Raw genomic sequence first — 42,520 nt, 5'->3', positions numbered from 1 at the left:
TATACAGTCGTAAATGAGAATTTTTTAACTCTGATAGCGACACGTTTTAGCCCCTCAAAATGATTAAGTATTATTGCGGATTGGTATTATATGTAATGCGCCCTAATAGTAATCATAAAAATGCGGCTTAACGTTCATTGCGTTAAGCTGTAGTGGCTCATATCTAAACTGACACTTTTATACGCGGGTTGAAGCTTCATATGGCAGGCAGCTACAGACAAGGAGAGGACGGTCAGAATGATTTAGGTGTGTATAGTATTTAGCGAAAGAGAAACCAACTTAAACAAAAAGTAGTTCGTGCAGTTTCTATAACGATCATTTGCTTTTTGAATTCTGAGTTTTTCCAAATTTATTATTGTTTTTTTCCGTGGTAATTCGCTTGTTTGCTGCACTTTTGTATCAGATTAAAACAGTCGCACTAACATGCCAAATTCCATCGCAGTGCCTTTCTATTTACGTTCAAAATAATTATTGATGGTGTCAAGCCTCTAAACTCTCCACCTCTAGTTTCAGTATTTCAGCGAGTACATCTGAATCATATTGTATTGCGTAATAATCGCTATGACACATTAAAGTGACTCTTTTTTGGGTATTGGTTAGAACGTTTAGCTCAAAATAAGTTCGTGGCGACTCAGTACTATATATTCGTGTCGTAACTAACAGAAGCTTTTCAAACGAATCAAAAGCGACTTTAATTTTCGGATTGTTCGAACTGCCGACATTTAGCACTTTTTCATTTAGATCAAAATAAAATCTTCTTCTGCTTCTTCTGCATATCAAGGTCGTGCCTAAACTAAAGAGTCCCCCCAATGTAAACACGACAATAACGAAATCGGTTTTCGAATCAAGGTTGGGCTCCAACTGCCAAACTTTAGCTGACATAAATATGCACACTGTCCAACAAAAAATATGCAATCCCCATTCAAACAAATAACTTCTAACGTTAGGTGTAATAGTTACTACATCTTTATTTATGGTCAATTTAGCGTTGCAAAAACTAGAAGCAACTAGGTCTCCCGTAATATCAATTTCGTCACTCGCTTTCATATTTAAGCTCTCTTATGAATCGTAGAAACGAGTATAAGAAACAATAACTCTATAGGCTAGATATAATGGCAGCTGTATTTGAGCCTAGTTTTAAGCTTTCCTGGTAGATGTTTTGAAAAAATATGAAATGAGTTTCCGTCAAGATAATTAAATGAGCTGGTCTTTGAGGTGAAAAAATTCTTTATCCCAAGCTTCACATAACTTACATAGCTGTCTATCAGGTAATGTCCAAACCAATTAACCGAAACTGCAAAATCAGATATGAGCTACTAAATTAAGCCGCTTTTTAATACACTTTTAAACCTAATTAACCAAATAACTAACTAAAATCGACCACCACTTCATAGCGCCCTGGCTTGTCGTTTACATCGTAAACCCAGCCGTGGCGTTTAATTATTTTTTCGCTTAATTGCAGGCCTAGTCCGTACCCTATGCTGGCGTGTTTTGCTGAGGGCGAGCTCGCTTTAGGGGCATCGTCTTGCTTACTACAATTAACAATAGTCACTTTACTGCCTTGCTGCGTAATATGTACTTGGCCAAATTGGGTATGTTGGTAGGCATTACGAATTAAATTAGTCAGTACAATGTGGCACGCAGTAGCATCGGTGGTAATAACGCTCTCTTGCTGGGTGTTTAAAACCACCTCAACGTGCTTAGCATTAAGCAAGTAGTTAAGCTCATTACTCAGGGTCGTTATTTTATCACTAAGGTTTACAGGTTCTGGACTACTTTGCTGATCTTCGTTGCGGCTTAGCCATAATAACGTATCGGTTAAATCGCTCATGGTTAAACCGGCGCGCTCTATACGCTCAAGTGTAAGTTGTTGTTTATCACTTAACGGGGCTTTTTCGCTCAGCCGATTGAGTAGCTCAACGTTACTGCGAATAACCGAAATTGGCGTACGCAGCTCGTGGCTGGCATAGCTTAAAAAGCGCTGCTCACGCTCTACGCTTTCATTTGCCGAAAGTAAGCTGCTGCGTATTAATGTGGCTAAAGTGTTTAGTTCGTTATATGTAAAATCAGGCGGTGTTTGCTGCAGATTAGTTTGGTTTAACGATTTAGCCCAACCCCTTAACGACTCCACTGGCTTGGCTATTTTTTTCATTACCATAAACAAAAAAAACGCAAATAACACAATGGCCGCAATGCCTGTAATGGCAATCCATAGCATGCGTTGTTCGGGCTCTATATTAGCGAGCAATTGTGGTTTATCTTTTTCGAGCATAATGCGCGATATATAACGCGGCTCGCCTTCGGGGTTTGGATAATACACCACAAAAAATAAATTTTGTGGCATAGAAAACATCGATGGCCTGTCTTTTGTTTTATGTAAAAACCCCACCTCTGTTGGTTTTTTAAAACGCTGCTGAATTGACGCAGGCATGTCTTCCCAGCGACTTGCTATATTAAAGCCCACCAGCTCTTTTGTTTCCCCAGGCTTTACTTCAGTGGTTTGCGAAAGCTTTAACATAACTCCGTTTAAGCCTTTATCTAGCCCATCAATAAAGTAATTTACACTTAAAAACGAAAAGCCAATGGCCATAGCAGAGCTAAGCACTACCATACTGGCAAAAAAGTAGAGCCTTAAACTAGGCCTTATTTTCATTGTGGTTGCCCTTCATTTGCTGTTATTGCAAAGCCCACACTAGGAATGGTCTCAAGTGTAACTTGGTGTGTGGTGGCTTCTAATTGCTTACGTAAATGATGCACATGCACTTTTAAACTGTTGCTGTCGGGCTGCTCTTCGCCCCATATAGCTTGCATAATGCTACTGCGGGTAACAGGCTGCGGCGCATGGCGTACTAAGGTTTCTAGCAATTTAAATGCAATGGGCGATAACTTTAATGTTTGCCCCTCTACATCGGCACTGCGCTTTGCTAAATCTAAATTTAAATTAGCTAAGGTGAGGCGTTTTGCCTCACCACTTTTGCGCTTTGCCAGCACTTGTACCCGCGCTACTAGCTCTTTCATGGCGAAGGGTTTTACTAAATAGTCGTCGCTACCGGCGGCAAAGCCCTCAAGTTTATTATCGAGGCTATCGCGTGCGGTCAAGATTAATACCGGAATATCTTTACCTTGTTCACGCAATGTTTTGCACATTGTTAAGCCGTCCATTTTGGGCATGTTTACATCTAAAATAATCATTTGATAATCATTAATTTGCAGTAAATTTAAGCCCAAAACGCCGTTGCTTGCATGGTCACACTCAATGTCTTCTATATCGAGGTAATCAACAATTGTTGTTGCCAGGTCTATGTCGTCTTCAACCAGTAGTACGTTTATCATTAAGAGGCAGCTCCTTCGGTGCGTTTACCACTTAAAAAGTCTAACACATTGGCAAGTAAGCGCTTAATGTCTATTTGAATCATTAATAATGCCGGAATAAGGATTAATGTAATAACCGTGGCAAACAAAATACCATAACCAAGTGATGCCGCAGCAGGAATTAAAAACTGTGCCTGCATTGAGGTTTCGCTTAATAACGGCACTAAGCCCGCGTAGGTGGTAATTGAGGTAAGCATTACCGCGCGCAGGCGGCTTGTACACGACTCTACAATGGCATCGTGCGTGCTCATGCCTTCATCTTTTACCAGCTCGTTAAAGCGCGATACCAATAATAGGCTGTCGTTTACAACCACCCCACTGAGCGCCAAAATACCATTTAAAGAAAGTATGCTGATGGTTAAGTCGTTCCACCAATGGCCTAAAATAGCACCCACAATACCAAACGGAATCGCCACCATAATCAACATGGGTTGAATGTACGATTTAAGCGGAATCGCCAGCAATACGTAAATAACTAATAACGCGGCTATAAACATAGTGGCCATTGAGCCTGTTGTTTCGTCTTGCTCTTCGGCTTCTCCGGCAAAGTGAATACTTAAGTTAGGAAATTGCGCGTTAAGCTCAGGCACTAAGTCGCGGCTTAAGTTAGCAACTAATTCGTTAGATGCCACAATGTTTTTATCTACTTGTGCGCTTAAGTAAATTGCACGTAAGCCATCAATGCGGGTTATTTCATCTTGCTGATATTCGCTGCTTATATTGGCTACGTTAACCAAAGGTACTACGGTGCCATCGGGTAACCTAATACGCGATTGCATTATATCGGCTGGTGTTTTACGGGCGTTTTCTGGGTAACGCACACGTACTTTTACTTCGTCTTTATCGCGCTGGTAACGCTGTACAATTGCTCCACCAAAAGCTTGTAATACTTGCTCTGATAGGCTCGCCGTATCCATACCTAAAGCGCGCCCTTGTGCATTTAAGGTAAATTTAAGCTGTGGCTGACCTGGGTTTAAATTATCGTCTATGCCATTAACACCAGCAGTATTTTGTAAGCGCTCTTTAAACAGTGCGCCTGCAGCCATTACAGTTTCGTCATCCCAGGCTTTTAATTCTACTTTAAAGTTATCAACCATTTTACGTGTAGCCAATACTTGTAGTTTTTTGCTGCCCTCTGGCATACCGGCAAGGCGCTGCCATTCTTGTGCAAATTCGCTTGCTGTAAAGTCGCCCTCGTTTAATAGCTCAACACTTACCGTACCGCTAGTATCGCTACTGCTCACTAATTGTAAGCTCGTTATTTCGCTCTCTTGCGAGTCAAACTTATCCATTAAATTTTGCTGGGCTTGTAGTGCACTTTGCTCAAGCGCTAACAAGTTTTTATTAGTTTGCCCATACGCTGCATCGTTTTGCATAACAAGTTCAGCGGTTACGGTATCGCCGGCAATACTTGGGAAAAAACCTACTTTTACTGCACCGGTCATAGGCATGCCAACAACCAGAATAAAAAAGGCCACAAATGCAGCAACAATGGCGTATCTAAATCGTAACGAGTATTCAATAACGCGGCGGTACACTTTATCGCTAAACCAAGTTAGACCGCTGTCGGCGCCATGCTGCACCTTTGACCACAAGCCACTAAGACCCGACTTTAACTGGCGTTTAGTGCTTACGTGGGCTAAATGCGACGGTAAAATAAGTTTTGATTCAACAACCGAAAGCAGTAAACAAATCGTCACTACGGTCGCAAACTGTGAGTAAATTTTACCTAAGTTGCCAGATACATTCGAAAGCGCAACAAACGCCGCTACCGTGGTTAATACCCCAAATATGGTGGGTACAGCCACCTTCATGGTGCCTAAAATCGTGTTATTAAGGGTGTCGCCGTGTTTTTTGCGAGTGGTGTAAATACTCTCCCCCACAACCACGGCATCGTCGACCACGATCCCCAGCGCCATAATAAAACCAAAGGTGGTCATTTCATTTATGGTCAGTGCGGTGTAGCTGTCGGTCATAAAGTACAGCGTGCCAAAAAATACAAATGGCAAGCCACCTGCAACCCATAGCGCAACGCGTACATTTAAAAATATCGCTAAAATAACAAACACCATAATAATACCGGTTACGGCATTTTTAGTAAGCAGCGATAGGCGCTCGGTGATCATGGTGCTTTTGTCGTGCCAGCTTTCAAGCTCTACATTTTGCGGTAATAAGCCGCGCTCGTGCCATGTATCAATTACGCTTTGTGCTTGCTCAACTATGGTGGTTATATCGCTATTTTCATCCATTAAAATTTCAATGCCTACGGCATTTTGTTGGTTATAACGACTTAGTGAGTTGGTATCTTCTGCGAATGTGTCGGTAACGGTTGCTACATCACCTAATTTAATTTGTGTGCCTGATTGCGTTGTAAGTAACACTATATTGGCAAAGTCGCGCTGCCAGTAAGCTTGATCGGCCGCTTTTAGGCGCATTATTTTATTGCTATCGCGCAAGCTAGTAGAAAGCGGGCTCGATGATTCGTTGTTAATCACCTCGCTTACATCGCTAATTGTTAAACCGTAGGCTTGTAGTTTACCTTCGTCGATTTCTACCGACATCATAGGGTCAAGCACGCCCGATTGCTCTACATCGCTAATGCCCGATTTAGCTAATAAATCGGCTTTTAGTTTTTCACCTAGGTTTTGCAACGTATGGCGGTCGGCATCACCAAACAATTGTAAGGTTAATGCGTGATCTTGCCTACGCGCTTTGTCGATCACCGGCTCTTCGGCATCTGCCGGAAAGTTATTTATGGCATCAACTTGGTTTTTAACATCGGTGAGTAGCTCATCAAGCGAGTAATCGGTTTTTTTCTCAATGCTTACATGACTGCCGCTGGCATCGGATGTAGAGGTAATGCGCTTAATACCCGGTACGGTTTCAAGGGCTTCTTCTACTTTTAGGGCGATGCCTTCTTCTGCTTGTAAGGCATCGCCACTGTCGTAAACCACCGATACTGAAATAGTATCTGGCTCAAGGCTTGGAAACGCCTCTTTACGCAAAGTAGAAAGCGACATTATGCCCATTACTATTACGCTAATGAGTAATAAATTGGCGGCCACTGAGTTGTTAGCAAACCAGCTAATAATGCCGTGCAAAGGGTTAGTATTATTAGGTAATTGCGGTGCTTGATGCGGGCTCATTATGGCATCTCCTCAACAATTGGGTTTACTAACATATCGTTTAAGTAGCTTACGAGTGGGCGAGCCACCACACGTAAATTAGTGTGTCCTTCAATAGGAGAGATATAAACGTAATCACCGCGCTCAAATAGTTTTTGCGCTTGAATGCTCATTAACGTGTTTTGCTCGTTTACGTACCAAATTAAGCCCTCTTGCGATACTGCTGAGGCGGGTAATTTAATTACGTTGTTAAGCGCTTTACCAGCAATTTGTACCGCTAAAAATGTACCTGGTAACAATGGTGTTGCTTGCTCAAAAGGTTTGTCTAGCGCAACCACTACACTGCGCTGGCGTGAGCTATCGTCAAGGTGCTGCTCAAAACGAGCAATGTAACCTTGCCACTGATTCTGTGTTGTTACATCACTTAAAATAACCTCGCCCGACTTATCGCTTGCCAGGTTTTGCCATTGGCTTAATGAAAGCGGTACGCTAATTTCTACTTTGTCGGTGCTGTTTAATGTAGCCAGTGTATCGCCGATGCTTACGTAAGTGCCTAAATCTACATCGCGCGATAAAATAACAGCATCAAACGGCGCACTTATATGGGTGTTTTTTTCATCACGCTGCGCAGTTTGGAGTGCGTATTGGGCGTTATCGGCCGTTGCTTGGGCAGCTTCTAGCTGTAGCGTTCTAAATACTAAAGGCGAGCTTGGTGCTTGTGTTACACCCGAGCGCTGCCATTCACGCTTTGCTTGGTTTCCTAAGTCTTGCTCTTCTTGTAGGGCAAGTTTGGCATCTGCTAATGTGGCTTTAGCGCTCGCAACTGCTTGTAAGTATTCGGTGTTATCTATTTGTGCAAGCACTTGGCCTTTTTTAACTACATTACCGGTAGCAAATTGCTCGCTCATATTCGTTATTTCGCCCTTAACTTGTGCTTTTAAGCTAAGCGCCCAGTGTGCTTTAGCCTCACCGTGGCCGCTAACATAGGCTTGATACGTACTTGGCACAGCGTTAATAACCAATACATTGGGTGCCACAGATTTAGCCGGCTCAGGCTTTGGGCCATTTGCTTGCTGCGCCATTTTTTGGCCGTTATATGAAATAGCAAGCCCTATACAAACAATGGCAACAAGAGTTACAACAACAGGTACTGGCGAAATTTTCATGACGATACTCCAAGGCCCAAGGCAAGGCCTAAATCTATACGGTTAGTTAAAAGGGTGTAATTTATTTGGCTAAGCTGAGCTTGTAGGTCGTACACCTGCTGCTGCACGGTTAGTAAGTCTAAAATATCAACCAAACCTTGCTGGTATTTGCTTTGGTAGTTGCTATAACTGCGCTTAGCACTGGCAAGTGCTTTACTAATTTGTAGCTGCTGCTGTGTTAATGATTGCTCTTGGCCTAGTTCATTTTCTACTTCGTTTACGGCGCTAAGTAGCGTGTCTTGGTATTCCCAAAAGGCTTGTTCGGCATTTAATTTTGCAATATCAACTTGTGCACGAAGTGCCCCGCCTTGAAACAACGGCGCACTTAAACTGCCTAATAAGTTCCAAACTGGGCTGGTTAATAATGCTTGGCTGGGTGTGGCTGCTAAATCGCTAAGCGATGCCGAAAGCGTAATGCTTGGCAGTAAATCTTTGTAAGCTACATCCACTAAATAACGTTTAGATTGAATATTGTAATAGGCACTTTGTAAATCGGGGCGACGCGCTAAATCTTGCTCTGGTAACGCGCTTAGCGGCTCAATAACCTCAGGTAAAACAGAGGTAGTAGGTAAGTTTTCAAGTTTATCAACGCCCACTAATAATACTAAAGCGCGTTTAGCTTGTGCTATTTGTTCTTGATAATCGGCAATAGTGGCTCGGGTTGAAGCGGTATTTGTACGCGCGGTATCAAGGGCTTCTAAATCACCTAAGCCGTATTGGTAACGCTCAACAATACTTTGCTCGTTATTTTCTAAAACCGTTAAGCGCTGCTGCTCTATGTTAAGTAAATCTTGCTGCAAAATAATGTTTAAATACGTGCGCATCACGCTGGCTACTAAGGTGTCTTTAGCGCCTTGGTAAGTGGCCTGATTACTGGCTATGGTCATGTCTTGCGCGGCTACGTTATCAGCAATTTTTTGCCATACGTCGGCCTCCCAGCTAACCCCTAGTAATGAGCTGTACTGTGTGCCAGTTGTTTCGTTGCGCTGAGCGTCAAAATCGGCATCTACACTAAACCACTGGCTTGCTGCGGTAACATCGCGCTGCGCATAAGCAAGTTTTAGCGCCACATGCACTTGGTTAAACGAAGGATTATTTGCAACGGCTTGGTTAATAAGCGAATCAAGCCCCGCTATATTCACTAAATCAGTGATATAACTTACCTCGGTTGCATCATCTTGTGTGTATTGCCAATTTGCATGCTGCTTTAGCGATTGCTCGGTGCTATTACCTGTATAGCTTGGCTGGCTACTACACGCAGCAAGCGTGCAGCTAAGTGCAAGCAATAAAACCGTTGAGCGCTTTTTAAAATAAACCATTTAACTGTGCCTAATTTACGTCATTACACACAGTGTATTAGGGCAAGGGTTAAGGATGGGTTAAAAGGGGTTAACTTACTTTAGACAAATTAGTATTTGCCTCGTTTAGCCAAATTACGTAGCCTTTGGCAAAAATACTCACTTAAAACTCATATGCATAAATTAATTTTTACCCTTTTTTTAATACTCCCCACGTTATTGCAGGCTCAAGTAACCTTAAGTGATAAAACCATTATATACAGTGGCCAAATCAACAAACAAAATAACAATACGGCAGCTGAGCTTTTAAAAACTAACCCTACAATTAATACATTTACGATTACCAGCGGCGGCGGAAACATAGATTTAGGGATGGACTTAGCCGAATTAATTTTGGCGCATAAGCTAACAGTAAACATAAAGCAGTTTTGCTTTTCGTCGTGTGCTAATTATGTGTTGCTTGCTGGCCACCCTACTACAATTGAGCCCAATACAATTATTGGCTGGCATGGGGATGCAGCCTCAGCTAAGTGGTTAGATAGTGATATTGATGCCATGGTAAAGCACTTAAAAGAGCCACAAAAAAGCCAAAAGTGGCAAACATTACGCGCCCATTACGATGAGGTAATTGCTAAAGCAAGCTTGCGCGAAAAAGCCTTTTACACAAAGCTAAATGTAAATCACGACCTACTCACAGTAGGGCTAAATCCAGTTTACGCAGCGCCGCCATAAAGCAACGTGCACGTGGCTGGACGTACTCACCTAAGGTGCTTAACTATTTTGGAATTAGCAATATTAGCTATAATAATTGGCAACCTCGTTCAGCTAAAAACTTTCCGCTGCTTATTATTAGCGACTTAAACTAATAACCATCCCCCTCTTTACTAATCTCATTTTTACTCACAATAAAGCCCTGTTAATAGCAGGGTTTTGTGTTTTAGCTGCCTTATAAGTACTTTGTGGATACTCACTATTAATATGACAAATACTTTACACACTTTAAAATCTAATTGATATGCGTTATCATTCGCAACATCATTAACTTTTAATATTAACAATAATGAACAAGCTAATTAAATTTACCCCAATATTATGCGCGCTTGCGTTGGCTGGTTGTGGCGGTGGCTCGGGTAATACTGCTCCACAGTTTTCTCAACCTAATTTAAGTTTTACTGTAAACGAAGACACCACTTTTTTAGGCCAAGTAACAGCCACCGACGACGAGGCACTTAGCTACACATTAGCAAACGCGCCAAGTAATGGGACGATAGCGATAGAAGCAAATGGTGAGTTTACGTATACGCCTAACGCCGATTTTTTTGGTAGCGATAGTGCTTCAATTTCAGCTAGCGATGGCTCTCTTAGTTCAAATGTAACGCTAAACTTTACGGTCGAAAATGTTAATGATACGCCGGTATTACAAACAACAAACGTATTTGTTACCTCATCATCAACAACAGAGGGGACTATTAATGTAGTTGATGCCGATGGAGATGAAATAACATTTACGCTGGTAACCTCCCCTGAAAGTGGTGTAATTACAATAAACGAAAGCACGGGCGAGTTTATCTTTGAAGCGCAAACATTAAGTTCAGTTAATGAAGCATTCGTAATAAGCTATACGGATGGCGTAATTGATGAACCAATTACGGCCAGTATTACACTAAGCCCTTCTTATGTAACAAATGAAGACAAACGTAATTTTTACTACAGCTCTAGTAAATCACACTTAAAACAAGCCGATATTGTAAACGAAAGCATTAACGATGAAATTTCACGTTATACCGTATACCAAGTTCAAGCAGCGGCGTATGCACGTGCTGGGTTTTTAGATACAGCCGAAGACTATTTATTACTCATTAACGAGCAAACAGCTCTTGCTGGAGGCCTAAGAGATGTAGGTGTTGCGTTAGATAGCATCAATGAAATAGAGCAAGGTGCACAATACCGCTCACGCGCCTTAGCTGCTTACAACCAATATTTAGCTGAAAAAGGGTTTGAAAACATCAACCGTAACGATGCAGCCTGGTTACTTGGTTTAGTAAATGATTATATGGATGTTGGTCAAACCGATGAAGCAGAAACACTGCTGGAAACTATTAACAGTTATGCAGAGATAGTACGTGAAGAGCAATATTCAACAACATATGGTTACTTTCAAACAGCATTTAAAAATGCAGCCGAAGGTGCATTAGATGTATATGCTGCAAACCCAACTGATGCCAATCAACTCACAGCACAAACTTTTGCTACTGCACTAGTAAATATTTCAAGTAACACAGGTTACCAAATTCAAGGTGGTAGTGGCGAGTATGCGGGTGAAAGAGTAGAGAAACTAAGAGCTCTTTATACTGCATGGGCAGCTGAGGTTTTATTTCGAGCCAACTCGCTTGAACTAGCCCGTGAATACGTAAACCTAGCGCTGTCGTTTTATGGTGTAACGGGCATAGATAGCAACTATGAGTTTGCTGCTTCAGAATACTCTGAGGCCAATTTAGGTACTTATACCTATCCACTACAAACTCTAGCCGGATTACTAGAAGGCCTTTATGACCTCGAAGAAAACCCTGCGTTTGCCTTACTTTCATCTGATTTTGATATCAGTGGTGCTAAACAAATTATGTACAGTTTTAGTATAACTAAAAGCATTATAGCGGGTTCATCTGTAGCTGATGCAACGGCTGAAGCCTTCACCTATTTTACAGAGGAAAGTGATTATAATGAGTTTTTTAGAAGTCTAACCAAAACATCAAATAACGCGGGAACAGCACAAGTTCTACATCAGTTTGGCTTTACAGAACAGGCTAAAGACGTATTAACTTATGCTGGTGAGTTTATTTCATCTGACGAGTACATAAGTGCAGAGTCATCTGCTTCTTTCTTAGCGGGTTCTAATGGATGTGGTTTACTGGTTAGCATTAGCGAAGAAATTGGCGCAGATTCTGCTGCTGCCGCAAATCGCTGTTTAACCATGTTAAATAAACTAAATACAGGCACATTACGAACTTTAACCGACACTTCTGCAATTACTGTTCATAACAATGTAATGGTATCACTTGACCGCGGTGGTTTGACTGACGAGATTGCCGCAGTAAATACGCAATTACTAAGTAAAATTAGTGTATTAGATGACATTGAAGATCGGTTTGAGTACAGCTTAGAAACATTAGGTTATTTAGTCGATGCTGGTTTTACTGATTTAGCCTTAACTACATTTAATAGTGCGATAGCTGAAGTAAACGAAAATTTAAGCACGTTAACAAGCGACCAATTGCTGGATATACTTGAAGCCCTTAAAAAAGAAACGGTCTCACTTAGTGCTCCAACAACTGGCTTTTGGGAACGTTACAGCATGCTTTCTAGCATGGGGGCTAATGCCGGCAGTATTACTGACTTTGCCAGCACTTACAGTAGTGTGAAAACACAAACCTCAGCACTTCTCGCTGATATTGAAACGCTTATTTTAGCGCAAGCCGATACTGTCATTATTGAAGCTATGGAAGATTTAGTCGAAGCACATACCTTACTTGACGAATACGAGCAAGCAACAGAGCTTGTAACTAACGATGTGAACGGTGAAGCCGACCAACTTGACCTTTACACCACAATGGCTGAATTAATTGCAAGCAAAGATGACTTTAGAGATAACCGTGTTGCCAGTGTTGATACTGATAACGACGGGCTTCCAAACTTCTTCTTAGCAAATGTAACTGATGAAGATATTGCCGCTTCGGGTTTAACAGCCGATGAAGATGCTGACAACGATGGTATTGCTGATAGCGAAGACAGCACTCCAATTGGCAACTAAATAAGAGAAAACAATGCAGACACGTTATATTTATGCGTGTCTGTTTTTGCTTGCCCATAATTCATATGGTGCGACCGAGCAAAAACAGACTCCTCCCCCACCTGAAGATTGCAGCACACTCACTGATGAAAAAAAAAGTTTATGTGAAGCTATCGAACACATCGAAGTTAAAGGCCAATTTATAGGGATAGAAGTTCCTGAAGTTATTGGTCGTTCGTATTTAGACCGCAGTTTTATTGATGCAACAGCCAAAGGGAATGGCGACATAAATGAGCTAATTGCACTTTTACCAGGCGTACAATTAAGCAATGAGGCATTAAGCATTGAAAGCTTAGCAGAGATAAGTGCGCCAGAAATATCCATCTCAGGTGCCCAGCCTTGGCAAACAGGTTTTTCACTTGATGGTATGAACTACAATAATCGTATTGATCCCGCCAGTAGTAGCCGCTTAACATCATCAAGTAATGACGTATCAGGCGGTGTGCAAAGCATGAATGTAAACTCTGATGTAGTTGAGTCTATTACTGTTTATGACCATAACATTCCGGCTGAGTTTGGTGGCTTTTCTGGCGGTGTGGTTGATACCAAAACAAAAGAAACGTTTGGCAAAGATAGTTTTAGTTTTACTGTACGCGGGAATCACAGTGATTGGGCTGATTATCATTATATTCAAGCCGACAATGAAACTGAGCAAAGTAGTACAGATGAAGCAGAATTAGAGGCTCCAGTATACGAAAAAATAAGCTATTCATTGAGCGGTAAAAAGCAACTTAATAAACGCCACGGTGTGATGTTTAGTTTAAATTACCTTAACAGTGATATAAGTGACTTATCACTGGGGCAAACAAAAACCCAAAGCCGCCGTAACATTAACGCTATATTTAAATATGGTTATAAGAACGGCTGGGTTGATAATTTTACGATAAGTATGATCTATTCTCCCTACGAGGTGAATGGTTTTATTACTGATGCACTTGATAGTGACTATCAGTTAGAAGGTGGCGCATATGGTAGCGCAATACAATTAAAGCAAGATTTTAAATATGTAACATGGGCAAGTAATTTAAGCTTTAACATAAGTGATAGTAGCCGAGATGGCCCAGCGCATTTTTATAATTGGCTACAAACAAAAGGAAAAGACTGGGGACAATACGCTAACCAAGGCGATGCAGACGAACGCTTTTCACGCCAAGGTGGTTATGGCGCGTTAGATAACCGCCAATTCACCACCAATTGGAAAAATACATTTAATTTAGACACTTTTAAATTTTTAGGGTTAACCCACTCAGTTGTGGCTGGTGCAGAAATTAAATATCAGCAAATAGAACGTGAGCGCTTTCAAGATGGCTATAACTACAGTTCGCCTGTTATATGGTCTAGTGCTAGTACACCACTTAATTGCAGTGGTTATTCACTTGATTGTCAAGCACTCGAAACCCTCATCCCTATAGAAAAATTAGCTGAGCAATTAGGCGGTGAGATTGACTTTAACAACTCGGAACACGTCACCGCATACAGTAATAATATAACTACTACAGCGCAATTTTTTAAAGGCCGAACTGTTAGCCCTGCTGAATACATAGATGTAAATTTAAATCGCAACGCACTCTACGTTACCGACCATATTAACTACGGCAAACTGGATGTGAATTTAGGTATGCGCTACAGCTATGATGACTTTTTACAAAACCATGATGTAGCACCGCGAATTTCAATAGGGTACGACGTATTTGATAATAAAAAAACCATTATTAGTGCCGGCCTAAGCCGATATTACGACTCCGCTATTATCAGTTATAAAATTAAAGAACAACAACAGTTTTCTTATCTACAATATAGGCCTATCGAAAGTGGCTACTTACAAAACTGGTTAGATTCAAATTACACTGGCAGCTTTAAATATCGTTTTAATGACGTTGATACCCCTTACGATGATGAATTTGCACTGGGTATCGCTCACGCATTTGAGACAATTGGTAATATTTCTTTAAAATACGTAAAGCGAAAAAAACATCAGCAGTTCTCTCGCACAACCTCAGACGAAACAGATCTTGATGGATACACTTATATTGATATTAGTAATGAAGGAACGGGAAGTTCAGAACGTATTTCACTAGCATGGAGCGCTCAATTTGGTGCCCATTCTGTATGGGCAAATACATCGTATGCCGAAAACGAAATATCAAATGACAATTATAATGCAACCGTAGATAACACCCCACTCGATGAACTAGTTTACTATGTTAATGCAAAAGATGAAGGTTCACTGGTCACATTGAGTCAACTATCTCAGATACGAACTAATTTTGGAGCACCTATCACAGCAGCCTTAGGCTGGAACGTAGATTGGGTCGATTCATTTAGCACTGGATTAAATATCTCATATTCAGGTAGCTACGATACAGCTGTAAGTACAGGAGGAAGCGAAAGTATAGATATAGAAGATGTCTGTGCTAGCTGTCCAGTTGTTTCCACTCTATTTGATGTTTATCAGGAACAGACTATACGTGCTAGAACAATGCTAAACCTAAGTTTAAAATACAAACATAAACTGACCAGCAACCAAAGCTTAGAGTTACGTGCTGATATTTCTAATTTATTAAATACGAGAACGTATACAGTAGCAGAGGGCGCATCAGGTATTGAGCCTGGTCGAGTATTTTGGTTAGGGCTGAGCTACAAATATGATTAAAGTTATTTTTGTAGCCCTTGCTGTATTCTTATTTACGGCTGATTCTAAAGCTTTAAACAATAAAGACTTACGTGCTTTGTATAGTAAAGGCCAAGCTCATTGGCCTGCTATTCAAACCAGTGACGGAAGAAGCGTTGAGCCCATGTCGCTTTTGCCTGTAGCATCGCCTAAACCGGAGCATGTTGCACTAGGCGATAAGCTTTTTCATGATGTGCAGCTTTCACGTAATAATACCGTTAGCTGCGCCACCTGCCATGAACGCGACAAAGGCTTTCATGATGGCCGTACAACTGCCATAGGCATTGACGAGCAAATAGGCACGCGTAACACCCCCGCAATTTTTGGTATTGATCAATGGCAACATTTTTTTTGGGATGGACGCGCAAGCACCGCTGAGCAGCAAGCACTTATGCCAATAGAAAACCCGATTGAAATGGACTTAGATCCAAAAATAGCCTTAGCCCGAGTAAATAAAGATAAGAGTTACCGTGCATTTAATAAAAGCGCTTTTAATAGCAGCACGTTAACCACTGAGCAAATGGCAAAAGCCTTAGTCGCGTTTGAGCGCACACTATCAGCTCCAAATACTCGCTTTAAACTTTTTATTTTAAGAGTAAAAAGCAGTCCGAAGAAAGCTGTAATGCAACTATCTGATAATGAACTAAACGGCCTACATTTATTTAGAACTAAAGCTAAATGTATGACATGCCATAATGGCCCCCTACTAAGTGATAACAAATTTCACAACACTGGACTCCATTACTACGGCCGACACTTTGAAGATAAGGGCCGCTTTGATGCCACAAATAACCCTGATCATATAGGACAATTTAGAACTCCTTCATTACTAGGTTTAGCAATAAGTTTTCCATGGATGCATAACGGGTTATTTGAAGATTTAACAGGCATCGTGAGTATGTATAACCATGGCGGGGCTAGACCAAGACCACGAAAAAATCAACTAAACGACCCACACTTCCCTAAAACTACCGACCTGCTTATAAAGCTTAATTTAACTAAGCAAGAACAAGCAGACCTAGTGGCATTTTTACGGATTTTATAAATAGTAAGCTACTCACCTAAAGTGCGCGTGAGTAGCTTAGCGATATAAAATCGAGGCCTGGGTTAGGCTTTTTGATACCAGCGTTTGAATAATGAAAATACTTAAGTGAGACGCTATGTTGCTCAGCCTCACCAAATTTCATGGCAATGCCTAGGCGGTCTTCAAACTGGTAATGTGTGCTTATGTTTTTTCCCGCAAATTTGGTGTCGTCTAATAAGCTTAAACCAATACCAAACTCGGCAAAAACGCGGTTCCCAGCAATACTGCCAATAGGATAAAAAATAACAGGCGAAAGCGATAAGCCTAAATTAGCGTCGTAGCGTTTTGGGTCATCGTATTCAAAAAAGTTAGCATTGGCTTCTAGGTAAATCTCTAGCTCTTCAAAGCCTTCTATTTGATAATCTAAGGCATATTGATAAGCCACCTTAATCCCTCGCACGTCTCCTTCACCTTGAATATAGCTCATCGAAAAGTAATCTTGTGCAGCCGTTGCAGCGCCTGCGTATAGCGTTATAGCTATTAAAAACAATTTATAAAGTTTCATGTTATTCACCTCAAGCAGCTCTATTTTTATTGCAATTGCTTGACCTAAACACAGCAAATTTAGCTGCTATAGATTAAGCAATGATTCAATGAGGTGCATACTAATTGCATTTAACTATTTTGATAATTGCAATTTAAGTGGAATAACTTTCTTCAATATATTGATAATTAAACAGTGCTTGAGCGCACGCTAACGTGTGTTGTTAATCGCTTATATTGCTGCTTAAAAAGCTGCCAACCCACAATACCCGACAAGGTATTACCGCATGCCATACCGATAAATAACCCTGTTAAACCGTAAAAATACGAGCCTAACCAAAGTAGTGGTAAGTAACACAAAAATAGCCGCAATATGGAGATAAATAAGGCCGTGGTCGCAAAGCCCAGCGCGTTACATACCGATACCGTGATCATACATACACCCAAAGCCGCGTAGCTCAGAGGCACAAATGCAAAGTAATCTGTTAGGTTAGCTACTATTTCACTATTATTGCTAAGCGCATTTGCAAGCGGGTTAGCCACACCTAGCATAATAACCGCTAATAAAATTTGTATGCCAATTACAAAACCGCACGCAAGTTTTACTACGCTTAATATTTGCCTAAGCTCGCCCCGCCCTTTTAAATTTCCAACAATGGGGGGCAGCGCCATGGTAAGCGCTAAAATTAAAATAATCGCAATATATTCAATACGGTTTGCAAGCCCCCAAGCTGCTACAGCAAACCCACCATACACGGCAATCAATGCCGTTACTATCATGGCTGAAATAGGCGGAATAAACTGTGAAAGTAAAGCTGGCGCCATCATTTTTGCAATGGCTTTTATTGCCTGCCCAGTGCAGTTTTTTAAAACATCAAAGGTTACAAGTTCTCGTTTAATAAGCGTGTAAAACACCACTACTAAGCCTATTGAAAAAGCAACACAGCTTGCCCATGCAGCACCCGCTAACTCCATATCAAAGGTAAACATAAACAATGGATCGAGCGCTATATTTAACACGCTGGTTAGCACCATAATTCGCCCAGGCAATAAGGTTTCGTTATGAGCACGGCAAATGCTGTAACCAAAATAAAGCAGCGCTCCAAGCCAGCAGCTTATTAGCCAAGGCAACCAGTAAAGCTCAGTTAAATTAAATAACGAAGGCGTTGCACCCAGCGCTAAAATTATAGGCTGCTGAAAAAGCCACAACGCCAAGCACAATAGCGTTACTATTACGGTGCCAATAAGTACGATTAAACTACCTAAGTAGCGTGCGTAGTGAACTTTATTTTCCCCAAGTGCAGTAGAAATGGTCGCAGTTGCCGCAATACCTAAGCCTACTTGTACTCCCACAATTACCTGAAAAATAGCAATACTAAAGGCAACTACAGCGAGCGGCTCAGCGCCTAGCTTAGCAATAAAAATACTATCAACCAGCTGGCTTCCCATAATAGAAAACAAGCCAACCAACATAGGCCAGGTTTGCTTAAATAAATACTTTAAAAGTAATGATGTATTACGGCTCATAAGGCAGGCTCACTCTAAACTTAAAAATTTAAACGAGAAAAATACCGAAAAAAAAGGCGCTTATAGTAAGCGCCACAGGAAAAGTCACAATGAATAAGCTGCTAGTATATTTACACAACTAAGTATTGATAATATAGTTGTTTAAATAATCAGTTTATTGAAAAATTTGATAATGAACATTGCCCATTTAAATCTGTTTGTCAGAATCGCAACAACACATAATATTAGCTTAGCTGGCAAGGAGTTAGGTTTGTCGGCCGCGGTTTCTAGTGCCCAAATGAATAAGCTTGAAGAAACGCTCGGCGTTAAACTTATTCATCGTACAACCCGAAAAGTATCGCTAACCGAAGAGGGCCAAGCTTTTTTACCCCACGCCGAGGAAGTGCTTGCCAATGTTGAAATGGCACGCGCCTCGGTAGGTATTGGCAGTGTAACTCCACAAGGAAAATTGCGCATTACTGCTCCTGCTTCGTTCGGGCGTATGCATATTATTCCTGCATTGGCTGGATTTATTGAGCAATACCCCGACCTGACAATTGATTTACGCTTAAGCGATAGCATTATTGATATGGTTGGCGGAGGTTTTGATATAGCAATACGCGACGCCGCATTAAACGACTCAACCCTTATAGCCCGAAAGGTTGCCCGCGATAAACGCTTAATTTGCGCATCGCCTAATTACCTTGCAAAACACGGCACCCCAACAACACCGCAAGATTTAAAAAATCATACCTGTGTTAATTTACATGGTTTAACTACGTGGTCGTTTATTACACCCGAGGGCACACAAAACATTAAAACCAATAACGTATTACAAGCCGATAACGGTGAAGCGGTGCGCGACGCGTGCGTGCAAGGCCTAGGTATTACGTTAATGTCGAGCTGGTGTGCCTATAAAAAACTACAAAGTGGTGAGCTGGTACAAATTTTACAAGACTACCCACTTGCATCCGACACCGCTATTTGGAGTGTTTACCCAAGTTCGCGTTTATTAGCACCAAAAGTAAGGGCCTTTATAGACTACTTTAGCGGCTACTTTGGTGACGAACCCTACTGGGAAAAAATATAATTATTTAACCGTAAAATATAAAAGCACAAACCTAGGTTTGTGCTTTTTGCGCTTTAAATATATGGAGCTTTATTGGTAAACCTTGGGCAAGTAAAAACAGCAGTTGCTAACTTGTACTTTTATACTTCGTATTTAATCGTGTAAGTTTATTAAATAACTTAATAACAACTCCCAATAATGTTAATTAAAAGCTAGCCATGCATCTCAAACATATCATTATCTCTTTTAAAACTTTCATTTTATTTGCACAATTTATTGCCATACTAAAACCTTCGTATATAAATCGTTTTGGGGTAAGTATGAGAACAATTAAACGAAGTCGTTTAAAAGCGCCTAGCGTTAACACTACAAAAACTAAGCTCGCATTTTGCCTGCTTAGTGCCACGGTACTTTTAACTGCATGTGGCGAGCAGATAAAAAGCGAAAGTACACCTGCCTCCCCAGAAGCTAAAAGCGCTAAAAACACGCTTATTAATACCAATGATTTTAATATTAAAGCCATGGTAAAGCTGCCACAAACTGTAGAGTGCACGCTTGAAAACGGCCTACAAACTCAGTGTGCTCAAGTGGTTTTAAAATATCAGCCAGACAATATTGAAGTCGGCCCTTTTTGCCCAGAAACACTCGACGACGTAGGTGGAATTTGGGATTGGGATGGCACCGATGCGGGGCTATATAGGTTAGATAAAGCATTTTTAAACATGCTTAACGAGCAAGGGTTTACCTTTTACGATGAAGACGGCAAAGTGCATATTGTTGATAACGCGACCATTCGCCCAACCGTTGATCATGCATGTATTAATGTATCGGTAGATAAAAGCGTAGAAATTACCGCCCTTTTACCACTGCACCCTGTTATGTCTGAGCAATCAACAGCGTTGGGCACTGTATCTAAAGTGGGTATAGCGCTTGCGGGTGTGCCTATTTTTTCGGATGCGCCAAGTGTGCAACATACTGGGCATTTACCCGCGCTTGATACGTGCGCAGGTCATATTGATCCGGGCGGTTGGTACCACTACCACGGCACCGCTAGTGATATAGACAGCGTATATAAACACGAACATGTAAACGCTAACTGTAATAATTTAACGCAAAAGCCAAGCGCCCTATTTGGTTATGGCTTTGATGGCTACCCAATTTACGGAAGCCAAGAAATTGATGGTACATCCCCAACCGAGCTTGATAGCTGTAATGGCCACACAGGCCCCGTGGGTGAAAGCGGCATAGTTACTTACCACTACCATGCAAGTAATACATTCCCTAACTTACCTAAATGCTTAAAAGGTGTGGTTGCACAAAACAACTTTATGACCACAGCACAAGCAGGTGTAGGGGCTAAGCCACCTGAAGGCACTAAAATATCTCGCCATGAACCACCAGGTGGTGGCGGTCCAAAAGCGGGTGGCCCTAACGACGGCATGTCGCCACCGGGGTTTGCTGAGGCAGCTAACAAACTAGGCGTTAGCGAAAAAGTGCTTATGCAAGCAATGCAAAAAGCCGGCGGCCCTAATGCCGATTTAACGGTTGTAGCAAAGGCACTTAACGTAACACCGGAGCAACTAAAAGCAGCCCTACCCGAAAAACCTAAACGCTAATTAACCTGAACTCTGGTTAGAGATTTACTAACATATTGAACCATAATGATATTTAAGTTTATTTTCTAGCCAGAAACTTTCAGTGAAAATAAGGCAAATTTACGCGTCAATAGCTGGCCTATTGCAAATAAATTAAGCGCGGTTAGCACTGAAAATAGCTGCTCGAGATAGATTTATTATCCAATAATTCAGGCTAATTATAAATTACGGCAAGTGTTAAAAGCACTTGCCGTAACAATTAGTTACGCAACTTATAGCCTATAAAAGTTCCTAAAATCGTCAAAAATGTGAGAAAACGTTGGCTTGTGTCAAGAACAGTAAACGTTAGTAAAAAGCTGTAAACACGCCCCTGTTATCGGTTACATGTCAGTTACCATTCAGTTTAAAGCGCTAGTATTGAACCCAGTTATGTAACAACATACACGAGGCACTAGTATGGAACTGACTCAATTACTCCCTGCTCTACTTGCCATAAGTGCAGTATCTGGCGCTGCATATGCAGCACCCAATGAGCGAGAACACGCAAAAAGTTTTAATAATGAGCGCGCAAAACGCATCGAATACAAACGAGATGAGCGCCGCGATGACAAAAAACAGCGTATAGAATATAAAAAAAACGACCGTAAAGAGCGCAAACAAGCCAAACGCGAGCACCGCAAAGAGCAAAAGCGCAAAGTTGCCCATTACAAACAGCAGCAACGCACTCGTAATTATTTTAAACATAATCGCCACAACGTAGTGACCTACCGGCCTGGGCATTATTTTAATCATTTACCGCGCAATAGTGCTTCAATCAGATTTAATGGCATTACGTTTACATTTAGTGATGGTATTTACTACAGAAAAGCAAAAAGAGGCTACCACGTAGTTAAGCCACCAAGAGGCTTAAGAATACGCTCTCTACCAAGGCATTATTCACACTTTAAACGCCATAATACCACTTACTATGCCTACCAAAATGTATATTACGTGGCAGATAATAATGGCTATAGAGTAGTTGATGAGCCTAAAATAGTAGTTAATCAGGCTATTAAGGTAGGCAGTGCTAAAAATTATGATTTAGGGCAAACCTACGACACCCTCCCTATTTCGGCAGAGGCAGTCACGATTAACGATCAACAATATTTTAAGTACCAAGATATTTATTTTTTACCGCAAATAAACGGTGACGAAATAAAATATTTAGCGATAAATTTAGGGTAAACAATTTAGCTCAAACGCAGGGCAAGTTGCGCTAAGCATCTTGCTCTTTTGACATTAAGTCGGCCATTCGTTGGTTAATTTCTTGCTCACTTAAATCTTCTTTATGGGTGCCTATGGTCCAAATATGCCCGAATGGGTCTTGTAGGGTGCCGGCTCTATCACCGTAAAACTGGTCGTGCACTGGGCGTACTTCTGTAGCGCCAAGTTCAATTGCCTTTTTAAATACGCTGTCTACATCTTCTACGTAAAGCATTAAACTTACCGGTGTGCCACCAAGTGCATTGGGGCTTTTAAATGACTCGTCCGGGCATGAGTCCGAAATCATAATATGGGAGTCGCCAATTATAATTTCAGCATGGGCTATACCGCCCTCTGGTAGCGGCATTTGCATTACTAACTGCGCATTAAATGCATCACGATAAAAACAAATAGCTTGCTGAGCACCTTCTATAATTAAGTACGGTGTTACCGAACTAAACCCTTTGGGAATTGCTGAAACAGTCATAACGCTCTCCATTATTTTTTATGGGTGTATGTATTTAGCCTATAGGTTAAAAACACTTCTTTCAACGTGTTAACTCATTTAAGTCACTATAATTAAATTAGCCAATTTGTGGTCAATAACTATACTAGCTGTAATATATATCTTACTTTTATTTGCTTAGGACTTTTATAATGTTAGCTAAAATTAGCCTAGCCGCTAAAAAGTATAAAGTTCTGAAGTATTTAGTTTTAAGCTGGTGTGCTTTATTTGCCCACCAAAGCGTGGCTAAAGTTGTGATTGCCATTGTAGGTAAAACAAAAAACGACTCTTTTTATCAGCAAGCCTTTAAAGGCTGTTTGCAATTTAGCAATGAGCACCCTGAAATAGAATGCAAGTACGATGGACCAAAAGACTTTCAAGACATTCGTAGCCAATCTATGGTCATTAATAGGTTAGTTGACCAAGAAATAGATGGGTTAATCGTAGCAACAACCGATTCTCAGCATTTGGTCACTCGTTCATTAATGGCGCTTAAAAGTAAAAACATTCCTGTTATAACGTTTGATTCTGACCTGCTAGAAAAACACCAACAGTACCGCCTAGCCTACGTAGGCAGTAACAACTTCGACTTTGGCGTTGCCTTAGGCGAGCAAGTAAAAAAACTGACCAACAAAGCAAATAATACGCTTTGCATGCAGTCGGGGCACCATACAACCCCTAATTTAAACAAGCGTATTGCAGGGGTTAGGTATGCGCTGTCGGATCAAGCGACAGCGCACCTATCAGGTAAAAACGGCTGGCGCGAACATAGTCGCTGCCCCTTATTTAGCTTAGGTAAGCGCGAAGAGTCACTAAAGCAGTTAATGCATTTATTAAAAATGGACAACCCACCCATTTTTTTAGCTGTGGCGGGGTTTGCACAATTTAACCCTCATTACGTAAATGCCTTAGCGCCTTTTAAGCAACGTATTGCCGATAAAGACATTATTATTGTTTCTGCCGATACAGAAGAAATACAGCTCAATGTGTTAAGCAGAGGTCTCTCTTCGGCTAACATAGGGCAAAACCCTTTTGAAATGGGCCGCTTGAGCACTAAGCTAATGCACGACTACATTTTATATAATAAAAAGCCTGCGCAATCTCACTACTACACCGACTTTCATTACTGTACACAAAGTAACGCCTCACAGTGCACTGTTAATCATTAAAATTTTACCCAGTTACTGGGAGTTATGCCCTTTTAAGTACGACGCAGTGCACTTTAGCCAGCGTATTATTGCTCTAAGTTTAAGCGTTGGTGCCACGCTGCAATGCTTTCATCGGGGTATTCATCAAACTGTTTATCATTCTTTTGGATATGCGGGGTAACCCAATTGGCCTTACTAGCAAGCATTAAATGGGTGTGCTCTGGCGGTACGGGTAATTCGCTGTCTATTGCACCAGCAAAGGGATGAACTTGCTCAGGCCATCGCGAATCATATAACCACAAGTTACTGCTGCAGTGTTTACAAAAATGGCGCTCAGCGGGGCTGGTTTTATCACCCACTTTGGCATGATAAATAGTAATATGCTCACGCCCTGTAACCTCAAGCGTGCTGTATTGTGCGTTCAAGTTTATAACAAACCCGCCACTGCCGGCCGTTTTACGACAAATAGAGCAGTAACATAAGTTATAAGGATAAGGGTGTTTAGAGCTCACACTAAACGTTACTTTGCCACAGTGGCAAGCGCCTTTAAGCTTCATAATAAATCCAATTAGTTACTGTTTAAGAGTTAATACCATAACCAGTTAGCCATAAAAAAACCACACCCTTTACAGGGTGTGGTTTTTATTTGCTAAAGCGTTTTGTTCTAACGCTGCCAAAATCTTAAATTGCGCAATGTTTCAATAAACTTATCTGCAGAGTGCATGTTTAAATCTATCCAACCATCGTCGGCTTTACCATCAAGCCCTGCGGCTTCAAATAATGCCATGGCATCTTTTGTGTAGCCTATGTATTTCATGTGCGCGAACGCATCGCTCACAAAGTCTTTCGCCTCAGGGATACCAGCAAGCTTCTTAGCGCCCTCTTGCGTTGCAAGTACCATCACCGCATCGTAAAGCACCGAAGGGCCGCCATTGATTACTTGATCCGCTGCTACATGCTTACCTTTACTGCAACATGCTCCCCCTACTTGTGCGGCAACAATTTCGTAGTTAGCACCTTCAGCGTCTAAGGCATTTGTAACCGAATTAAAAATATCAGCATCAAAGCCATCGCTCACTAAAATACCTAACTTACGACCTTTAAAGGTATCTGGCGCATTTTTTAAAATACTTAGCGCATCTGATACAGGTAAATCGTTACGCGTTGACATAGCAGCTTCAGCCGGCTCTGGCATATCTTGCAGACGCAGGCCTTTTGCAACTTCTTGCGCTAATGTGTTATCTACATTTAATAAGTGCGAAACCACACGCTCGCGAATCGGCACGTGCTCTACTTTTGAAAGCTCAAATACAAACGCATATTGAATGTGCGCTTGCTCTACTTCTGTTTGGCTTAAGTAAAATTGGCGCGCTTGGCTGTAATGATCGCTAAATGTTTCTGAGCGATAACGCAGCTTATCTCCACCGCTTACTTCTGGCTCGCTTGAGCTTTTAAAGCCATGCACTGGGCATTCGCGGGGGTTATGCTCATCGCCGCTCCACGAGTTTGGCTCGTAGTTAGCACGCCCTTTAGGGTTATGCATTGCCATGTGGCCATCTTGTTGAAAATGACGCATTGGGCATTTAGGCGCATTAACCGGAATATGCGTAAAGTTAGGACCGCCTAAGCGTTTGGTTTGAGTATCTAAATACGAAAAGTTACGCCCTTGCAGTAATGGGTCGGGTGTAAAATCAAGCCCAGGTACAATGTTTTGTGTACAAAAAGCCACTTGCTCTGTTTCGGCAAAAAAGTTATCAACTACACGGTCAAGCACCATGCGGCCCACAATTTTTACGGGTACTTGCTCTTCAGGTATAAGCTTGGTGGCATCAAAAACATCAAATTCAAATTCATCAGCAAATTGCTGATCAAACACTTGCACACCTAGCTCCCACTCTGGGAAGTCGCCTTTACCAATAGATTCCCACATGTCTCGACGATGAAAATCAGGGTCAGCACCATTAAGTTTAAGTGCTTCGTTCCACACTACTGACTGCATACCGGCTTTTGGTTTCCAATGAAACTTAACAAATTTTTCATCGCCATTTGCATTAATAAATTTAAAGGTATGAACACCAAAGCCCTCCATAAAGCGTAAAGAGCGCGGTATAGCTCTATCTGACATGGCCCACATAATCATATGAATTGACTCAGGTGATAAACTTACAAAGTCCCAAAAGTTATCGTGCGCGGTTTGCGCTTGTGGAAAACCACGGTCTGGTTCAGCCTTAGCAGAGTGAATTAAATCAGGAAACTTCATTGCATCCTGAATAAAAAATACAGGTATGTTGTTACCCACTAAATCCCAGTTTCCTTCTTGGGTGTAAAATTTAACAGCAAACCCGCGAACATCACGTGCTAAATCGGGAGACCCTTTATTCCCTGCCACAGTTGAGAACCGTGCAAATACCGGTGTTTTTTCGCCTTTGCGCTGAAAAATATCTGCACAGGTTAAATCTTCAAGCGTATCGTAGGTTTCAAAATAACCATGAGCACCGTAGCCTCTGGCATGTACCACACGCTCTGGAATGCGTTCGTGATCAAAGTGAAACAACTTTTCGCGCATTACATGATCTTCTAATAAACCTGGGCCGCGCTTGCCTGCACGTAATGAGTTTTGATCGTCGCTAACAGGGCACCCTTGCGCGGTGGTCATCGTTGGGTATTCATCAGAAGCCTTTTGATGTAATTCGCCACCATGCCCTTTATTGCCTGAGTATTTAAATGATTCAGCCATGTTTAGTCCTTCATACAATTTGATTTAATGGGTCGATAGTTTTTATGAGCTTTAAAACTAAAAGCGACTATGCAAATGCAAAATAAAGACCAGCCATCCAACCTAGTAAAAAAGGGCTGTACAGACAAAAAAGTAGTATTTGAGGTAATTTATAAAAGAAAAAATTACACAGGCGTGTAACTTTTTCAGACAAAAAAAGAGCACTTATAAAGTGCTCTTAGGCTTAAGCCTTAATCTTTATTCTCGTTAACTAAAATAACTTTACGATGTGGGAATGGAATTTCGATATTGTTTTCATCAAGGGCTTTTTTAATCAGCTCTGGCACCGTGTATAAAATTTCGAAGTAGTGCTCGCCTTTACAAAAAGGTCTTACTAAAAAGTCTACCGAGCTGTTGTTTAGTGTTTCTACTTCAACAAAAGGAGCTGGGTCTTTTAGTATGTGTGGGTGAGCCTCAAGCACGCTATCAATAACTTTGCGAACAGCGTCGGTGTTTTCATCGTATGCCACACCAAAGTGCATATCTACGCCGCGAATAGGATGATGCGAGTGATTAATAATTTGCGCTCCCCAAATTTGGCTATTTGGGATAATAACTTGCTGATTATCGAACGTTTGCAAAATAGTTGTAAACATATCAACCTCGGTAACTTTACCAAAGCGCCCTGCGGCTTCAATAAAGTCGTTTACTTTGTAAGGTCTAAATATAAGTAACATTACACCTGCAGCTAAGTTAGACATAGCACCTTGCAGCGCTAACCCAATAGCTAAACCTGCCGCACCTAATAGCGCAATTATTGAAGCTGTTTGCACACCAAAGCGGTTTAACACGGCAATAAATACAAACGCTAAAATAACATAGCGCGCCATACTTCCTAAAAAGCGAAACAGCGTGTCATCAAAGTGAGTGTATTTATGGCATAAACTAATAATCATATTACGCACTTTACCCGCAAGCCATAAGCCTATTAGTAATATAACAATTGCCATTAGAATATTTGTTGCCCACATTACTGCTGCCGGCAAATACTGATTTACATCAATATTATTTATTATCTCGTCCATTTTATTGTTCCTGTTAGACTGGTTGTAAATATAAAATCACATTAAACACTTTATATTAACTTTTTATTAACTAAATTACGAATTTTTACTTATTCGCTGTATTCGCCTTTCATTTTTATCACCAATAACAGTTACAAAAACAAATCAGTACATAAATTGACCGAAAATATTTTTTATTGCGTATATATTGTTCAATTTGTAAATAAAGCCAATGTGTTCTAAACCTTTAAGAGACACCTTGTTAAGGAGCGTTGTTATGCCAACAACAAATACGATTAATAAACACTCTGAATTTGCCCGCTGCATTGAATGCAATAAGGTAAACACATTTGCGGCTTTTCACTGGCTAGCACTGGCATTTAAAGACATGACCCGTGCGCCCATATTGAGCCTTATTTACGGGGTAATATTTACCCTTATTCCTGTTGCTATTGTTTACTGGGCAATGTTTACAGGTACATATTTAGTAATACTGCCTGCAACCGTGGCGTTTGCATTAATAGGCCCAGCCTTCGCGGCAGGCCTTTACGATGTAGCATGGGAGCTTGAAAAAGGCCATAAACCCACACTTAGCCACTCTATAAAGTCGATGTTTAGAAACCCAGTAGGCGAATGGGGCTTTGCAATAATGCTAATGGTTATCATGATTGCTTGGATGCGTTTAGCCGCGCTTGTGCATGCTTTATATCCTAGCCACGCCAATCCCACCTTTGAAGAGTTATCGGCGTTTTTAACGTTAGGCAGCATAATAGGAGGGGTATTACTGGTGACTGTATTTTCGCTTTCTGCTTTTGCTCCACAAATAATGATGGAGCGACGAGTAGATATTATGACCGCTGTAATCAGCTCTATGAACGCTGTAAAAACTAACTTTGCCGCTATGGTGGTATGGTCAATTTGTATATTTGTATTGGTAGCTGTTGGTTTTGCTACCGGCGCCACGGGCTTTATTGTAATTATGCCTTTGCTTAGTTACGCCAGTTGGCATGCTTATATTGCAGTTATTAAAACCAAAAAACCTCGTGGTTATGAGTAACAACCAAGCACTTAAAATTCCAACCACACTGACTAAAAATAGCGCCAAAAGGCGCTATTTTTTTATCAGCCTAGCAAAGCAAGCTTTGCTTAAAATACCCAAATAGCATGTAAAAAGGGCTGGTTTTCTATTTTATTAGTCCCTAACTTGTTGTACCAATAGCGCCACTCTACCCCTACCATCAACTGCTGAGGGTTTAAATTAAAGTTTTGCCCTACATCCCAATGCACAGCGGGTTGAGCAAGCAACCACTCATTAACTTTATTGCCTAGTTCGTCATCACGCCCAGAAATATATTCTACGTGGCCGGTAAAATAAAATGCTTGGCTAGCTAGTGTAAAAGGTGCACCCCATGCAAGGTCTATAAAAATGCTGTTGTCTTGCTTGGCTAGCTGATCTTTTTGCACGCCGCCGTTGGCATCAATATAACCTGCAAAAGTAGTTGTTAAAAAATCAAAGCCTGGGGCATCCCAGCTGAGCTTGATGCCTGGGGTATATTTCATTAACCCCTCTTCACCGGCGTTTATACCAAACACTAAACCTGTGTCTTTTATTGCACCATAACGCACAGAGGTATCAAAGGCTTTTGATAAGCTAAGTGTTGTGTACCACTCGCCATATATACCCGTATCTTGAAAACCATCACTAAGGCTGTCGTTTAAAAAGTCGATAAAAAAGTAGTTATCACCTAAGTCATGCTCTGAGGCATGCTCTATGGTGTAGGTGCGTGTAAATGACGACTCCCCGGTAAAGGGATTTAAGGCATCGCCAAAATTTGTGTGAAGCTGTGTGACGCTCCAATTTTCTGCTAGTGCTGAGTGAGACAAAAGCAGTATAGATGTTGTAAACAGTGTTTTTAAAAAATTCATGATTTATTTACATAACCCCAATTAAAATGCGGCGGGAGTATATCAGTGAGCATTCACCAACTAAAGAGATTAAATAAGTACAAAGGCTGATTTTTAAAATCTAAGCAGTAAAGCCCAGTAGCGCGGCTTTAAAAGAGCAGCGTTAGCCCTGTATAAAACACCTGAATTAATCATTACGCAGGTAATAAATAAGCACCTTTATATTTTTATACCCTTGCTTAGCTTATTTACCGGGTTTTATTTAGAGATTGTAGCGCATGCAATATTAAGGTGAGCTTTAAAGGCAATTTAATAACGGCGTGAATTGTAAGACTAAGCACATTAGGTCGCTGTATTACACAGACTATGCCTTATTGAGCATAAACAAATTTCAACTCAATCGATAAACAGCCACAGCTTTTTTACTACTGTGCACAATTTACAAAAATAAGTGCATAAAATTCATATTCTACGCCTCTCCCTTTTTAACCTTACGTACCCAAGTAAAAACAAAACATTAAATATCAATAACTTAAACAAATAAACTTGGTAGGCATAGGCTTTGCTTAATGTATTGCAAGTTAAATGGTAGCAATGGCTACATACAACAAATTACACAACGGGAGACATTATGAGTAACTCACAACACCCAATTGAATTTACAGCCCCAGGTATGGATAACGAATCAGCAAAAAAAACAATTGAAACACTCGATAACCGACTCGTAGCGCTTTTAGACTTACAACTTACTTTAAAGCATATTCACTGGAATGTAGTAGGCCCAAGCTTTATTGGTGTGCATGAAATGTTAGACCCACAAGTGGATGCTATTCGCGAAATGACCGACACCATCGCAGAGCGTATTGCTACATTAGGCGGTACGCCACAAGGTACACCTAAGTCAATTGTAGATCGCCGCACATGGGAAGAATACTCATTAGGTAAAGCCTTTGTAGTAGAGCATTTAGGTGCATTAGACAAAGTATACAGTGGCGTAAACGCCGACCACCGCAAAGCCATTGGCACGCTGTCTGAATTAGACCCAGTATCAGAGGATATGATCACCAGCCAGCTAGGTGACTTAGAGCAGTTTCAATGGTTTGTACGTGCACACATTGAATCGTCTGCAGGTAAACTAAATCATTAATTTATTACCCACTTTGCCATACAAGGAATGTTAATAAGAGTTAAAGGACTAATAAAGATACAAGGAGACGTTACATAAGTAGGTACAGGATGAAGTGCAAACTACAAGGACCCGTTGCTTATTACATAAAGGATGTAGTAAATGCACCAAGGATGACTAAAGCTTGCTAACGGATTTGGTAAACCTACAAGGATTGTTAAAATACAAACGCCTAGCCATGCTAAGCGTTTGTATTTTTTACCACTTTAAAGCTTAAAACTATCCCAAGGACCAGTAATAGCCAACGTTTTAGTTGGCATGTATACATTTACAAACAAGGTTTGCCCGTCAGGTGAAAAACACGCCCCAGCAAGCTCTGTTTGCGCATGCAATTTAGCAAAGTTATACACCTCTCCTTTAGGTGTTACCCCGCGTAAATGGTTATTCACCGTATCTGTGTATTGATCCTCACATACAATTAAATGCCCGTTAGGTGCTACCGTTAAATTATCACCAAAGTTGTATAACGACTCGTTTGTACTTTCTACAAATAGTTGTATTTTACCAGGCTCATTTTGCTCTAACTCAGTGCCTTCGTTTTTTGAAGGTGTGTACTTCATTACCTGACCTAACTGCTTTTTGCCCCCATTAGTACAGCAAAAATAAAGCTCATTTTTACCCCAATGTATTCCCTCTCCTCGTGCAAATAAGGCTGCACCTTTTTTATAACCTTGCTTACGTAGGTCATCATTTGGGCTTTTAGGGTTTGTGAGCGTTATCCATTCAACTAAAAGGTCGCTGTGTAGTGGCATGGCCGGTGAATCCCAATTTCGGCTATCAAACTGAGGCTGGTTTTTAATTACCATCGCTTGCAATGTGCCGCCTTTATTTAACTTACCGCGATGATGAGGAATAAACCGATAAAACAAACTATCGCCTCTATCTTCAGTTAAATAAACAATGCCAGTTTGTGGGTCTATTGCGGCGGCTTCATGATTAAAGCGGCCCATATCATATAATGGCTCAGGCTTAATTAAGCCTTTGGCGCTGGCTGGTACCTCAAAAATGTAACCGTGAGATTGAGACAAGCCATCGCTTTTATCCATAACGGTTTCTTCGCAGGTTAGCCAACTGCCCCATGGCGTTACACCACCTGAGCAGTTTCTTATTGTGCCACACAGCGATAAATACTCTTGCTCGCGTTTTTGCTCTTTTAAGTTATAAATTATATGGCTAGTGCCCCCAGGCAAAGCTACACCATTTTTAAATGAATCATAGGCTAAGGGGGTTTTGTGATTACTAATTAAATCAGATGCATTATTAATGTGTTTAGGCTGTAACTCATGGTTACGTATAAGGGCTACGCGTTCGTTATCTAATGCAATACAACCCATGCCATCGGCACGGTCGGGTACGTCTAAACCATCATCCATTTTATCGCCAAGTGCCGATATAACCCGATAACTAAAGCCTTTAGGTAAATCTAATAAGGCCTGAGGGTCGGCTATTAATGGGCCATAAGCAGGTAACTTTGTTGTTACTTCAGGTAAAGCAACGTTACCCATTGCGCTGCGCGATAAGCCAATAAACGCAAGCGAGCCTGCACTAAATAAAAACTCTCTTCTAGAAACCATTATTTTATTCCCGTGTTTTTTATTAAATCTATAGTAAAGGAAATAACCCGCTAGAAGTGCGGCGCTTTGCTAAATTCATCAAAATGTAATAATGTAACATTCCATCCGTACCAGATATCAGTTAATTCAACTTTAAATAATTGCCCTCACTGTTTAATAGTAGGATAGTAAGTTACTCAAATAACAACGGCTTAATTAGGAGTATCATGATCAAAGTATTACTAGCAACCAGCTTAATTGCCTCTTCATTCGCAGCTTTAAGTAATCCACTCACCGTTGAAGAACAACGCATCAGCAAGGCACAAACAGCTATGCCCACTGTGTTAAACGCCTTTAATAAAGAAGTAACCACCTTTGAGCAACAGTTTAAAGCGCTCAATAACTTTAAAGAGGCAAAGCAGCTCATTCAAACCTATAGTTTTGAGCTGTGGGAAAGCGCTAAGCAACGCATTATTAAAACTAACAATTACGACGACCGAGCACTTTACTGGGCGCGCTTGCTTTCAAGCAAAGTAATACGTACAACCGCAGCTAACGTTGAGCTATCTGACGCGCAAATAAATACGCTGCTAAGCATGCTTGAAGAGGGCAGCCGAGGCCGCACCGATTTAGCTTTTTCATCAGGCAGTGATAAAAAAATTATACTTACCGGATTTGACCCTTTTTTACTCGACAAAAATATCAACCAAAGCAACCCATCAGGGGTCGCCGCATTGTTACTCGACGGCCAAGTTATTAATTACAATGGCGTTAGCGCCGAAATTAACACGGTTATGGTACCAGTACGCTACGAAGACTTTGACCAAGGTATAATAGAATCACTCCTTGCCCCCTACTATGCACTTAACAACGTCGACATGGTTGTAACGGTTAGTATGGGCAGAACCGAGTTTGATTTAGAGCACTTTCCTGGTAAACGCCGCAGCGTAACCGCGCCAGATAACGCTAATATTGTCTACGGCGGTACGCAAACAAGCCCTGTTATACCCAAGCTAAATGGCCGCCCATTACCTGGTAATGAATTTGTAAAATTTAGCCTACCAGTAAGCGCCATGCAAAACGCCAAAGGCCCATATAAAGTAATCGACAACCGCGAAGTAACTACACTCGATAAAACCTTTAAAGCGGGCTCGTACGGCGCGCTTAAAAACAGTGTTGCAGTAAATGGCGGCGGGGGGGGTTATTTGTCTAACGAAATATCGTATCGTAGTATTCGACTGCGTGACGCGCTAAATTCGAGCATTCCTACTGGGCATATCCATACCCCGCGTATTCAACAATTTGAACCAGAAACAGAAGCCAACATAGTTAAACAAATTAAAGCAATGCTCACGCAAAGCTTAGTGGCATTATAATAAAGCTAAGTAATTAATATACATAAAAAAAGGGCAATATTAATTGCCCTTTTTTACTTTTGCGCGTTAGCTCTTCGGGTAGTTAGATGGGAAAAACGCACGTTTGGCTTCTTCATCAAACTCTTTTTTAAAGGCGACATCGGTGCCAATTTTGCGTGCACGCGCAACCGCTGGGCGGCTATCAATGCTTTCAAACCAACGCTTTAAATTAGGGTATGGCGTTAGGCCTTCTTCACCAAGTACTACTGGCGCTTTATCAATCCAACCCCAAGCAGATACATCAGCAATGGTGTATTCATCACCCACTATAAAGTCGCGACCTTCAAGGTGTGCATCAAGCACTTCGTAATGGCGCTGCGCCTCACGCAAGTAGCGGTTAACGGCGTAATCAAGCCCTTCAGGTGCCATGTGTCTAAAGTGTACACTTTGCCCCGAATACGGCCCAAGGCCAGATGCTATAAACATTAACCATGAAAGCATTTCGGCGCGATTCTCTACCTTACCTGCTAACTTACCGTGTTTTTCACTTAGGTACATTAATATAGCGTTCGAATCAAACACACGAGTTTCACCATCAACAATGGCAGGTGCTTTTGCGTTAGGATTGATGGCTTTAAACTCAGGTGTGTGTTGCTCACCTTTTAAGGTATCAAGTGGCACAAGTTCAAACGGCAGCCCTGTTTCTTCTAAAAACAAAGCAACCTTCATTGGGTTAGGTGTATGGTGAAAATAAAATTTGATCATAAAACGCTCCTAAAAGTGGTAGCTACGATTAAACCACAACTTGAGCAGTCGTTCAAAAAATAGTTAGCTAAAGTACTTAACCAAACAGCTCACTTGTATTAACCCTGCACCAATATAAGCAAATATAAAGCGTGCTTCTTCTTGTGCCTTTTTAATAAATGCCACGGCAAAAGTAACTACAATAATTATTACACTTAATGCTAAGCCATATAAAAAAGAGTCACAAAAGTGAGGTAAAACAGCAAGTAAACACGCAATAATTAATGCGCCATAAAAAGCTACAGGCATACGAACATTAAACAATACACCCAGTAAGGCAGATACAAACGCAGACGCATATAAAATTACAATATGCCTAGGCCACGCGTAACTTAGTGGATGTTTAAAATTAAAGCTTGTAGAGTTTAAACTAGTAACCGCAGACGAAGTCGCGTGTATAAAAATACTAACTAATAAAGCGCCGATAAAAAATGCAGCAAATGCCGAAACAGCACCGCCGCCTGTATACCCTGCTTTCTCTTTTTCTATCACTATAACCACAACACTCAGTGCCGCACTGAGCTGAAACCATTGCCAGTAATCGTTACTAAAAAGGGGGATTGCTGCAAAGCCAATTACGGGGACTAATATTTTGGCTTCTTCGTTTTTGTGTAATAAATAAAAAGCCATAATAGCTATATAAAACAATGCCGTTACATCAGGCATAAAATCTACTTCCTTTTAAATCTCAACACTATTTCTACATTTAGGGAATGCACTACAGCCAAAGAACGTATTTCCTATATTAGTACCTTTCTTTGCTTTACGTAGTACCATTTTCTCACCGCAACGTGAGCATATCTGAGTTTCTGAGCGTTCTTTTTTTGGCGCCTGCTTTTGTTCAATAATCGTTTTTACATGGCTTACATGTTGGCGATTTGTTTTAAAACTTGGTTTTAATTTTCCTCTTTCAATTGTATTTACTATATCGTTTTTAGTATTAGCACTAAGTACTCGCTCGGTTTTACTTTTAATGTACTCAATACCGCCGCGTGCAAATCTAACATTTTCAGGTAGTTTAGTTTTAAATGTGCTGTCGCCAATAAAAATAATAACCGAAAATAATGCGCTACTGTTTATACCTAAACACGACTCAAGTGTTTTTAAATGCTTGTAGTTTTGATGCAGGGGGTTTTGAAATTTTGATGAGTGTTTAAAAATTTTTTGTGTCCACATTTTTTGATTCGCTGAACCAAAAATCCAACCTTTCATGTTTTTAGTTTCCACCACAAACACACCAAACTCAGACACAATAATATGATCAATTTGCGTAGTGCCATTTTCAATGCCGTTTTCAAAAGTAGGCAGTGTCACATTTTTAATTAATGTGTAATCTGCCTTATTTAAAAACAGTTTAATTAGCACATTAACTTGCCACTCTCCCATCGCTCCTTTAAACCAAGGTGTTTTAAAAACCCCAATACAAATAAACAGCGGTATAAAATACCAAAGCTGGCCTAATAACGTGACCAAAATCGTAGAAAAATCCATATTTAGTTAATCCTTTAAGCTATACAAATGGCAATAATAGAGCCGCGAAATTTAAAAAATAAACTAGCAGTACAGGTAATAATGCACGTTCAATACTAAACACATTTCAGCATTGTTTTTAATACGCCCTTTCTAAGGCATGTTCATTAACATGTTCAATTAACTCAGGGAAAAATTCTAAAAACACCGTTTCTAACTCATGGTAGTTTTGCGCTATATCCTCAGCGGAACCTGCAAAGTTATTAGTAAAACGAATGCGTTTGGCTATGTTATCAAGCGCAAGCCCTACCCCTTCTATAGTTTCGTATTCTTTAAACCAATCGTTTGTAGTCATGCTGGTTACAACATGCTGCATGCGCGGTGGCATAACCGCTATGCGCTCATTTAAAAGTGCGTAGCTGCTGCGTTTAAAATCATTTAAAGGATGTTTGTTAAATTGCTGCCAATGCCTAATTAAAAAGTGATCAAACAGCACGTCAATCGCTACGCCGGCAAAGCGCTTTCGCTTGGGCGAAAAGTACTGCTTAGTGGTTTTTACTAAAGCGTGTGAGTCGGTAAATTTATCCACTAAGTAATGGTTTTCTAGCGCGCTTTTAACGCTATTGGGCAGGTATTCTGCGTGCCTGCGTCCACCAAAATCACCTAATAAATTGCCAAAGTGTGAATCGGCTGTAGGCTTTGCTAAGTAAAGGTGAGCTAAATAATTCAACGTAATCCCAATGGGTTTAAACAAACTTAATTTTGCCAAATAGTAACGCACATTTAAGCGAAACTCACACGAGTGTTTAACGCACTCTCTGTGTATTTACCTAACACTTTAGTTTGAAAATTATACAAATACTCTGTAAGGCCGTTGCACTCAATTCAACATTAAATATTTAAAATAGAATTATCAATTACTTAAAATTTAAAAATCGCTGGAATATATATTGCTACTTAGCGTATTTAGCACTCAAACATATATAGCTCTTTTTATTAGTGAGTAGTTTAAAGGAGCATAAAACATAGGTTAAATCAGTTATGGATATAGCTATATTTTTTAAGTCGTTACTACTACTGGCCTTTTTTTTAACGCTAGGTAATTTAATTAAGTACACATTTTTAAGGGGCTTAATTGTGCCCTCATCGTTAATTGCTGGTGTATTGGCTCTTTTATTAGGGCCACAATTACTTGGTGAGCATATTAATTTGTCGATCCAAGGCACTAATTTATGGATAGATGAAAAGGTCACAAACATATGGAAGGAGTTACCTGGGTATTTAATTGTAGTGGTGTTTGCAGGTTTATTTTTAGGTAAAAAAATACCTACAATTAAACAATCGCTAAACCAAAGCCTACCCAATTTAAGCTTTGGCTACAGCATTGCCATAGGCCAATATGTGGTGGGTATGATCACGGCATTATTAGTACTTGCCCCTTTATTTGATACCAACGAAGTTGCCGGCGCACTCATTGCGGTGGGATTTCAGGGCGGGCATGGCACCGTAGCTGGCCTGCAATCCACTTTTGAAAGTATCGATTTTGCAAAAGGTATGGACTTGGGGTTAGGTATAGCAACAATAGGCCTTATAAGCGCCATCGTATTAGGGACTATTATGTCTAACCGCACCGATGGGGGCGACCAAGAACTTGAAATTAGCCACGACGAAAAAGTAGAGGTAAAAGACCGCCCGTTTGGCCTGCACTTTGCTGTTTTAGGCACGGTTGTTATTGTTGCTTGGCTTATTCTTAGTGGCTTACAAGTAGCCGAAAAAAACCTTTTTGCCGATTCATCGGTAAAAATACTTGAGTACATGCCTTTATTCCCCATTGCGATGATGGTGGGTTTAGTGGTGCAAATAGTGCTTAATAAATCAGGCATGGGTAACTTAATTAGTCACTATCAAATAAATCTGCTTTCTAACCTCTCCCTCGATTTACTAATAATTGCCGCACTGGGTGCGCTTAACTTATCGGTACTTGCTAAATATTGGCAAAGTATTTTAATTTTAGGCGCAGTGGGGGTTGCCTATAGCGCAGCTATTTACTTTTTCTTTGGTGGGTGGTTTTTCCCAAAAGATTGGAAAGTGAGAGGAATTGGCGAGCTTGGGCAATCTATGGGCACTACGGCAGTTGGGCTGTTAATGCTAAAACAGGCTACCTCAAACCCAAGCGAGCATATTCGCCCCTTTAGTTACAAACAACCACTTTATGAGCCTGTGGTTGGCGGCGGTATTGTTACTGCCCTTGCACTTCCTGCCATTGCTAATTTTGGGCCGTGGGCATTTACTATTATTATGGCGGTTATATTAGCCTGTGTAGTGGGTGGTTTTGCCTTTTATAAACGCCGCAAACACAAAAGCGAGTAGCCTAATTGCGCTATAAAAAAGCCGCTACAACTTTTGTAGCGGCTTTTTTATGCATTGGTTTTTTACTTGTACCAGTAACTAATTATTCGACTTAACCCAATTTCCATTATCATTTTTACTGTAGCTATTTTTAACCGCAGACCAAGCCACTTTATGCGCTGTGGTTTCGCGGTCGTCGTCGTTTTTTCTATCGCTTGGGTCCTCGTAGGTATCCCACGCGCTATTAAACGCCTCTTGATATATCTCTTGGGCATGTTTAGGTAAGTTACTTTTTACCGAATCCGGTAACTCGTTTGTGTTTTGATAAGGCATAAATAATCTCCGTATTACTTAATTACGCCGCACGCAACACGTTTACCGCCACCACCTAATTTCTTGGGTTCGTCGGCATAATTGTCGCCCCCTTTGTGGATCATCACTGCGTGTTGTTTAAGCTGCTCAAGCTTGAGCCTTGGCGCTAAAACAGGCGATTTAGCTTCGCCGCGCTCATTTACAAATAACGCAGGTAAATCGCCTAGGTGGCCATTACTCCACGGTTCATCATGGTGTTTAGCGCTGTTAGGATCAAAGTGTCCACCAGCAGCACCGGCAGGTACAACTTTACCGTTTTTTTGCTTTGGCTCGCAGCTAGCATATTGATGAACATGAAATCCATGCTTCCCAGGCGTTAAGCCTTTAAGCGCTGGGGTAAATACCACCCCGTGCTCATTTTCTGTCAGTGTAACGGTGCCAAGTAACTCACCTTGCCCCGACTTACTTACTGCATGCATATCAACATCTACATTCGCCAATGCGCTATTTTGTAGCATTGCAGCGGTAATTAATATGGCGCAAGCTGGTTTAAAAATACGTGCTACGCTTTTTTTAGCGGTTGAATCAAACTGTAAACAATTCATCGTGCTCTCCTTATGTAGTATCTGTTTTGTAAATAACGCGACTGCTCAGTTATTAGGTACAATCTCTATACCAAGCTCACTGTAGGCAAAAAATTTCACCTGCGCTAAACGTAACGCATTGATTAAAAATAAAATAAACAAGACTAGATAATTAACCACTACACATACTTAAAATTTACTGCGTGTTTTTGCTTAAACGCTGCACAAAAACTAGGGCAAATTTACAAAAGAAATGACAACTTTACAGGCTTAACACGCCCACCCGCCTAATACTAAGTACCGCTCAAAACGGGTAAAAAAGCAGCTTAAACGCTTAATAGCGCATTTACTAATACCGCGCTAAGCCAATAGCACAGCGCGTTTAATCAAAATACGCGCCTATGCAAACGATAAAATAAACCATGCTCACCACGCCTGCTGCGCTATCGGTATACTAATTGCTGAACATACTAGTGTTATTAAAAGGGTTATAGATGACCCTATCGCTATTAAACAATCGAGGGAATTATGAGTAACAAGCAACTAATTAAAACACTAGGTATAGGCCTAGCCGCCGCATCAGCTGGCATGCTAACCAGAAAAAGTTTACAAAAGTCGTGGGAAAAGGTAACCAACGAGCCCGCCCCAAAAGACAAGCCAAGCGAGCATACAGATCTTAAAGAAGCCGTTACATGGGCGGTGGTATCTGGCATTGGTGCAGGCGTGGCAAGAATGGCCGTACATTATGTGCTCGACAAACGTAAATCTAAGTAAGCTAATAGCTACTAAAGTGCAACGTAAAAAAGCATAAAAAAAGGTGAAACTAAGTTTCACCTTTTTTATTATTTTAAACTAATTAGCTTTACGCGGTAGACACACTACTCGCGCCTGCATTTTTAAGTATTTCTTCAATCGCGCTTTTGTTATCGCTGTTGTACTTAACACCAATTAATATAGAGCCTTTCTCAATGGCGTCTTCGTAAAATTTAACTTCGTGCTCAGGAATAAACGCCCCAATAGCAGCGCCTAAACTTCCGCCAACCGCAGCACCAGCGCCGCCCGCTGCAAATGCAGCCACTAGTGGGCCTGCTACTAATAAACCTGTACCACCGGTTGCCACGGTACCTACGGCAGTAAAACCGCCAACAATTGCAGCAATAATACCACCAGACGCTGCACCAACAATGCCGCCTTCAGCCGCTTTGGTTCCCTCGTCTAAGGCAAAGTCTTCCTTTGCGTATGAGTCATTGGCTACAATGCTTATATCAGCTTCATTAATACCTAATGCTTCTAATCTATAAATAGCCAGTGTTGCTTGTGATGCGCTTTCAAATAACCCAGTAATAACCGTGCTCATAATAACTCCTTTATTTATTTAAAAAATACAGCTATTACTAAGCAAAACCTAAACCACTTAAATTATTATTACTAATCAATAAGTTAAAGAATAAACCCAAACTACTGCTTTCATTTACACAGTAAATATTGCTAACCGTTGTAAAAAACTCCTACCACATAAATAAATACACTAACGCTTAGCGGCTCTATATAACGCGTTAATAAACTCAATTACTTAGACCAAGTAATTTCGGCTAATTGATTAGTAGCCGTTTGATGAATAATTAAGCCGTTATTGCCCATACGCATGTGCCTAATTAAGCCAGAGTAAACCCCTTCTTTACTCGGAATTTGCCAGCTTTGCATGGTTTGAGTTTTTAAATCAAACCTAACCAGCGTTTCGGGGCGCTTAGCCGACTCATTAAACCAAATAGCATTATCGGCATATTCAATGGCATACGGGTGGCTGTTTTCGCCGCTGGGGTTATCCCACTGCGTTATTTTACCGTTTTTGGGGTTATAGCGTCCAAGTTTACCCATGCCAGAGTTTACATAAAACACCATATCATCAGGCGTAATAGCAAGGCGCCTAGTATGTGTTTTAGCACCTGGGAGTTTTATTTCGCTAAGCTCCATGGTGTTTTTATCAACTTTAACCAAACAGTTACTGCCATTACACGACACCCACGGCGTCCCGTTTGAATCAAGCTTTATACCATAAGGCCGCGAGCCTTTAGTGGGTAAAGTAGCAAGTTTAATATCACCGCTTTTAGGGTTTAGCCTGCCAATCATGTTGCTGTGCTGCAGGGTAAACCAAAATATACCCGCATCATCAAACACGCCTGTATGCGGGTCACGGGCGTTTTTATCAGGCATTTTATACACTTTAAATTTTTCGGTTTTTAAATCTAAATACCCAACCGTGCCATTTTTATTACCTAAAAACCAAGGGGTTTGGTTTTTATCAAGCGATACACTGTGCGCATACGTACCACTTGGCAAAGTGTACTCTTTCATTTCACCGGTTTTAGGGTTTAACCTACCTAAAATATTGCCCCACTGGCCAACCCACCAAATAAGCCCGTTTTTACCTTGCACAGGGTCGCGAGCGCGTTGCCCAAGCGTAGGCACTTGCCAGTATTTAAAGCTAAGTTTTAAATCGCCTTTAACCACCGTTGACTCGCGCTTAGTGTTAACAGGGTAATGCTTAGCTAAATACGCGCTAATATCTTTACTAAGCGCAGTACCCTCGCCGGTATCAACCATATAGCTTATGAGTGTTTGCCAATCCGCTTGGCTATAACCCGCACTGCGCTCAAGGTTGTTTAAACTATGGCAACTGGCACAAAGCTGCTCAACTAATACCCCAGGCTCATTACTCAATACAGGTAACGGCGCAACCAAAATCCCTAGCGCAGCCATAGCCGCAACGTGTTTTTTAAATAAAAATCGATTTTTACGCATAACGCCCTCCCTTGTTTTTAATATTAAAGCATAGGGCGAAAGTGTTTACTATATGAGCACTTTTAGCTTTTAGCTTTTAGCTTTTAGCTTTTAGCTTTTAGCTTTTAGCAGAATAGTGTCGCTTTTATTTTCGGTGTGGAAATCATTATTTTTTGGGGTGTAATAGTAATTTAGGTACGTTTTCTTGCTTAAAAAAATAAAACAAACTCCCTCTACATGTAAAACCAAAAAGTTTGTGCTTTCGGCCAACGCGCTAGCAAGCTAAGCGCC

The 42,520-nt window shown here is 41.0% G+C and carries 35 protein-coding genes; 13 read left to right on the top strand and 22 right to left on the bottom strand.

Going from position 1 to position 42,520, the window contains the following annotated elements; all coding sequences use genetic code 11:
• Positions 1 to 480: 480 nt before the first annotated feature.
• The 6 genes from PAT01_RS14120 to PAT01_RS14095 all read right to left on the bottom strand — a co-directional run bounded on the left by PAT01_RS14120 (position 481) and on the right by PAT01_RS14095 (position 9,021).
• A complete protein-coding gene (locus tag PAT01_RS14120; protein ID WP_138578496.1) occupies positions 481 to 1,047 on the bottom strand; it encodes a hypothetical protein in 567 nt (188 codons plus the stop codon).
• 319 nt (positions 1,048 to 1,366) lie between these two features.
• Positions 1,367 to 2,653, bottom strand: coding sequence for a sensor histidine kinase (locus PAT01_RS14115; RefSeq protein ID WP_138578494.1), 1,287 nt, complete (start codon positions 2,651 to 2,653; stop codon positions 1,367 to 1,369).
• Positions 2,650 to 3,333: a response regulator transcription factor gene (locus PAT01_RS14110; RefSeq protein WP_154945669.1), complete on the bottom strand. Its 684-nt coding sequence runs from the start codon at positions 3,331 to 3,333 to the stop codon at positions 2,650 to 2,652. The genes PAT01_RS14115 and PAT01_RS14110 overlap by 4 nt, the downstream gene beginning before the upstream one ends.
• Positions 3,333 to 6,518, bottom strand: a complete 3,186-nt coding sequence (locus PAT01_RS14105) for an efflux RND transporter permease subunit (RefSeq protein WP_138578490.1) — start codon at positions 6,516 to 6,518, stop codon at positions 3,333 to 3,335. Before PAT01_RS14105 ends, PAT01_RS14110 begins: the two co-directional genes overlap by 1 nt.
• Positions 6,518 to 7,663: an efflux RND transporter periplasmic adaptor subunit gene (locus tag PAT01_RS14100; protein ID WP_138578488.1), complete on the bottom strand. Its 1,146-nt coding sequence runs from the start codon at positions 7,661 to 7,663 to the stop codon at positions 6,518 to 6,520. Before PAT01_RS14100 ends, PAT01_RS14105 begins: the two co-directional genes overlap by 1 nt.
• Positions 7,660 to 9,021 carry a TolC family protein gene (locus tag PAT01_RS14095; RefSeq protein WP_138578486.1) on the bottom strand — a complete coding sequence of 454 codons (1,362 nt, stop codon included), beginning with the start codon at positions 9,019 to 9,021 and terminating at the stop codon, positions 7,660 to 7,662. Before PAT01_RS14095 ends, PAT01_RS14100 begins: the two co-directional genes overlap by 4 nt.
• Positions 9,022 to 9,174: 153 nt before the next feature.
• Here PAT01_RS14095 and PAT01_RS14090 point away from each other — a divergent pair, with 153 nt between their 5' ends.
• The 4 genes from PAT01_RS14090 (at position 9,175) to PAT01_RS14075 (ending at position 16,563) form a co-directional block, all read left to right on the top strand.
• Positions 9,175 to 9,732, top strand: a complete 558-nt coding sequence (locus PAT01_RS14090; RefSeq protein ID WP_318299756.1) for a hypothetical protein — start codon at positions 9,175 to 9,177, stop codon at positions 9,730 to 9,732.
• A 328-nt stretch (positions 9,733 to 10,060) separates the two neighbouring features.
• Positions 10,061 to 12,808, top strand: coding sequence for an Ig-like domain-containing protein (locus tag PAT01_RS14085; protein WP_138578484.1), 2,748 nt, complete (start codon positions 10,061 to 10,063; stop codon positions 12,806 to 12,808).
• A 13-nt stretch (positions 12,809 to 12,821) separates the two neighbouring features.
• Positions 12,822 to 15,500, top strand: coding sequence for a TonB-dependent receptor (locus tag PAT01_RS14080; protein WP_138578482.1), 2,679 nt, complete (start codon positions 12,822 to 12,824; stop codon positions 15,498 to 15,500).
• Positions 15,493 to 16,563 carry a cytochrome-c peroxidase gene (locus PAT01_RS14075; protein WP_154945668.1) on the top strand — a complete coding sequence of 357 codons (1,071 nt, stop codon included), beginning with the start codon at positions 15,493 to 15,495 and terminating at the stop codon, positions 16,561 to 16,563. The genes PAT01_RS14080 and PAT01_RS14075 overlap by 8 nt, the downstream gene beginning before the upstream one ends.
• Positions 16,564 to 16,579: 16 nt before the next feature.
• Here the strand turns inward: PAT01_RS14075 and PAT01_RS14070 are convergent, their stop codons facing one another.
• The gene (locus tag PAT01_RS14070; RefSeq protein WP_024033246.1) at positions 16,580 to 17,107 is read right to left on the bottom strand and encodes an acyloxyacyl hydrolase; all 528 of its coding nucleotides are present in this window, start codon (positions 17,105 to 17,107) and stop codon (positions 16,580 to 16,582) included.
• A gap of 167 nt (positions 17,108 to 17,274) precedes the next feature.
• Positions 17,275 to 18,612, bottom strand: coding sequence for an MATE family efflux transporter (locus PAT01_RS14065; RefSeq protein WP_138578478.1), 1,338 nt, complete (start codon positions 18,610 to 18,612; stop codon positions 17,275 to 17,277).
• A 172-nt stretch (positions 18,613 to 18,784) separates the two neighbouring features.
• Here PAT01_RS14065 and PAT01_RS14060 point away from each other — a divergent pair, with 172 nt between their 5' ends.
• The 3 genes from PAT01_RS14060 to PAT01_RS14050 all read left to right on the top strand — a co-directional run bounded on the left by PAT01_RS14060 (position 18,785) and on the right by PAT01_RS14050 (position 22,479).
• Complete coding sequence (locus PAT01_RS14060) at positions 18,785 to 19,681, top strand: LysR family transcriptional regulator (RefSeq protein ID WP_039972407.1); 897 nt, start codon at positions 18,785 to 18,787, stop codon at positions 19,679 to 19,681.
• Between the two features lie 299 nt (positions 19,682 to 19,980).
• A complete protein-coding gene (locus PAT01_RS14055; protein WP_249318366.1) occupies positions 19,981 to 21,276 on the top strand; it encodes a YHYH protein in 1,296 nt (431 codons plus the stop codon).
• 435 nt (positions 21,277 to 21,711) lie between these two features.
• A complete protein-coding gene (locus tag PAT01_RS14050) occupies positions 21,712 to 22,479 on the top strand; it encodes a DUF6515 family protein (RefSeq protein ID WP_138578474.1) in 768 nt (255 codons plus the stop codon).
• A gap of 31 nt (positions 22,480 to 22,510) precedes the next feature.
• Here the strand turns inward: PAT01_RS14050 and PAT01_RS14045 are convergent, their stop codons facing one another.
• Positions 22,511 to 22,984, bottom strand: coding sequence for a VOC family protein (locus tag PAT01_RS14045; protein ID WP_004588872.1), 474 nt, complete (start codon positions 22,982 to 22,984; stop codon positions 22,511 to 22,513).
• A gap of 170 nt (positions 22,985 to 23,154) precedes the next feature.
• Between PAT01_RS14045 and PAT01_RS14040 the strand changes: the two genes are divergently transcribed.
• Positions 23,155 to 24,171 (top strand): substrate-binding domain-containing protein, encoded by a 1,017-nt coding sequence (locus PAT01_RS14040; RefSeq protein WP_121637923.1) that lies wholly within the window; start codon positions 23,155 to 23,157, stop codon positions 24,169 to 24,171.
• Between the two features lie 65 nt (positions 24,172 to 24,236).
• Here PAT01_RS14040 and PAT01_RS14035 read toward each other — a convergent pair whose 3' ends face one another.
• The 3 genes from PAT01_RS14035 to PAT01_RS14025 form a co-directional block, all read right to left on the bottom strand.
• On the bottom strand, positions 24,237 to 24,707 hold the full coding sequence (locus tag PAT01_RS14035) for a GFA family protein (RefSeq protein ID WP_054982811.1): 471 nt from the start codon (positions 24,705 to 24,707) through the stop codon (positions 24,237 to 24,239).
• Between the two features lie 107 nt (positions 24,708 to 24,814).
• Positions 24,815 to 26,887: a catalase gene (locus PAT01_RS14030; protein WP_154945667.1), complete on the bottom strand. Its 2,073-nt coding sequence runs from the start codon at positions 26,885 to 26,887 to the stop codon at positions 24,815 to 24,817.
• Positions 26,888 to 27,117: 230 nt separating this feature from the next.
• Positions 27,118 to 27,951: a mechanosensitive ion channel family protein gene (locus PAT01_RS14025; RefSeq protein ID WP_004589490.1), complete on the bottom strand. Its 834-nt coding sequence runs from the start codon at positions 27,949 to 27,951 to the stop codon at positions 27,118 to 27,120.
• A 256-nt stretch (positions 27,952 to 28,207) separates the two neighbouring features.
• Between PAT01_RS14025 and PAT01_RS14020 the strand changes: the two genes are divergently transcribed.
• On the top strand, positions 28,208 to 28,987 hold the full coding sequence (locus PAT01_RS14020) for a DUF2189 domain-containing protein (protein ID WP_126008131.1): 780 nt from the start codon (positions 28,208 to 28,210) through the stop codon (positions 28,985 to 28,987).
• Between the two features lie 89 nt (positions 28,988 to 29,076).
• Here PAT01_RS14020 and PAT01_RS14015 read toward each other — a convergent pair whose 3' ends face one another.
• Positions 29,077 to 29,856, bottom strand: a complete 780-nt coding sequence (locus tag PAT01_RS14015) for a nucleoside-binding protein (RefSeq protein ID WP_055252763.1) — start codon at positions 29,854 to 29,856, stop codon at positions 29,077 to 29,079.
• Between the two features lie 610 nt (positions 29,857 to 30,466).
• Here PAT01_RS14015 and dps point away from each other — a divergent pair.
• Positions 30,467 to 30,982 (top strand): DNA starvation/stationary phase protection protein Dps, encoded by a 516-nt coding sequence (gene dps, locus PAT01_RS14010; protein WP_004587573.1) that lies wholly within the window; start codon positions 30,467 to 30,469, stop codon positions 30,980 to 30,982.
• A 245-nt stretch (positions 30,983 to 31,227) separates the two neighbouring features.
• On the opposite strand, the gene PAT01_RS14005 is transcribed toward dps, so the two are convergent.
• Complete coding sequence (locus PAT01_RS14005; protein WP_154945666.1) at positions 31,228 to 32,595, bottom strand: alkaline phosphatase PhoX; 1,368 nt, start codon at positions 32,593 to 32,595, stop codon at positions 31,228 to 31,230.
• A gap of 206 nt (positions 32,596 to 32,801) precedes the next feature.
• On the opposite strand from PAT01_RS14005, the gene PAT01_RS14000 reads away from it, so the two are divergent.
• Complete coding sequence (locus PAT01_RS14000) at positions 32,802 to 33,950, top strand: hypothetical protein (protein WP_154945665.1); 1,149 nt, start codon at positions 32,802 to 32,804, stop codon at positions 33,948 to 33,950.
• Positions 33,951 to 34,016: 66 nt separating this feature from the next.
• Here the strand turns inward: PAT01_RS14000 and PAT01_RS13995 are convergent, their stop codons facing one another.
• From PAT01_RS13995 to PAT01_RS13980, 4 genes are all read right to left on the bottom strand, one after another.
• Complete coding sequence (locus PAT01_RS13995) at positions 34,017 to 34,694, bottom strand: glutathione S-transferase family protein (protein WP_154945664.1); 678 nt, start codon at positions 34,692 to 34,694, stop codon at positions 34,017 to 34,019.
• 63 nt (positions 34,695 to 34,757) lie between these two features.
• Positions 34,758 to 35,399 (bottom strand): hypothetical protein, encoded by a 642-nt coding sequence (locus PAT01_RS13990; RefSeq protein ID WP_154945663.1) that lies wholly within the window; start codon positions 35,397 to 35,399, stop codon positions 34,758 to 34,760.
• 15 nt (positions 35,400 to 35,414) lie between these two features.
• Complete coding sequence (locus tag PAT01_RS13985) at positions 35,415 to 36,224, bottom strand: NERD domain-containing protein (RefSeq protein WP_154945662.1); 810 nt, start codon at positions 36,222 to 36,224, stop codon at positions 35,415 to 35,417.
• 118 nt (positions 36,225 to 36,342) lie between these two features.
• Entirely contained in the window at positions 36,343 to 36,933 is a 591-nt protein-coding gene (locus PAT01_RS13980; RefSeq protein WP_154945661.1) for an acyl carrier protein phosphodiesterase, read from the bottom strand.
• Between the two features lie 311 nt (positions 36,934 to 37,244).
• Between PAT01_RS13980 and PAT01_RS13975 the strand changes: the two genes are divergently transcribed.
• Entirely contained in the window at positions 37,245 to 38,573 is a 1,329-nt protein-coding gene (locus PAT01_RS13975) for a sodium/glutamate symporter (RefSeq protein ID WP_154945660.1), read from the top strand.
• Between the two features lie 78 nt (positions 38,574 to 38,651).
• Here PAT01_RS13975 and PAT01_RS13970 read toward each other — a convergent pair whose 3' ends face one another.
• Positions 38,652 to 38,885 carry a ChaB family protein gene (locus PAT01_RS13970; protein WP_121637933.1) on the bottom strand — a complete coding sequence of 78 codons (234 nt, stop codon included), beginning with the start codon at positions 38,883 to 38,885 and terminating at the stop codon, positions 38,652 to 38,654.
• A 14-nt stretch (positions 38,886 to 38,899) separates the two neighbouring features.
• Positions 38,900 to 39,469: a superoxide dismutase family protein gene (sodC, locus tag PAT01_RS13965; RefSeq protein ID WP_154945659.1), complete on the bottom strand. Its 570-nt coding sequence runs from the start codon at positions 39,467 to 39,469 to the stop codon at positions 38,900 to 38,902.
• Positions 39,470 to 39,976: 507 nt separating this feature from the next.
• Between sodC and PAT01_RS13960 the strand changes: the two genes are divergently transcribed.
• Positions 39,977 to 40,222: a DUF4235 domain-containing protein gene (locus PAT01_RS13960; protein WP_004587585.1), complete on the top strand. Its 246-nt coding sequence runs from the start codon at positions 39,977 to 39,979 to the stop codon at positions 40,220 to 40,222.
• 88 nt (positions 40,223 to 40,310) lie between these two features.
• Here PAT01_RS13960 and PAT01_RS13955 read toward each other — a convergent pair whose 3' ends face one another.
• Together PAT01_RS13955 and PAT01_RS13950 are read right to left on the bottom strand one after the other, a co-directional pair.
• The gene (locus tag PAT01_RS13955; RefSeq protein ID WP_054982822.1) at positions 40,311 to 40,805 is read right to left on the bottom strand and encodes a hypothetical protein; all 495 of its coding nucleotides are present in this window, start codon (positions 40,803 to 40,805) and stop codon (positions 40,311 to 40,313) included.
• 212 nt (positions 40,806 to 41,017) lie between these two features.
• On the bottom strand, positions 41,018 to 42,250 hold the full coding sequence (locus PAT01_RS13950; protein ID WP_154945658.1) for a Vgb family protein: 1,233 nt from the start codon (positions 42,248 to 42,250) through the stop codon (positions 41,018 to 41,020).
• Between the last annotated feature and the right edge of the window lie 270 nt (positions 42,251 to 42,520).

The sequence above is a fragment of the Pseudoalteromonas atlantica genome, from assembly GCA_007988745.1.
In the GTDB taxonomy this organism is placed as follows: domain Bacteria; phylum Pseudomonadota; class Gammaproteobacteria; order Enterobacterales; family Alteromonadaceae; genus Pseudoalteromonas; species Pseudoalteromonas atlantica.
Note: the sequence above shows the minus strand (reverse complement) of the source record. Positions and strands in the feature narration are given on the sequence as shown.

What these genes read in the sequence shown, in the direction of transcription:
- PAT01_RS14120 (WP_138578496.1), bottom strand. Translation starts at nt 1,047, where the DNA reads ATGAAAGCGAGTGACGAAATTGATATTACGGGAGACCTAGTTGCTTCT.
- PAT01_RS14115 (WP_138578494.1), bottom strand. Translation starts at nt 2,653, where the DNA reads ATGAAAATAAGGCCTAGTTTAAGGCTCTACTTTTTTGCCAGTATGGTA.
- PAT01_RS14110 (WP_154945669.1), bottom strand. Translation starts at nt 3,333, where the DNA reads ATGATAAACGTACTACTGGTTGAAGACGACATAGACCTGGCAACAACA.
- PAT01_RS14105 (WP_138578490.1), bottom strand. Translation starts at nt 6,518, where the DNA reads ATGAGCCCGCATCAAGCACCGCAATTACCTAATAATACTAACCCTTTG.
- PAT01_RS14100 (WP_138578488.1), bottom strand. Translation starts at nt 7,663, where the DNA reads ATGAAAATTTCGCCAGTACCTGTTGTTGTAACTCTTGTTGCCATTGTT.
- PAT01_RS14095 (WP_138578486.1), bottom strand. Translation starts at nt 9,021, where the DNA reads ATGGTTTATTTTAAAAAGCGCTCAACGGTTTTATTGCTTGCACTTAGC.
- PAT01_RS14090 (WP_318299756.1), top strand. Translation starts at nt 9,175, where the DNA reads ATGCATAAATTAATTTTTACCCTTTTTTTAATACTCCCCACGTTATTG.
- PAT01_RS14085 (WP_138578484.1), top strand. Translation starts at nt 10,061, where the DNA reads ATGAACAAGCTAATTAAATTTACCCCAATATTATGCGCGCTTGCGTTG.
- PAT01_RS14080 (WP_138578482.1), top strand. Translation starts at nt 12,822, where the DNA reads ATGCAGACACGTTATATTTATGCGTGTCTGTTTTTGCTTGCCCATAAT.
- PAT01_RS14075 (WP_154945668.1), top strand. Translation starts at nt 15,493, where the DNA reads ATGATTAAAGTTATTTTTGTAGCCCTTGCTGTATTCTTATTTACGGCT.
- PAT01_RS14070 (WP_024033246.1), bottom strand. Translation starts at nt 17,107, where the DNA reads ATGAAACTTTATAAATTGTTTTTAATAGCTATAACGCTATACGCAGGC.
- PAT01_RS14065 (WP_138578478.1), bottom strand. Translation starts at nt 18,612, where the DNA reads ATGAGCCGTAATACATCATTACTTTTAAAGTATTTATTTAAGCAAACC.
- PAT01_RS14060 (WP_039972407.1), top strand. Translation starts at nt 18,785, where the DNA reads ATGAACATTGCCCATTTAAATCTGTTTGTCAGAATCGCAACAACACAT.
- PAT01_RS14055 (WP_249318366.1), top strand. Translation starts at nt 19,981, where the DNA reads ATGAGAACAATTAAACGAAGTCGTTTAAAAGCGCCTAGCGTTAACACT.
- PAT01_RS14050 (WP_138578474.1), top strand. Translation starts at nt 21,712, where the DNA reads ATGGAACTGACTCAATTACTCCCTGCTCTACTTGCCATAAGTGCAGTA.
- PAT01_RS14045 (WP_004588872.1), bottom strand. Translation starts at nt 22,984, where the DNA reads ATGACTGTTTCAGCAATTCCCAAAGGGTTTAGTTCGGTAACACCGTAC.
- PAT01_RS14040 (WP_121637923.1), top strand. Translation starts at nt 23,155, where the DNA reads ATGTTAGCTAAAATTAGCCTAGCCGCTAAAAAGTATAAAGTTCTGAAG.
- PAT01_RS14035 (WP_054982811.1), bottom strand. Translation starts at nt 24,707, where the DNA reads ATGAAGCTTAAAGGCGCTTGCCACTGTGGCAAAGTAACGTTTAGTGTG.
- PAT01_RS14030 (WP_154945667.1), bottom strand. Translation starts at nt 26,887, where the DNA reads ATGGCTGAATCATTTAAATACTCAGGCAATAAAGGGCATGGTGGCGAA.
- PAT01_RS14025 (WP_004589490.1), bottom strand. Translation starts at nt 27,951, where the DNA reads ATGGACGAGATAATAAATAATATTGATGTAAATCAGTATTTGCCGGCA.
- PAT01_RS14020 (WP_126008131.1), top strand. Translation starts at nt 28,208, where the DNA reads ATGCCAACAACAAATACGATTAATAAACACTCTGAATTTGCCCGCTGC.
- PAT01_RS14015 (WP_055252763.1), bottom strand. Translation starts at nt 29,856, where the DNA reads ATGAATTTTTTAAAAACACTGTTTACAACATCTATACTGCTTTTGTCT.
- dps (WP_004587573.1), top strand. Translation starts at nt 30,467, where the DNA reads ATGAGTAACTCACAACACCCAATTGAATTTACAGCCCCAGGTATGGAT.
- PAT01_RS14005 (WP_154945666.1), bottom strand. Translation starts at nt 32,595, where the DNA reads ATGGTTTCTAGAAGAGAGTTTTTATTTAGTGCAGGCTCGCTTGCGTTT.
- PAT01_RS14000 (WP_154945665.1), top strand. Translation starts at nt 32,802, where the DNA reads ATGATCAAAGTATTACTAGCAACCAGCTTAATTGCCTCTTCATTCGCA.
- PAT01_RS13995 (WP_154945664.1), bottom strand. Translation starts at nt 34,694, where the DNA reads ATGATCAAATTTTATTTTCACCATACACCTAACCCAATGAAGGTTGCT.
- PAT01_RS13990 (WP_154945663.1), bottom strand. Translation starts at nt 35,399, where the DNA reads ATGCCTGATGTAACGGCATTGTTTTATATAGCTATTATGGCTTTTTAT.
- PAT01_RS13985 (WP_154945662.1), bottom strand. Translation starts at nt 36,224, where the DNA reads ATGGATTTTTCTACGATTTTGGTCACGTTATTAGGCCAGCTTTGGTAT.
- PAT01_RS13975 (WP_154945660.1), top strand. Translation starts at nt 37,245, where the DNA reads ATGGATATAGCTATATTTTTTAAGTCGTTACTACTACTGGCCTTTTTT.
- PAT01_RS13970 (WP_121637933.1), bottom strand. Translation starts at nt 38,885, where the DNA reads ATGCCTTATCAAAACACAAACGAGTTACCGGATTCGGTAAAAAGTAAC.
- sodC (WP_154945659.1), bottom strand. Translation starts at nt 39,469, where the DNA reads ATGAATTGTTTACAGTTTGATTCAACCGCTAAAAAAAGCGTAGCACGT.
- PAT01_RS13960 (WP_004587585.1), top strand. Translation starts at nt 39,977, where the DNA reads ATGAGTAACAAGCAACTAATTAAAACACTAGGTATAGGCCTAGCCGCC.
- PAT01_RS13955 (WP_054982822.1), bottom strand. Translation starts at nt 40,805, where the DNA reads ATGAGCACGGTTATTACTGGGTTATTTGAAAGCGCATCACAAGCAACA.
- PAT01_RS13950 (WP_154945658.1), bottom strand. Translation starts at nt 42,250, where the DNA reads ATGCGTAAAAATCGATTTTTATTTAAAAAACACGTTGCGGCTATGGCT.